The 55,849-nt window shown below is 49.8% G+C and carries 60 protein-coding genes and 2 tRNA genes (2 of these 62 cut by a window edge); 46 read left to right on the plus strand and 16 right to left on the minus strand.

The annotated features are described in order from the left end of the window. The 18 genes from LVQ79_RS12995 to LVQ79_RS13080 all read left to right on the plus strand — a co-directional run. Nucleotides 1-286, plus strand: partial view of a cobalt-precorrin-7 (C(5))-methyltransferase gene (locus LVQ79_RS12995; RefSeq protein ID WP_232865269.1) — the 3' end only. Its footprint begins 317 nt before the window's first position; the window shows 286 of its 603 coding nt (coding positions 318-603); the start codon falls outside the window, past its left edge; the stop codon is at nt 284-286. Then, entirely contained in the window at nt 276-845 is a 570-nt protein-coding gene (locus tag LVQ79_RS13000) for a decarboxylating cobalt-precorrin-6B (C(15))-methyltransferase (protein ID WP_232865270.1), read from the plus strand. The genes LVQ79_RS12995 and LVQ79_RS13000 overlap by 11 nt, the downstream gene beginning before the upstream one ends. Continuing rightward, nucleotides 838-1,611, plus strand: coding sequence for a cobalt-precorrin-4 methyltransferase (locus tag LVQ79_RS13005; RefSeq protein WP_232865271.1), 774 nt, complete (start codon nt 838-840; stop codon nt 1,609-1,611). The genes LVQ79_RS13000 and LVQ79_RS13005 overlap by 8 nt, the downstream gene beginning before the upstream one ends. Beyond that, entirely contained in the window at nt 1,592-2,653 is a 1,062-nt protein-coding gene (cbiG, locus tag LVQ79_RS13010) for a cobalt-precorrin 5A hydrolase (protein WP_232865272.1), read from the plus strand. The genes LVQ79_RS13005 and cbiG overlap by 20 nt, the downstream gene beginning before the upstream one ends. Then, a complete protein-coding gene (locus LVQ79_RS13015) occupies nt 2,647-3,372 on the plus strand; it encodes a precorrin-3B C(17)-methyltransferase (RefSeq protein WP_232865273.1) in 726 nt (241 codons plus the stop codon). Before cbiG ends, LVQ79_RS13015 begins: the two co-directional genes overlap by 7 nt. Beyond that, nucleotides 3,369-4,160, plus strand: coding sequence for a cobalt-precorrin-6A reductase (locus LVQ79_RS13020; protein ID WP_232865274.1), 792 nt, complete (start codon nt 3,369-3,371; stop codon nt 4,158-4,160). Before LVQ79_RS13015 ends, LVQ79_RS13020 begins: the two co-directional genes overlap by 4 nt. Next, entirely contained in the window at nt 4,157-4,951 is a 795-nt protein-coding gene (gene cbiK, locus LVQ79_RS13025) for a sirohydrochlorin cobaltochelatase (protein ID WP_232865275.1), read from the plus strand. Before LVQ79_RS13020 ends, cbiK begins: the two co-directional genes overlap by 4 nt. Beyond that, nucleotides 4,948-5,664, plus strand: a complete 717-nt coding sequence (locus LVQ79_RS13030; protein ID WP_232865276.1) for a cobalt-factor II C(20)-methyltransferase — start codon at nt 4,948-4,950, stop codon at nt 5,662-5,664. The genes cbiK and LVQ79_RS13030 overlap by 4 nt, the downstream gene beginning before the upstream one ends. A 62-nt stretch (nt 5,665-5,726) precedes the next feature. Beyond that, nucleotides 5,727-6,458 carry a cobalt ECF transporter S component CbiM gene (cbiM, locus tag LVQ79_RS13035; RefSeq protein ID WP_151994353.1) on the plus strand — a complete coding sequence of 244 codons (732 nt, stop codon included), beginning with the start codon at nt 5,727-5,729 and terminating at the stop codon, nt 6,456-6,458. Between the two features lies 1 nt (nt 6,459). Further along, nucleotides 6,460-6,741, plus strand: a complete 282-nt coding sequence (locus LVQ79_RS13040) for an energy-coupling factor ABC transporter substrate-binding protein (RefSeq protein WP_151994352.1) — start codon at nt 6,460-6,462, stop codon at nt 6,739-6,741. After that, nucleotides 6,728-7,405, plus strand: a complete 678-nt coding sequence (locus LVQ79_RS13045) for an energy-coupling factor ABC transporter transmembrane protein (protein WP_232865277.1) — start codon at nt 6,728-6,730, stop codon at nt 7,403-7,405. Before LVQ79_RS13040 ends, LVQ79_RS13045 begins: the two co-directional genes overlap by 14 nt. Nucleotides 7,406-7,416: 11 nt before the next feature. Next, nucleotides 7,417-8,226: an ATP-binding cassette domain-containing protein gene (locus LVQ79_RS13050; RefSeq protein ID WP_232865278.1), complete on the plus strand. Its 810-nt coding sequence runs from the start codon at nt 7,417-7,419 to the stop codon at nt 8,224-8,226. Beyond that, nucleotides 8,223-9,758: a cobyric acid synthase gene (locus LVQ79_RS13055; protein ID WP_232865279.1), complete on the plus strand. Its 1,536-nt coding sequence runs from the start codon at nt 8,223-8,225 to the stop codon at nt 9,756-9,758. Before LVQ79_RS13050 ends, LVQ79_RS13055 begins: the two co-directional genes overlap by 4 nt. After that, nucleotides 9,755-10,297 carry a bifunctional adenosylcobinamide kinase/adenosylcobinamide-phosphate guanylyltransferase gene (cobU, locus tag LVQ79_RS13060; protein WP_232865280.1) on the plus strand — a complete coding sequence of 181 codons (543 nt, stop codon included), beginning with the start codon at nt 9,755-9,757 and terminating at the stop codon, nt 10,295-10,297. The genes LVQ79_RS13055 and cobU overlap by 4 nt, the downstream gene beginning before the upstream one ends. Next, entirely contained in the window at nt 10,297-11,040 is a 744-nt protein-coding gene (cobS, locus tag LVQ79_RS13065) for an adenosylcobinamide-GDP ribazoletransferase (RefSeq protein ID WP_232865326.1), read from the plus strand. Before cobU ends, cobS begins: the two co-directional genes overlap by 1 nt. A 55-nt stretch (nt 11,041-11,095) precedes the next feature. Next, a complete protein-coding gene (gene cobT / locus LVQ79_RS13070; RefSeq protein ID WP_232865281.1) occupies nt 11,096-12,148 on the plus strand; it encodes a nicotinate-nucleotide--dimethylbenzimidazole phosphoribosyltransferase in 1,053 nt (350 codons plus the stop codon). A 219-nt stretch (nt 12,149-12,367) separates the two neighbouring features. Next, the gene (locus tag LVQ79_RS13075; RefSeq protein WP_255668948.1) at nt 12,368-12,667 is read left to right on the plus strand and encodes a type II toxin-antitoxin system RelE family toxin; all 300 of its coding nucleotides are present in this window, start codon (nt 12,368-12,370) and stop codon (nt 12,665-12,667) included. A 73-nt stretch (nt 12,668-12,740) separates the two neighbouring features. After that, nucleotides 12,741-13,115: a helix-turn-helix domain-containing protein gene (locus tag LVQ79_RS13080; RefSeq protein ID WP_151994344.1), complete on the plus strand. Its 375-nt coding sequence runs from the start codon at nt 12,741-12,743 to the stop codon at nt 13,113-13,115. Between the two features lie 113 nt (nt 13,116-13,228). On the opposite strand, the gene acuI is transcribed toward LVQ79_RS13080, so the two are convergent. Beyond that, on the minus strand, nt 13,229-14,203 hold the full coding sequence (gene acuI, locus LVQ79_RS13085) for an acrylyl-CoA reductase (NADPH) (protein WP_232865283.1): 975 nt from the start codon (nt 14,201-14,203) through the stop codon (nt 13,229-13,231). Between the two features lie 259 nt (nt 14,204-14,462). Here acuI and LVQ79_RS13090 point away from each other — a divergent pair, with 259 nt between their 5' ends. The 4 genes from LVQ79_RS13090 to LVQ79_RS13105 are packed head-to-tail and all read left to right on the plus strand — an operon-like array spanning nt 14,463 to nt 17,506. Then, nucleotides 14,463-15,449, plus strand: a complete 987-nt coding sequence (locus LVQ79_RS13090) for an ABC transporter substrate-binding protein (RefSeq protein ID WP_232865284.1) — start codon at nt 14,463-14,465, stop codon at nt 15,447-15,449. A 9-nt stretch (nt 15,450-15,458) separates the two neighbouring features. Next, nucleotides 15,459-16,238 (plus strand): ABC transporter ATP-binding protein, encoded by a 780-nt coding sequence (locus LVQ79_RS13095; RefSeq protein WP_151994342.1) that lies wholly within the window; start codon nt 15,459-15,461, stop codon nt 16,236-16,238. Beyond that, on the plus strand, nt 16,235-16,993 hold the full coding sequence (locus LVQ79_RS13100; protein ID WP_232865285.1) for an ABC transporter permease: 759 nt from the start codon (nt 16,235-16,237) through the stop codon (nt 16,991-16,993). The genes LVQ79_RS13095 and LVQ79_RS13100 overlap by 4 nt, the downstream gene beginning before the upstream one ends. Before the next feature lie 12 nt (nt 16,994-17,005). Then, entirely contained in the window at nt 17,006-17,506 is a 501-nt protein-coding gene (locus LVQ79_RS13105; protein WP_232865286.1) for a nucleoside deaminase, read from the plus strand. Between the two features lie 47 nt (nt 17,507-17,553). On the opposite strand, the gene cueP is transcribed toward LVQ79_RS13105, so the two are convergent. Beyond that, a complete protein-coding gene (cueP, locus tag LVQ79_RS13110; RefSeq protein ID WP_232865287.1) occupies nt 17,554-18,096 on the minus strand; it encodes a copper-binding periplasmic metallochaperone CueP in 543 nt (180 codons plus the stop codon). Between the two features lie 697 nt (nt 18,097-18,793). On the opposite strand from cueP, the gene LVQ79_RS13115 reads away from it, so the two are divergent. Both LVQ79_RS13115 and LVQ79_RS13120 read left to right on the plus strand, forming a co-directional pair. Beyond that, nucleotides 18,794-19,288 (plus strand): putative pterin-binding protein, encoded by a 495-nt coding sequence (locus tag LVQ79_RS13115; RefSeq protein ID WP_232865288.1) that lies wholly within the window; start codon nt 18,794-18,796, stop codon nt 19,286-19,288. Between the two features lie 17 nt (nt 19,289-19,305). Next, nucleotides 19,306-21,234, plus strand: coding sequence for a putative bifunctional diguanylate cyclase/phosphodiesterase (locus LVQ79_RS13120; RefSeq protein WP_232865289.1), 1,929 nt, complete (start codon nt 19,306-19,308; stop codon nt 21,232-21,234). Nucleotides 21,235-21,340: 106 nt separating this feature from the next. Here the strand turns inward: LVQ79_RS13120 and catA are convergent, their stop codons facing one another. Beyond that, the gene (gene catA / locus LVQ79_RS13125) at nt 21,341-22,009 is read right to left on the minus strand and encodes a type A chloramphenicol O-acetyltransferase (protein ID WP_232865290.1); all 669 of its coding nucleotides are present in this window, start codon (nt 22,007-22,009) and stop codon (nt 21,341-21,343) included. 362 nt (nt 22,010-22,371) lie between these two features. On the opposite strand from catA, the gene LVQ79_RS13130 reads away from it, so the two are divergent. Then, nucleotides 22,372-22,776 carry a YybH family protein gene (locus LVQ79_RS13130; protein WP_232865291.1) on the plus strand — a complete coding sequence of 135 codons (405 nt, stop codon included), beginning with the start codon at nt 22,372-22,374 and terminating at the stop codon, nt 22,774-22,776. 200 nt (nt 22,777-22,976) lie between these two features. On the opposite strand, the gene LVQ79_RS13135 is transcribed toward LVQ79_RS13130, so the two are convergent. Further along, on the minus strand, nt 22,977-23,303 hold the full coding sequence (locus LVQ79_RS13135; RefSeq protein WP_232865327.1) for an NIPSNAP family protein: 327 nt from the start codon (nt 23,301-23,303) through the stop codon (nt 22,977-22,979). 106 nt (nt 23,304-23,409) lie between these two features. Then, nucleotides 23,410-23,877 (minus strand): nuclear transport factor 2 family protein, encoded by a 468-nt coding sequence (locus tag LVQ79_RS13140; RefSeq protein ID WP_232865292.1) that lies wholly within the window; start codon nt 23,875-23,877, stop codon nt 23,410-23,412. A 104-nt stretch (nt 23,878-23,981) separates the two neighbouring features. Between LVQ79_RS13140 and LVQ79_RS13145 the strand changes: the two genes are divergently transcribed. Together LVQ79_RS13145 and LVQ79_RS13150 are read left to right on the plus strand one after the other, a co-directional pair. Then, entirely contained in the window at nt 23,982-24,563 is a 582-nt protein-coding gene (locus LVQ79_RS13145; RefSeq protein ID WP_232865293.1) for a TetR/AcrR family transcriptional regulator, read from the plus strand. Between the two features lie 301 nt (nt 24,564-24,864). Then, entirely contained in the window at nt 24,865-25,479 is a 615-nt protein-coding gene (locus LVQ79_RS13150; protein WP_232865294.1) for a histidine phosphatase family protein, read from the plus strand. 104 nt (nt 25,480-25,583) lie between these two features. Here LVQ79_RS13150 and LVQ79_RS13155 read toward each other — a convergent pair whose 3' ends face one another. Continuing rightward, nucleotides 25,584-26,282 (minus strand): RluA family pseudouridine synthase, encoded by a 699-nt coding sequence (locus LVQ79_RS13155; protein WP_232865295.1) that lies wholly within the window; start codon nt 26,280-26,282, stop codon nt 25,584-25,586. A 179-nt stretch (nt 26,283-26,461) separates the two neighbouring features. Between LVQ79_RS13155 and LVQ79_RS13160 the strand changes: the two genes are divergently transcribed. Further along, nucleotides 26,462-27,445: a Gfo/Idh/MocA family protein gene (locus LVQ79_RS13160; protein ID WP_232865296.1), complete on the plus strand. Its 984-nt coding sequence runs from the start codon at nt 26,462-26,464 to the stop codon at nt 27,443-27,445. A 133-nt stretch (nt 27,446-27,578) separates the two neighbouring features. On the opposite strand, the gene LVQ79_RS13165 is transcribed toward LVQ79_RS13160, so the two are convergent. Together LVQ79_RS13165 and LVQ79_RS13170 are read right to left on the minus strand one after the other, a co-directional pair. Continuing rightward, on the minus strand, nt 27,579-28,370 hold the full coding sequence (locus tag LVQ79_RS13165; RefSeq protein WP_232865297.1) for an MBL fold metallo-hydrolase: 792 nt from the start codon (nt 28,368-28,370) through the stop codon (nt 27,579-27,581). A gap of 152 nt (nt 28,371-28,522) precedes the next feature. Then, nucleotides 28,523-28,598, minus strand: a tRNA-Asn gene (locus LVQ79_RS13170). A 527-nt stretch (nt 28,599-29,125) separates the two neighbouring features. On the opposite strand from LVQ79_RS13170, the gene LVQ79_RS13175 reads away from it, so the two are divergent. The 7 genes from LVQ79_RS13175 (at nt 29,126) to LVQ79_RS13205 (ending at nt 37,613) form a co-directional block, all read left to right on the plus strand. Further along, on the plus strand, nt 29,126-30,247 hold the full coding sequence (locus LVQ79_RS13175) for a branched-chain amino acid ABC transporter substrate-binding protein (RefSeq protein ID WP_034458282.1): 1,122 nt from the start codon (nt 29,126-29,128) through the stop codon (nt 30,245-30,247). A gap of 141 nt (nt 30,248-30,388) precedes the next feature. After that, nucleotides 30,389-31,303, plus strand: coding sequence for an ABC transporter permease subunit (locus tag LVQ79_RS13180; protein WP_151994326.1), 915 nt, complete (start codon nt 30,389-30,391; stop codon nt 31,301-31,303). Between the two features lie 11 nt (nt 31,304-31,314). Next, a complete protein-coding gene (livM, locus tag LVQ79_RS13185; protein WP_232865298.1) occupies nt 31,315-32,607 on the plus strand; it encodes a high-affinity branched-chain amino acid ABC transporter permease LivM in 1,293 nt (430 codons plus the stop codon). Next, on the plus strand, nt 32,604-33,479 hold the full coding sequence (locus LVQ79_RS13190) for an ABC transporter ATP-binding protein (protein WP_232865299.1): 876 nt from the start codon (nt 32,604-32,606) through the stop codon (nt 33,477-33,479). The genes livM and LVQ79_RS13190 overlap by 4 nt, the downstream gene beginning before the upstream one ends. Further along, complete coding sequence (locus LVQ79_RS13195) at nt 33,476-34,192, plus strand: ABC transporter ATP-binding protein (RefSeq protein WP_232865300.1); 717 nt, start codon at nt 33,476-33,478, stop codon at nt 34,190-34,192. Before LVQ79_RS13190 ends, LVQ79_RS13195 begins: the two co-directional genes overlap by 4 nt. Nucleotides 34,193-34,403: 211 nt before the next feature. Further along, nucleotides 34,404-35,846: an EmmdR/YeeO family multidrug/toxin efflux MATE transporter gene (locus LVQ79_RS13200; protein WP_232865301.1), complete on the plus strand. Its 1,443-nt coding sequence runs from the start codon at nt 34,404-34,406 to the stop codon at nt 35,844-35,846. Nucleotides 35,847-36,095: 249 nt separating this feature from the next. Further along, the gene (locus LVQ79_RS13205) at nt 36,096-37,613 is read left to right on the plus strand and encodes an AbgT family transporter (protein ID WP_232865302.1); all 1,518 of its coding nucleotides are present in this window, start codon (nt 36,096-36,098) and stop codon (nt 37,611-37,613) included. A 39-nt stretch (nt 37,614-37,652) separates the two neighbouring features. Here LVQ79_RS13205 and LVQ79_RS13210 read toward each other — a convergent pair whose 3' ends face one another. Next, complete coding sequence (locus LVQ79_RS13210; RefSeq protein WP_232865303.1) at nt 37,653-38,564, minus strand: LysR family transcriptional regulator; 912 nt, start codon at nt 38,562-38,564, stop codon at nt 37,653-37,655. 110 nt (nt 38,565-38,674) lie between these two features. Between LVQ79_RS13210 and LVQ79_RS13215 the strand changes: the two genes are divergently transcribed. From LVQ79_RS13215 to LVQ79_RS13225, 3 genes are read left to right on the plus strand one after another with little or no spacing between them, the layout of a single operon-like run. After that, nucleotides 38,675-39,682 carry a zinc-binding alcohol dehydrogenase family protein gene (locus LVQ79_RS13215; RefSeq protein ID WP_232865304.1) on the plus strand — a complete coding sequence of 336 codons (1,008 nt, stop codon included), beginning with the start codon at nt 38,675-38,677 and terminating at the stop codon, nt 39,680-39,682. A 27-nt stretch (nt 39,683-39,709) separates the two neighbouring features. After that, nucleotides 39,710-40,363 carry an oxygen-insensitive NAD(P)H nitroreductase gene (gene nfsB / locus LVQ79_RS13220; protein WP_232865305.1) on the plus strand — a complete coding sequence of 218 codons (654 nt, stop codon included), beginning with the start codon at nt 39,710-39,712 and terminating at the stop codon, nt 40,361-40,363. A gap of 2 nt (nt 40,364-40,365) precedes the next feature. Continuing rightward, nucleotides 40,366-40,668, plus strand: a complete 303-nt coding sequence (locus tag LVQ79_RS13225) for a putative quinol monooxygenase (protein WP_232865306.1) — start codon at nt 40,366-40,368, stop codon at nt 40,666-40,668. A 57-nt stretch (nt 40,669-40,725) separates the two neighbouring features. On the opposite strand, the gene LVQ79_RS13230 is transcribed toward LVQ79_RS13225, so the two are convergent. After that, entirely contained in the window at nt 40,726-41,625 is a 900-nt protein-coding gene (locus tag LVQ79_RS13230; protein ID WP_232865307.1) for a LysR family transcriptional regulator, read from the minus strand. 107 nt (nt 41,626-41,732) lie between these two features. On the opposite strand from LVQ79_RS13230, the gene LVQ79_RS13235 reads away from it, so the two are divergent. Next, nucleotides 41,733-43,115: an MFS transporter gene (locus LVQ79_RS13235; protein WP_232865308.1), complete on the plus strand. Its 1,383-nt coding sequence runs from the start codon at nt 41,733-41,735 to the stop codon at nt 43,113-43,115. After that, a complete protein-coding gene (locus LVQ79_RS13240; RefSeq protein ID WP_232865309.1) occupies nt 43,112-43,489 on the plus strand; it encodes a DUF4440 domain-containing protein in 378 nt (125 codons plus the stop codon). Before LVQ79_RS13235 ends, LVQ79_RS13240 begins: the two co-directional genes overlap by 4 nt. A 3-nt stretch (nt 43,490-43,492) precedes the next feature. Here the strand turns inward: LVQ79_RS13240 and LVQ79_RS13245 are convergent, their stop codons facing one another. The 5 genes from LVQ79_RS13245 to mtfA form a co-directional block, all read right to left on the minus strand. Continuing rightward, complete coding sequence (locus LVQ79_RS13245) at nt 43,493-44,194, minus strand: ABC transporter ATP-binding protein (RefSeq protein WP_232865310.1); 702 nt, start codon at nt 44,192-44,194, stop codon at nt 43,493-43,495. A gap of 10 nt (nt 44,195-44,204) precedes the next feature. Next, entirely contained in the window at nt 44,205-45,893 is a 1,689-nt protein-coding gene (locus tag LVQ79_RS13250; RefSeq protein ID WP_232865311.1) for an ABC transporter permease, read from the minus strand. Continuing rightward, a complete protein-coding gene (locus LVQ79_RS13255) occupies nt 45,877-46,914 on the minus strand; it encodes an extracellular solute-binding protein (protein WP_232865312.1) in 1,038 nt (345 codons plus the stop codon). Before LVQ79_RS13255 ends, LVQ79_RS13250 begins: the two co-directional genes overlap by 17 nt. A gap of 253 nt (nt 46,915-47,167) precedes the next feature. Then, nucleotides 47,168-47,243: transfer RNA gene (locus tag LVQ79_RS13260), tRNA-Asn, on the minus strand. A 100-nt stretch (nt 47,244-47,343) separates the two neighbouring features. Next, complete coding sequence (gene mtfA / locus LVQ79_RS13265; protein ID WP_232865313.1) at nt 47,344-48,141, minus strand: DgsA anti-repressor MtfA; 798 nt, start codon at nt 48,139-48,141, stop codon at nt 47,344-47,346. An 813-nt stretch (nt 48,142-48,954) separates the two neighbouring features. Here mtfA and drpB point away from each other — a divergent pair. The 3 genes from drpB to LVQ79_RS13280 all read left to right on the plus strand — a co-directional run bounded on the left by drpB (nt 48,955) and on the right by LVQ79_RS13280 (nt 51,535). Continuing rightward, nucleotides 48,955-49,191, plus strand: coding sequence for a cell division protein DrpB (gene drpB / locus LVQ79_RS13270; protein WP_064512143.1), 237 nt, complete (start codon nt 48,955-48,957; stop codon nt 49,189-49,191). Between the two features lie 104 nt (nt 49,192-49,295). Continuing rightward, nucleotides 49,296-50,000, plus strand: coding sequence for a phosphohydrolase (locus LVQ79_RS13275; RefSeq protein WP_232865314.1), 705 nt, complete (start codon nt 49,296-49,298; stop codon nt 49,998-50,000). A gap of 98 nt (nt 50,001-50,098) precedes the next feature. Then, entirely contained in the window at nt 50,099-51,535 is a 1,437-nt protein-coding gene (locus LVQ79_RS13280; protein ID WP_232865328.1) for a DNA cytosine methyltransferase, read from the plus strand. Between the two features lie 38 nt (nt 51,536-51,573). Here the strand turns inward: LVQ79_RS13280 and LVQ79_RS13285 are convergent, their stop codons facing one another. Beyond that, nucleotides 51,574-52,164, minus strand: a complete 591-nt coding sequence (locus LVQ79_RS13285; RefSeq protein WP_232865315.1) for a TetR/AcrR family transcriptional regulator — start codon at nt 52,162-52,164, stop codon at nt 51,574-51,576. A gap of 387 nt (nt 52,165-52,551) precedes the next feature. On the opposite strand from LVQ79_RS13285, the gene uidA reads away from it, so the two are divergent. The 3 genes in view from uidA to uidC are tightly spaced (at most 35 nt apart) and all read left to right on the plus strand, a layout consistent with a single transcriptional unit that may run on beyond the window. Continuing rightward, nucleotides 52,552-54,357 carry a beta-glucuronidase gene (uidA, locus tag LVQ79_RS13290; RefSeq protein ID WP_232865316.1) on the plus strand — a complete coding sequence of 602 codons (1,806 nt, stop codon included), beginning with the start codon at nt 52,552-52,554 and terminating at the stop codon, nt 54,355-54,357. 3 nt (nt 54,358-54,360) lie between these two features. Further along, a complete protein-coding gene (uidB, locus tag LVQ79_RS13295) occupies nt 54,361-55,734 on the plus strand; it encodes a glucuronide transporter (protein WP_232865317.1) in 1,374 nt (457 codons plus the stop codon). A gap of 35 nt (nt 55,735-55,769) precedes the next feature. After that, nucleotides 55,770-55,849, plus strand: partial view of a glucuronide uptake porin UidC gene (gene uidC / locus LVQ79_RS13300; protein ID WP_232865318.1) — the 5' end (the start) only. 1,186 nt of this gene lie beyond the right edge of the window; the window shows 80 of its 1,266 coding nt (coding positions 1-80); its start codon is at nt 55,770-55,772; its stop codon lies off the right edge, out of view.

A 55,849-nucleotide genomic window follows, 5' to 3' on the forward strand; every position in this document is an offset into this window, starting at 1 on the left:
GTGCGCCAAAGCCGCCGTCGATATGAACGACTTATGGATCACCAGCAGCCATGGGCGTGAACCCGATTTCAACGCGATTGTGGCGCACCAAAAAGTGGCAATGGTGACCGACACCATTATCGGGCCGCATGCCATCGCCCAGGCATTTTTGATGCGCGGCCTCAATCCCATTCTCATTATTGGCGAGAACCTGTCGTCAGCAGATGAACGAATCCATCGCTTGCGCGCTGCTGACGTGGCGCAGTCTTACGCGATGAATGTGGTGATAATACTCAATGAAAGATGATCTGTTTTTACGCGGTGCACGCGTGCCGATGACTAAAGAAGTGGTACGTACTCAGGCGCTCGATCGCCTGCAATTACAGCACGCCACGCACTTTATCGACATCGGCGCAGGCACCGGCAGCGTGTCCCTTGAAGCGGCGATGCGGTACCCGCAATTGCAGGTGTCGGCAATTGAGCGCAACCCTGACGCGCTGGCGCTGATGGCAGAAAACCGTGAGATTTTCGCCTGTCCGAACGTTGAAATCATCAGCGGGTACGCGCCAATAGAGCTGAACGTGATGGCCGATGCGGTGTTTATCGGCGGCAGTGGTGGGCAACTTACGGAATTGATCGACTGGTCGCTGGCGCATTTGCATCCCCGCGGACGACTGGTGATGACATTCATCCTGCTGGAAAACTTAACCTGCGCACTAACCCACCTTGGGCTGTGCGCGGTGAGCGATTTTGACTGTCTGCAATTGCAGGTCGCAAACCTCGCAACGCTTGGCAGTGGGCACTATTTCAAACCGAACAATCCCACTTATCTGATCTCTTGTCGCAAGGAAGGAAGCAATGACTGAGTTATTTGATACCCGCAAAGTCTGGTTCGTTGGCGCAGGTCCTGGCGACAAAGAGCTGATCACGCTGAAAGGCTACCGCATCTTGCAACAGGCAGAAGTGGTGATTTATGCCGGCTCGCTGATCAATCCTGAACTGCTGGATTACTGCCAACCTGGCGCCGAATGCCACGACAGCGCCGCGCTCAATCTCGAAGAGATTATTGAGTTGATGGAAAACGGCGTGAAAGCGGGCAAGCTGGTGGTGCGCCTGCAAACCGGCGATCTCTCGTTATATGGCTCGATTCGCGAACAGGGTGAAACGCTCACCAAACTTGGCATTGGCTACGTTTCAGTGCCTGGGGTGAGCGCATTTCTGGGCGCTGCCGCGCAGCTTGGTGTGGAATACACCGTACCGGTAGTCTCGCAGAGCCTGATTATCACGCGTATCGAAGGCCGCACGCCGATGCCGCCGCTTGAGCAGCTTGAATCCTTCGCAAAACACCAAACCTCAATGGCCATTTTTCTCTCGGTACAACGGATTAACCGTGTGGCAGAACGCCTGATTGAAGGCGGTTATCCAGCAGATACGCCAGTCGCGGTAGTCTATAAAGCCACCTGGCCTGATTGCCAGGAGTTACGCGGCACCCTTACTGACATTGCTGAAAAAGTACGCGAAGCCGGAATCCGTAAAACCGCGCTGATTATGGTTGGGGCGTTTTTGGGCGAGGAGTATCACTACTCGAAACTCTACGACGCAGGGTTCAGCCATGAATACCGCAAAGCCTGAGTCGATCGCGCTGTTTTGCCTGACACCAGGTGGCGTGGTGCTGGCACAACACCTGCGTGATGCGTTACCCGTGACCTGTTTTACCAGTGAAAAGTTGCTACAGCCAGGTTTCATCCCGTTTGGCGGCAGTTTTGCTCAAACGGTACAGCAGGCATTCAGCGAGTATTCGGCTCTGGTATTTATTGCGGCCACCGGAATTGTGGTGCGGGTGATTGCGCCAATGCTGTGCGACAAACTGCAAGACCCGGCGGTTGTGGTAATGGATGAACGCGCAGAACACGTGATCAGCCTGCTTTCCGGCCACATGGGTGGTGCTAACGAGCTAACTCGCCAACTGGCAACGCTGCTAAACGCAGACCCGGTCATCACTACCGCGACCGATGTGAATCAGATGGCGGCGCTTGATACGCTTGCGGCAAAACTTGACGCAACTATGCTCGATTTCCGTCTGGCGGTGAAAACCGTCAACCAAATGTTGGTGAGTCAACAGCACGTTGGCCTGTGGTGGGACAGCGAATTTGCGCCACATGCTGAGCGTTACGACACGCGCGGCTTTATTGCGATTGAGGGCCTTGATGCCCTGCCAGAGCTTGATGCGCTGGTGTGCGTCACGCTGCGTGATTCGCAGCCTGCCTTAAATATCCCCGTTTATAAACTGGTTCCGAAGCGCGTCATAGCAGGCATCGGCTGCCGCCGTGACACTCCGCCACAAACCGTGGCCGCGCTGCTCCGCCAGCAGCTTGCTGTGAACCATTTTGACCCGCTGGCGTTGTGCGCCATCGGCAGTGTGATGCTCAAGCAAGATGAGCCTGCACTGCTGGAGCTGGCACAGCACCATCAAATCCCTTTCAAACTTTTTAGCGTTGACCAATTGAGCGAACACGAGCATCGATTTCCGGCATCGGAATTTGTGCGCCTGACCGTAGGCGTTGGCAGCGTCTCACAACCTGCTGCGTGGCTGATGAGCAACGGCAATCTAGTGGGTCACACTCTGAAACAGCAGGGTGTCACCATAACTTTAGGAGTTTCAGACAGATGTTAACGGTAATCGGCATTGGCCCTGGTAGCGAAGCCATGATGACTCAGGAAGCTATTGCTGCTCTGCAGGAAGCTGAAATTGTCGTCGGATATAAAACTTATACCCACCTGGTGAAGCCATTAACTGGCGACAAACAGGTGATCAAAACCGGCATGTGTAAAGAGATTGAACGCTGCCAGACCGCCATCGAACTGGCGCAAGCTGGACATAACGTGGCGTTAATCAGCAGCGGTGATGCCGGGATTTACGGCATGGCCGGTCTGGTGCTGGAACTGGTGACATCGCAGCAACTGGACATTGAGGTACGGCTGGTGGCGGGCATCACAGCCAGCATTGCCGCTGCATCATTACTCGGCGCGCCATTAATGCATGATTTCTGCCATATCAGCCTGAGCGATTTACTCACGCCATGGCCGGTTATCGAAAAACGCATTATTGCGGCGGCTTCTGCTGATTTTGTTATTTGTTTCTATAACCCGCGCAGCCGTGGCCGCGAAGGTCATCTGGCGCGTGCGTTCGAATTGATGAGCGAGTTTACCAGCCCGCAAACGCCAGTGGGCGTGGTGAAAGCGGCCGGACGTAAGAAAGAACAAAAATGGCTGACCACCTTTGGTGAGATGGATTTCGAACCGGTTGATATGACGAGTCTGGTGATTGTCGGCAACAAAACGACCTTTGTTCGCAATGGATTAATGATTACCCCTCGAGGTTACGAGCTGTGAGTGAAACGCCAGTGCTGGTATTCGGCGGCACCAGCGATGCCCGGTTTATTTGCCAGATCCTCGATGAACTGCGCATTTCGTACACGCTTTCGGTGGCGACGGCGGTAGGGGCGTCTCTGGCGGGTGATATCGGTGGGAAAATTCGTGTAGGGCGAATTGATACCGATGGAATCGCTGACTGGCTGGTCAGCAATGCCGTGAACTGGGTGATTGATGCCTCGCATCCGTATGCCGAATTGCTTAGCCAAAATATCACCCGCGCCTGTGAAATCGTGGGTGTAACACTCAGCCGGTATCAGCGGCGTAGTGAACTTAATGATCTGGAACACCCGTTGCTGCACAAAGTGGCCAGCCTGCAAGCCGCCTGTGCCGTTGCGCAAACATTTGGCCCACGCGTGCTGTTGACTACCGGTAGCAAAGAACTGGCTGCTTATCAGCAAGCTTTGCCGGGCAAAACACTGTTGGCTCGGGTGTTACCGACCAGCGAAGTGATTGCCGAGTGCGAAGCGCTGGGGTTGGGCGTTGACAATATTATTGCGCTGCGCGGCCCGTTCAGCGCTGAGTTTAATGCCGCCACTTATGACTTCTGTGCACCCGATGTGGTGATAACCAAAGAGTCCGGTGCCGAAGGCGGTTATCTCGACAAAGTTACCCCTGCGCTGGCGCGAAATATTCCCTGTGTGGTGGTGACTCGCCCGCAACCGCAGGTTTTTGGCCCTGAATTACTGGAAAGCCGTGAAGATGTGAGCCGCCGTGTCACACGCTGGCTGCAAGAGAGAAAATCATGAAGAAAGCCCTGTTAGTTATCAGTTTCGGTACCAGTTACCACGAAACCTGCACCAAAAATATTGTTGCCTGCGAAGAACAACTTAGCCGCACCTTTGCCGACCGCGATCGGTTCCGCGCCTTTACCTCCGGCATGATTATTCGCAAGTTAAAAAAGCGCGATAACCTGGACATTGATACACCTGCGCAAGCACTGCTGCGCCTTGCTGAACTGGGTTATCAGGATGTGGCCGTACAGTCGTTACATGTAATTAATGGCGACGAATACGAAAAAATCTCCCGTGAAGTTAAGGCGTACAGCCATTTGTTCCAGCGCCTGGCATTGGGCACAGCATTGCTTAGCGATTTCAATGATTACGAACTGCTGCTCAGCGCTTTGCAAAGCCAGATGCCACAGCTTGAAGCCGATGAGCGCGTAGTGTTTATGGGCCACGGTGCCAGCCATCATGCGTTTTCGGCCTATGCCTGCCTCGATCATTTAATGGCGGCTCGCCAGATCCCGGCGCGTGTCGGTGCGGTAGAAAGCTACCCGGAGATCGACCTTATCGTGCGTGGCTTGCTGAAAGAAAAGGTACGTAAAGTCCACCTGATGCCGCTGATGTTAGTGGCGGGCGACCATGCAATTAACGACATGGCGTCTGATGAAGAAGATTCGTGGAAAACGCAATTGCAGGAAGCGGGCATTGAAGCACAACCCTGGTTGCAAGGCCTGGGCGAAAACCCACAAATTCGCGCCATGTTTGTGAACCATTTGCAGCGTGCATTGGAAAAGTCAGCGGAGGTGGCAGCATGACCGGTCGTTTATATGCTCTCGGTACCGGGCCTGGTGCCAGTGACCTGATTACCGTCCGTGCGGCGCGTATCATCGGCAAACTCGATGTGTTGTATGCGCCAGCAGGGCGCAAAGGCGGCGACAGTCTGGCGCTTTCCATTGTGCGCGAATACCTTAGTGAAACTACCGAAATACGCACCTGCCACTTCCCGATGAGTGCTGATAACGACGAAAAAGCGGTGGTGTGGGATGAAACTGCGGCGGCGCTGCAACACGAAGTGGAGCAGGGTAAACAGGTCGGGTTTATCACGCTCGGTGATTCAATGCTGTTCAGTACCTGGGTGTTTTTGCTGGCTCGTATCGGCAATCCGGAGTGGCTGGAAATCGTCCCAGGCGTTACTTCTTTTGCTGCTATCGCCTCCCGCGCGCAACTGCCGCTGGCGATGGAACAGCAATCCCTCGCGGTGATGTCTTGCACAGCTTCACATCAGGCTCTTACCGAAGCATTGCGCGCGCATGACAGCGTAGTGCTGATGAAAGTCTATGGCCGCTTCGCGCAAATCAAGGCGCTGCTACAACACCTGGGAATCATTCAACATGCGGTGTTAATGGCGGAAGCGACATTACCTGGCGAGCAATGCTGGCGAAACCTGGAAGAGGTGCCGGATGACCAGAAGCTACCGTATTTTTCGACCATTCTTGTGAATAAACAGTGGCGTAACCAGACGTTGTAAATCTGATACGCATTCGTAGGTCGGATAAGCGCCATCCGACATTAACGTCTTAAAGGAAAATCATGGAATCGCTACTTAAAAAACTCTCGCTAAGCGGGCTGGGTATGGGGATGTTGTTGCTCATCGTGCCGCAAGAAGCCTTCGCGATGCACATAATGGAAGGCTTCCTGCCGCCAATGTGGGCTCTGGCATGGTGGATTTTATTCCTGCCGTGCTTGTACGTCGGGCTGGTGCGTTTGCGCCAAATCGTGGCACACGACAGCAACCAGAAAGTGCTGCTGGCACTTTGCGGTGCATTTATCTTTGTGCTCTCGGCGTTAAAAATCCCCTCGGTTACCGGAAGCTGCTCGCACCCAACTGGCGTTGGCCTTGCGGTAATTCTGTTCGGCCCAGGCGTTGTGGCGGTTTTAGGCGCCATTGTGCTGTTGTTCCAGGCATTACTGTTGGCGCACGGCGGGCTGACTACGCTTGGCGCAAACGGCATGTCGATGGCGGTTATTGGGCCGATTGTCGGATATCTGGTGTGGAAACTGGCATGTAAAGCGGGCTTTCGCCGCGATGTGGCCGTGTTCCTGTGTGCGATGATTGCTGACTTAACCACTTACTTCGTTACTTCGATTCAACTCGGTGTAGCGTTCCCCGATCCGCACTTTGGCGTTACCGGTTCCTCGATGAAATTTATGGGTATCTTCTGTCTGACGCAGATCCCAATAGCCATCGCCGAAGGCTTGCTCACCGTGATGATTTACGACCAGCTAACCAAACGACAACTGCTTCCTGCCAGGAGCCAATAAAATGAAAAAGACCCTGATATTGCTTGCCCTGATAATAGGACTGATGATTGTGCCGTTCTTTGTTCCTCACGGTGGCGAATACGGAGGCTCCGACGACCAGGCAGAAGGGCAGATATTGGTCGTCGCTCCTCATTACAAACCGTGGTTCCAGCCGCTTTATGAACCAGCCAGCAGCGAAATCGAAAGCCTGCTGTTTACCCTGCAAGGTTCAATCGGTACGGCGGTGATTTTCTACATTCTGGGCTATTACCGGGGCCGCCGCGAAGACCATGCTGGGGATTGATAAACTCAGTTACCAAAGCCGCTGGTGCCGTGTCTCACCGCTGCGTAAATTTGCGCTGTATCTGGTGATGATGGTGCTGGCGTTTGCACTGCCGCCAGTCGGGCAGGCGGTTTTGCTGCTGGTGATTGCAGCTTTCACCTGTTGGTTGCTGCGTGTTGGGCCGGTGCGGTACTTGCGCTGGCTGGCGGTGCCACTGGGCTTTTTGCTGATCGGCGTGGTGACGATAATCTTCAGTGCCGCGCACCACGCGCAGGCTTTGCTGTGGAGTGTGCCGCTCGGCTCATTTTATGTGGGCATTGATGCACAAGGCGTGATGATGGCAAACCAGACTTTCTGGCGCAGCCTTGCGGCTCTGGGCGCGACTTACTGGCTGGTACTAAATCTACCGTTTCCGCAATTGATCATCTTGCTACAACGCTTGCGCGTACCGCGTTTGCTGACCGAGCAAATACTGCTCACCTGGCGTTTTATTTTTATCCTGTTGGACGAGGCGCAGGCCATTCACCGTGCTCAGACATTGCGTTTCGGTTATCGTACGCTGCCCGGAGGTTACCGTTCGCTTGCTATGTTAGTCAGCATGCTTTTTTCGCGCGTGCTGCTGCGTTACCAGCAAATGGTCACGACGCTGGATATCAAACTTTACCAGGGTGATTTCCACCTGTGAGAACTGCACCAATGCTGACAACCCAAAATTTATCTTTTCGCTATCAGGACGATACCGTTCTGCACGATTTAACTTTTGATTTTGGGGCGTACCCGGTAACGGGAATAGTCGGCGCAAACGGCTGTGGGAAATCCACGCTGTTTATGAACCTCAACGGTGTTTTGCGCCCGAAGATTGGTGCAGTTTTGTGGCAGGGCAAACCGATAAATTACACCAAAACCGGGTTGATTGAGCACCGCCAGCGCGTCACCACCGTGTTTCAGGACCCGGAACAACAAATCTTTTATACCGATATCGACAGCGATATCGCCTTTAGCTTGCGCAACCTTGGCGTGAATGAAACCGAAATCGCCCGCCGTGTCGAACACGCGATTCAACTGGTAGACGCACAATCTTTTCGCCACAAACCGATTCAATATTTAAGTCACGGGCAGAAGAAGCGCGTGGCAATTGCCGGGGCGCTGGTGATGGAAGCTGACTATTTATTGCTGGATGAACCGACCGCCGGACTTGACCCATCGGGCCGTCAACAGATGATTGAAATCATCGCCCGCATTGCTGCGCAGGGTAAGCACGTCGTCATCTCAAGCCATGATATTGATCTGATTTATGAAGTTTGCAACGCCGTGTATGTGATGAAAGGCGGCAGAATCGTCGCGCAAGGTGAACCCGGCGAAGTCTTTAGTCAGGCGCCGATGCTGCAAGATGCCGGGCTTGTGCAGCCATGGCTGGTCAAACTGCACAGCGAACTCGGTTTCCCGTTGTGCAAAACCGAAACTCAATTGTTTAACGCCTTGCGCGTTTCAAAGGAAGCAGGATGAGCCTTTCAATCATGGTTCAGGGCACCGCCTCTGATGTAGGGAAAAGCATGTTGGTGGCAGGGCTGTGTCGGATTTTCGCCCAGGACGGCCACCGTACCGCGCCGTTTAAATCGCAGAATATGGCGCTCAATTCGGGTATCACGCCGGATGGCAAAGAGATGGGCAGGGCGCAGATTTTCCAGGCTGAAGCGGCTGGAATTGCCCCGGATGTGCGCATGAACCCCGTACTACTCAAACCAACCAGCGACTGCAAAGCGCAGGTGGTATTGATGGGTAAAGTCGCCACCAATATGGATGCTGTGACCTACCACAACTACAAACCGCAATTGAAAGCGCAAATCCGCGAGGTCTACCAAAGCCTTGCGTCAGAACATGATGTGATGGTGCTTGAAGGGGCGGGTAGCCCGGCTGAAATCAACTTACGCGACCGCGATATCGTCAATATGGGGATGGCAGAACTGGCGCAATGCCCGGTGATTCTTGTTGCAGATATTGACCGTGGCGGCGTGTTCGCTGCTATTTACGGCACCATAGCGCTATTACTGGAACATGAAAAGTGGCGAGTAAAAGGCGTCATCATTAACAAGTTCCGTGGCGACGTGGCGCTGCTCTACTCCGGCATCGAACAAATCGAAGCGTTAACCGGCGTGCCAGTTTTGGGCGTGATGCCGTGGCTGAATGTCGATCTCGAAGATGAAGACAGCGTTGTTTTGCAGCGTGGGAAATACGACGAAGTCACCCCGAAAGAGTTAGATATTGCAGTTTTAAAACTGCCGTACATGTCGAACTTCACCGATTTTAATGCGTTGGCGGCACAGCCTGATGTGCGCCTGCGTTATGTAGCCAAACCTGATGAACTGCAAAACAGTGACCTGGTGATTGTGCCGGGCAGTAAAAATACCCTCGGCGACCTGCTCTGGCTGCGTGAAAACGGCCTCGAGCAGGCGCTGCTAACACACCATAGCAATGACGGCGCGGTGCTGGGGATTTGCGGCGGCTATCAGATGCTCGGGCAGCATATTTACGACGAAGTGGAATCCGGGCTTGGCGAGATGGCCGGTATTGGTTTGCTGGATGTTGTGACATGCTTTGCCAGTGTTAAAACCACGACCCGCGTTGCAGGAAAGGTTCTGGCGCAACTGCCAGGCGTCTTTGCAGCAAGCTCAGGTTCAGCACTACAAGGTTATGAAATCCATATGGGCGAAACGCAGCGTGGTGAAAATATCGCACCGTTTGCTACCTTCACCGAATGCAATACTCAGCCTTATCATAATGTTGATGGTGCTATCAGCGAAGATGGTCGCGTGCTCGGCACTTACCTGCATGGCCTGTTTGATAGCGGCGGCTTTACTCGCAGTTTGTTGGATAGCTTGCGTCTGCGCAAAGGGCTGAATGCCTGGGAAGGCGAGGTGTTCGACTATCAAAATCATAAAGATCAGCAGTTCAATATCCTGGCTGACGCGATGCGTGAGAACATTGATATCTCACGTATTTATCAGATTATGGAAGAGCATCAGGAACAACCAATATGAAATTAGTCACGGGCGGCGCTCGTAGCGGTAAAAGCCGTCATGCCGAACAACTGGCCGCAAATTTTGAACGTGTGCTGTATATCGCTACGTCGAAAATTTTCGACAGTGAAATGGAGCGGCGTATTGCGCACCATCGCGACAGCCGCCCGGCGCATTGGCAAACCGTTGAGCAGTATCGCGAGTTAAACACCGTTATTAATGAGCACAACAATGCCCGCGAAGCTGTGTTACTGGAATGCATCACCACGCTGATTACCAACGTGATGTATGACGCGGCGGGCGATAAGCCAGAAGACGACTGGGATTTTGACTCGATGGAACAGGTGGTGAATCAGCAAATCGACATTTTGCTGGCGGCCTGCGAATCAAGCCCGGCGGAAGTGATTCTGGTGACCAATGAAGTTGGGATGGGCATTGTGCCGGAAAACCGCCTGGCGCGGCATTTCCGTGATATTGCCGGGCGCGTAAACCAGCGCCTGGCGCAGCGTGCCGATGAGGTGTGGCTGGTTATTTCAGGGATTGGGGTAAAAATTAAATGATCTTCCGTTTGTTCTTCGCCACTTTGCAGTTTATGAGCCGCATTCCGGTGCGCGCACGCTGGACTGATGGTATCGAAACACACCAGTATGTGCGCGGTATCGTGACCTTTCCATTTGTTGGCCTGGTGCTGGGTGCTTTGGCAGGGGCTGTGTTTACGCTGTTGCAGCCGTGGGCGGGCTTACCTTTAGCTGCCATGGGTTATGTGCTGGCACTCGCATTATTGACCGGTGGTTTCCATCTTGATGGCCTGGCTGACACATGCGATGGCATTTTCTCGGCGCGTACTCGTGACCGCATGCTGGAAATCATGCGCGATAGCCGTCTTGGCACCCACGGAGGGCTGGCGCTGATCTTTGTGATTGTGACCAAAGTGCTGGTGGTCAGCGAACTGGCGCTGCGTGGCAATAATATGCTGATGGTGCTGGCAGCGGCTTCCATTGCCGGGCGCAGTGCTTGTGTGCTGCTGATGTACAACCACAAGTATGCGCGTGAGAAAGGGCTGGGCAATCTGTTTATCGGCAAAGTGACGGGCACACAGGCGCTGCTGACGCTGATTGGCGGTGCGGTGCTGTGCACGGTTCTGTTGCCTGCTTCCGGTCTGCTGGCGCTGGCTATCACAATACTGGCGATGTATTTCCTCGGCCAGATGTTGAAGCGCACGCTCGGCGGGCAAACCGGCGACACGCTGGGGGCGGCGATTGAATTGGGCGAAGTGGTTTTCCTGCTCGCGCTGCTGCGCTGATTGTCGGATGGCGCTGTGCTGAACTGTTTTTTATAACGTTTCTGAGAATAAAAAAATGCAAACTTTAAATTCATTATTGGCAATGATTTCCCCGCTTGATAGCGATGCAATGGCTCGCGCACAACAACACATTGACGGCCTGCTTAAACCATTTGGCAGCCTTGGGCGCCTGGAAGCGTTAGCGGTGCAGCTGGCGGGAATGCCGGGCATGAAAAACGGCCTGAACACTGAACGCAAAGCTATTCTCGTGATGTGTGCTGACCACGGTGTTTATGCGGAAGGTGTGGCTATTTCACCACAAATCGTGACCGCGATTCAGGCGATGAACATGACACGCCACAACACAGGCGTGTGTGTACTGGGCGCGACTGTCGGCGCAGAAATTCATGTAGTTGATGTCGGTATCGACAGCGATGCTCTGCCTGGTGTGTTGGATATGAAAGTGGCACGTGGCAGTGGCAACATCGCGAAGGGCGCGGCGATGAGCCGTGAGCAGGCTGAAAACCTTCTGCTGGCAAGCATGCAACTCACTATGCAAAAAGCCGCTGAGGGCGTCACGCTGTTTGGCGTGGGTGAACTAGGTATGGCGAACACCACACCTGCGGCTGCGATGGTCAGCGTGTTAACCGACAGCTCACCGGACGACGTTGTTGGCATGGGCGCTAACTTCCCAAGCGACCAGATGCATCACAAAATTTCCGTAGTGCGTAAAGCGATTGAAACCAACCAGCCCGATGCAGCTGATGGTATTGATGTGTTGGCCAAAGTGGGTGGTTTCGACCTGGTGGGTATGACGGGTGTGATGTTGGGTGCAGCGGCTGCTGGCCTGCCGGTCGTTCTTGATGGTTTCCTGTCTTATGCCTCAGCACTCGCCGCTTGCCAGATTGCGCCAGGCGTGCGTGATTATTTAATCCCGTCGCATTTGTCTGCGGAAAAAGGTGCGGTGATCGCGATGAACAAGTTAGGGCTGGAGCCGTATTTGCAGATGGGTATGCGTTTAGGTGAAGGCAGCGGTGCGGCATTGGCAATGCATCTGGTGGATGCGGCGTGCGCAATGCACAACAATATGGGATCGCTGGCAGACAGCAATATTGTGTTGCCAGGGTGATCTTCTTGGATCACTAATCTGAATTTGCCGGGATCGTGATAATTCCGCTCACTTACCTTTCAGTACAATTTATGCCGGGTCAAAGGTCAAAGGTCAAAAACCAAACCGGTTTTTGACCTTGTTCCCGGTAAGAAGATGTCTTGTAGTTCGGACGCTCAAGCTTAACTATTTTTAAGTGAAATTATCACTAAATTACTTTATTTATCACTAAATTTAGTTATGATAATTATCACGGATCGACATAAGGAAACCAAAGTGCCGAATGTTGAATGGAGTAAGACGGCAATGAAACAGCTTCTCCGCATAGATAGCCGCTACCGTGAAGCGATATATGCCCGGATAAGTGAGCTAGAAGAATTTCCTGATGTGCAGCTAGATTTAAAGAAGCTGCACGGCAGTAAAGGGAAAGAATATCGGGTAAGGGTGGGTGTTTACCGGGTGCTGTTTACGGTAATAGATGGAAATCCAACCGTAATCCAGATTGAAGAGGTAATGCGCAGACAATCAAATACATACTAAGTGGAGGCGAGGAAACCCGCTTCAACCAGTGAGAAATCTCGACTTTTCTCCAATATTTGCGAGACCCGTGAGAATGAAAAAAATACAATTCTTGACTGATGAAAATGGTGCACGTCAATCTGCTGTGATACCTATTGACCTGTTTAATAAACTGGTAGAAGCCGCAGACCTGGATGATTTTTACGAATCGGTTCCCTATGCTCCTGGCCCTAACGACGATGAGACAATCCCACATGAAGTTGTAGGCTACCAAATGAGAAAAGGCGCGACTTTACATGCCGCCTGGCGCATGTATCGTGGTCTATCTCAAGAGGCTGTGGCGGAAGTGCTCGGCATCTCTCAAGCGGGTGTAGCAAACATGGAGAAACGTGCTAAACCTCAGCGTTCCACATTAGAAAAACTCGCTGAATTGTATAGATGTCGCGTTACCCAGCTAATTGATGACTGATAAAAAATCTGGGCCAATGGAGTGTCTCCTGGATTGGTCGGGGAAAGGGATAACTACAACAAACTATCTCAATTTTTATCCTTATTGAGATAGTTTGTGAAAGAGATGAGAGCTTACTTCACCTTCACCAGCGTCCGCCCCTGAACCGCATTATTCATAATGTCATCGGCAAATTTAGGCGCTTGCTCCATGCTAATCTCGGTCGTTGCCGTCTCATAGAAACTCTCCGGCAACAATTCGGCCAGACGCTCCCACGCGGCAACTCGGCGCTCAATCGGCGCACTAACCGAATCAACACCTTGCAGGCGTACGTTACGCAGAATGAATGGCATCACTGTCGTTGGCAGTGAGAACCCACCCGCAAGGCCGCAAGCCGCGACACAACCGGAGTAGTTCATCTGTGCCAGCAGTTTGGCGAGTACATTTCCACCCACGGTATCAACCGCACCAGCCCATACTTGTTTTTCCAGTGGGCGAGTTTCAGCAAATTCACTGCGTGGCAGAATGCGGTTGGCACCTAACTGGCGTAGGTAGTCGTGAGTGGATTCACGACCAGAAACTGCTACAACCTGGTAACCCAACGCATGCAGCAGAGCGATTGCTGTGCTGCCCACGCCGCCGCTGGCACCGGTCACAACCACTTCGCCGCTTTCTGGTGTAATACCTGCATCTTCCAGCGCCATCACACACAGCATCGCGGTAAAGCCTGCGGTGCCAACGATCATCGCTTTACGTGCGCTAAGGCCGGCGGGCAGTGGAACCAGCCATTCGGATTTCACACGTGCTTGTTCGGCAAGGCCACCCCAATGGTTTTCACCCACACCCCAGCCCGTCAACACCACTTCCTGACCTGCGCTGAAATTAGCATCATCACTACTCGCCACGCGCCCTGCGAAATCAATCCCCGGCACCATCGGGAAGTTACGGATGATTTTGCCTTTGCCGGTGATCGCCAGCGCATCTTTATAGTTCAGGCTTGACCACTCAACATCAACCAGCACATTTCCCAGATCGATTGCTGGCGCAGAGATTTGTTTTACCTCGGCCTGAGTCTGACCTTCAACTTGTTCAAGTACGACTGCTTTCATGATGGATCCTCATTCGTTGGGCCGGGTATTCCAGCCTAATTGTTTCTGATGCCCAACACGGTATACCCGAAGCAGCTGAGAATAAAGAATACCAACAATATTCATGTGTAAATGGCTGCTTTTTAGCAGGTTATAAGATTTTCATATTTTAACTTTTGACCCTACCACTCGTATGTTTGAAACAAAAGTTTCCAACCGTTGTGACAAAAGTTTCACATATGCCCATTGGGCAGTTTTAGCCCCTTCTGAGGAGATAAGCATGCGCGTCATTCGACTTACAACCGCTGTAGCACTGGTACTGGCAAGTGCGCATGCAGCCGCACTGGATAAGCTAAAACTGCAACTTGACTGGATGCCAAATGGCGGTGATAAAGCCTTCGTTTTTGTCGGTGTTCAAGAAGGTTTTTACGCAGCAGAAGGGCTGGATGTCACCATTTTACCTGGCCGTGGCAGCAGCGACACGCTGACGAAAATTGCTTCAGGTGCAGCTGATGTGGGCACTGGCGGCATTGCTTCTTTAATGATGGCGCAAGCTGAAGGTGGCATTCCAGTGAAAGCCATCATGAGCATTTACTCAAAACAGCCTGATGCGATTTACTCGTGGCAGGGAAGCGGCGTGACCGATATGAAAAGCCTGAAAGGCAAAACGCTTGGTATCCCGACGTTCTCTGCATCTAATGCGTTGCTTCCTATCATGCTGGAAAAGAATGGTGTTGATCCCGATAGCGTAAAACAGATCAAAGCTGACCCAGGCACGCTGGTGCCAATGCTGGCACAGGGGCGTGTTGATGGCGTGGTGGTGTGGTCAACTAATCGCCCGAGCATTGAAGCGACGCTGACTCAGGTAGGTAAAAAACCGCTTGAACTGGCCTGGACCGATTACGGCCTTGATGGCTACGGCCTGTCCTTCTTTGCCTCCGATAAGCTCATCAAAGAAAAGCCGGATGTTGTAGCGCGTTTCGTCCGAGCTTCCAAAAAGTCTATCGAATTTAGCCTGGCGCACCCGGACAAAGCCGCCGCTGACCAAAAAGCGATGGTGCCTGAAGCCGATGTCGTGATGCTGGAAGCTGATTTCAACGTTACAAAACCGCTGATTAACAATGACATTAGCCAGCGCGACGGCCTGGGCCAATTCGACCCGACGCTTCTGAAACACACCTGGGAGTGGGTGGCGAAATCAATGAAATATCCGACCGATAAAGTAAACCCGGAAACCCTGGTTGACCGTAGTTTTTTCGCTAAATAAGGGAATGTCATGCAGCCTGTTATAGAGCTTAGTCATGTTAATCAGACATTTATATCTGCTGATGGCACCAGAGTTACGGCACTTGATGAGGCGAATCTGACGCTGCGCCGCCATGAATTCGTCTCATTTATTGGCCCATCAGGCTGCGGGAAATCGACCATTTTGCGTTTGATTGCCGGGCTTTTGAAACCGAGCAGTGGCACCATTTCGGTGTATGGCAAACCAGTGACCGAACCACGCGATGAAATGGGGTTTGTGTTCCAGAAACCGACGCTGCTGCCGTGGCTCACCGTGCTCGATAACATCACGTTTCCGATGAAACACAAATATGGCCGCGTGGATGCTAAAGATATCGCGCGTGGGCATGAATTGCTGGAAATGACAGGGCTGACACAGTTTGCCAATAAGCGCCCGGCGGAACTTTCAGGCGGTATGCAGCAGCGTGTTTCCATTGCTCGCTCTTTGCTGCATGACCCGGATATTTTGCTGATGGACGAACCGTTTTCCGCTCTTGATTCGCTGACACGCGATGAAATGAGTTTTGAGTTGATGCGTATCTGGAATGAACGCCCAAAAACAGTGCTGTTTGTTACCCACTCAATTCAGGAGGCGTTGCTACTTTCTGACCGCATCGTGGTGATGAGCGCGCGCCCTGGGCGGGTGAGTGAAATTATTGATGTCCCGCTGGCACGCCCAAGAGATGAGGAAACACTCAATCACCCGCTATTCCATGAGTTAACCGCAGATATCCGCCACAAAGTGTTTAGTCGCCGCAAGGAGCCTGCATGAAAGCGTTTCTGGAAAAGTACATTGCGCTGCTGGCGCTGGTGGTGGCGGTTTTGCTGTGGGAAGGGGCGTGTAAATTATTCGCCATCCCGGTGTTTATTCTACCTTCGCCATCGGCCATTTTCGCTTCAGTAAGCACGTTGGATGCCGGGCGCTGGGCGACTCATATTCTTGCAACATTAAGCGTGGCGTTAAGTGGTTTCCTGTTGGCGATTGTTATTGCGCTGCCGCTGGCTATTGCGATTGTCAGCTCTAAATTGCTCGCCCGCCTGGTGCTGCCATGGTTGATTGTGATTCAGTCAACGCCGGTTGTGGCAATTGCGCCAATTATTGTCGTAACACTGGGTTCTGGCATGTTGCCGCGGGTGGTGATCACCACTTTGATCTCTTTCTTCCCGCTGGTGATTTCCACGGCGACCGGCATGAATTCTGTGCCGTCTGAATTGCTCGAACTGTCTAAAACATTACGTGCACCCCGCAACCGCGAATATTGGCAGATTCGTATGCCGTATGCGGTGCCGTATATCTTCAGTGCACTAAAAGTGGCGATTACGCTGTCGATTATCGGCGCGGTAGTTGCGGAGTTTGTCGCAGCCGATCAAGGCCTGGGTTATCTGATTTTATTCAGCACCTCATCGTTCAAAATCCCATTGGCTTTCGCCAGCATGTTCTTGCTGGTGGTGTGCAGCCTGACGTTGTACGGGCTGGTGAGCTGGATGCAAAAACGGTTGTTCCCGTGGAGCCTCGATACAAAATAAGGAAGGAAACACATGTCATTAAAACGTGGGCCTGCGCCAAATAAAGAGCAAATTTTACGCCACTTGCGCCGCTCCAATGAGGTGGCACAGAGGGCGATTGCACTTGGGCATCATCCTTTTGGTGCGCTGTTAGTCGCACCGGATAACGAAACAGTATTGCTCGAACAGTGCAATATCGACACGGTAAACCATGCAGAATCAACACTTTCCCGCATGGCGGCAACCAATTACACCGCCGAATATTTATGGCAATGCACGTTGTATACCGCCGTCGAACCTTGCTGTATGTGCGCGGGTACGGCGTACTGGGCAAATATTGGGCGAGTCGTTTTTGGCATGTATGAGAGTCAACTATTGGAAGCGACCGGCAACCATGAAGAAAACCCGACCATGAGTGTGTCGTCGAAATACGTTTTTGAGCATTGCCAGAAACCAGTGGAGTTAATTGGCCCGGTGGAAGAAATTATCGAAGAGACAAGGGCGATGCAAAAGGCGTTTTGGGCGGGGCGGTAGAGGGTTGAATGTCGGGTGAACGTTAGCCTCACCCGACATGACAACGTTTAACCCTGCAATTGCAGCGTGGTTAAACAGGTCTGGCTCTCTTTGTGCGTCGCAATTGGCGCAGTGGCCGTTTTCCCCTGGTAACTCACTTCAATCGTGCCTTCCATATCACGTGGCAACCAGACGCCAACAAAGCCATTCGCGTGACTGGTCATCTTTTTCTGCATCAATATCTTGCCGCTTTTGTCCGTCACTTTCACATCAAATGGCGTATTTGCAAGCTCGCCACGGCAGCCAGAAAGACTGTGGTTAAAGCACGGATGGGTTTGCGTCACGTAAGGTGCGAAAGACAAATAGAACATATCGCCGAGCGGATAGCTGAACTGCTGCGTGCCGTCAGACAACTTCAGTTCGGTGCTGGTGATACCTGCGTTATACGGCAATGGTCGAGCCTGGGTTGAACCGTCGATCGCTTCCACCATTTGCTCGGTGGATTTACCCGACAGACCGTGTGCTGCGAGAAACTCTGCATCTGATTGCGCAGCAATTGCCGTGCCACTGATGCTTAGTGCCAGCAAAGCGAAAAGCAGTTTTTGTTTCATCTATAATTCCTGTCTAAAGAGAGAGTTGAGTTGTGCTCGACTCTAGACCTTCCCCTAAGGGGAGGGTCAAAAGGATATGCAATTCTTTACAGAATGTATGGGTATTTTGGGTGTTTATAGGTAAAAGGCGATGTCGAAGCGACGCGAAGTAACCCGCGCTTCGAGATTGAATTGTGGATAGGGATTTTTCAATTTAGGTCTTTTCAGGTGCTATAGCGCAAAAGCGTGTATCCAGCTTATCCGTGTTTAAGTTTGAGGGAATTGTATGAAGTGAAGTGTTTTTCTGGCGACTGACATAAATGTTGCCATAAACCTAAGAAAGCTTACTTAGGTAACTCTGAGCAGGCTTTTGTATTTGGCATACGCTGACGGCCTATTATGTGCCAGGAGTGGACATTGCTTACGTGAAATTCCTGCCTGCTTACAAACAAATAAACCTTTATATTGCTGTGTGTTTATTTGCGCCGAGCAAATAATTGGTTGTTTTTCGCACAAGCGCAACGCTGTCTTATGTATATCAAATAAATGAATCGACATTGCTTAATCAATATAAAACTAAAGTGTTTTTTAACCTTTTGATTTTAATCAGTTAAAATATTAGTGAAATGTTTGCATTAACAATAACCTTGCAGCATATATAAATAGCACAATAACTAAATTATAATTCTTAAACATCCGGTTGATATACGAGGTCAGAATGCGATTAATTGTCATGCTGTTAAGCTTTGCGCTCACCACACAGGTCTGGGCGGGCGAATTTGCCAGACCTGCCGGTAAAGTCCTTTTAACGCTGTCTGGTAATATCGAAAATACAAATGAAGCTGGAAAAGCCGTTTTTGATATCGCCAGCCTTGAGAAACTGGGGATGGTCAGCTTTCAGACCACTTCTCCCTGGTATGATGGCCGTACTACTTTTACGGGTATTCCACTACAAAAGCTTATGGATTATGTCGGGGCGAAAGGTTCTGTTGTTAAGGTCACTGCGCTCAATGACTACACCACAGAAATCCCCCTCAGTGATTTTAAGAAATACAACGTTATCCTTGCTTTAAAAATCAATGGAGAATATATGCGTATCCGTGATAAAGGCCCGTTGTTTGTTGTTTACCCCTATGACAGCATCCCTGAGCTGAATAATCAGATTTATTATTCAAGGTCAGCCTGGCAGGTCAGCAGAATGAATATTGAGTAATGGGTCAGAACACCAACATGAACAGAATTCTGGCTGGCATCATTTGTTTCCTTTTTATATCTACTGCGTATATCTCTTTCCTTGTGCATGAAAGGCAGCAAGAGTTACAGAAACTGACTCACTACGCCGCTTCGTGGTCTGCTGCACAGATGGTATCAGAGTATTACCGGTTCGAATCGTTGCTTGGTCTTTACACTATTGATGAGACGATGACGCTGGATGATGTGCGCATGCGTCTCGACATTATGCTCAGCCAGAGTGATTTAATGAAAGAAGGTGATCTGAGGAATTACATAGAAAGTAATAAAGCCCATCATGCACTGGCTCTACAGCTTGAAAAGACACTTGAGTATCTGGATATTAATCTTGAGAAAATGAACCGCTCAGAACTCCAGGCATACCTGAAAAAAATGCAGACTCTTGATGCACAAATGAGTCGTCTGTCGTCCGGCGCTTTAGACAAAGATATCAACACGATTAATGACGCCAACCTCAAAATTAAAACCCTGTACTATATTTACTCAGCGACGTCTGTATTGCTGATAATAATGAGTGCGATACTGGGTCTGCTGATATTTTATCAAAACAGAAATATTCTGAAGGCACATCTTCAGGTAAAGAGTCTTGCTGAAGCACTGCAGGAATCTAAAGAAAAACTGCAAGTCCAGAATGCAAAACTGGAGTATGACGTCTACCATGACTCTTTGACAGAGATGAATAACCGCCATTTTTTCTGGGGGAATTTAAATGAAACCATCGAAAACGCAGTCAAAAACAATAATTCTGTGAATGTGATGTTGTTTGATTTAGACCGATTCAAGGAGGTCAATGATACGTATGGTCATGATGTCGGTGATATATTATTACGCCAGATATCACATCGTCTAATTTCGATGGGCCTGGCTTCCGATACGCTTTATCGTTTAGGCGGAGATGAGTTTGCGTTTCTCTCGAGTGGCCTGACGGAGAGCAGTGCCGTTTTACAAGCCCAAAATATATGCAATATTATCAGCCAGCCCTACACTATTTATAATACGATTATCAATATAACTACCAGTGTCGGTATTGTCATCTCAGACACTGAACGCCGCTCCGACTATCTCTATAAATTTGCCGATCTGGCCCTTTATGAAGCTAAAAAGGAAGGCGCTGGTAAAATAAAAGTCTTCCGGCAATGGATGTTAGATAAGTTGCAAGAAAGCCGAACCCTTGAGCATGATATGGCACTGGCGTTAGTGAATAAAGAATTCGTGGTTTACTATCAGCCTATTGTCGATTCTTTCAGCCAGGAAATTTACAGTTATGAAGCCCTTATTCGTTGGATACATCCTCAGAAGGGCCTACTGTCGCCGGACAGCTTCATTCCGGTGGCTGAAAAAACAGGAATGATTAACGAGATGGGGAAATCGGTGCTTGAAATGGCCTGCCGGGAAGCCGCTTCCTGGGTGATTCCTACTAAAATTTCAGTCAATGTCTCTCCTGTCCAGCTAAGCAGTAAAACCTTTGCCGGAATGGTGTTGTCCATTCTGAACGAAACGGGACTTCCCGCTGAGCGTCTTGAACTGGAAGTGACAGAATCCTCTCTCTTTACTGAGAGCAATACGCCCATGAATACGCTTAACAGGCTGCGGGCTATGGGGGTGAAAATCTCCCTCGATGATTTTGGTACCGGTTATTCTTCTCTTTCGCGCCTGAGTAAGCTTGCCTTCGATAAAATCAAAATAGACAAGTCCTTTGTGAATTCTATATCCACACAGGAAGATGCCCTTAATATCATCAGGCTTATCACCGGAATGGCGAAATCCCTCAATATGAAAACCGTTGCGGAAGGTGTTGAAACACAGGAGCAACTGGAAAGCCTTCAGTTGCTGGGCTGTGATTTCATACAAGGCTATCTGTTTGGTAAGCCTCAGCCTTATATAGATGGGAAAATTAGATACGGTTAAAGGGGAAATTTTCTTTCTGCCTGGTCATACACCGGAATATCTACTTCAACTCAAACGCAATTGAAAAACGACAGGAGTAGCAAACTCCTGTTGCCAGCTCTGTTTCTCAGCTTGCTGCGATGGTGGCTATGTCATCACTCATCGATTGTAACTCATTGATCAGTCTTGCCACATGGAAACCATCGCACACGGAATGATGTACCTGAACAGCGAGAGGCAACAGTACTTTTCCATCTTGTTCGTAGTATTTTCCAAGAGTAAACATGGGGGCAAAAAAGTTCTGCATGTTTGCAACGTTGATATTAAAACTGGTAAAACTTACCCAAGGAATAGCCGATACGAAAAATATATTCTCCCGAGACTCCTCCTTAGGCCAATAAGAAAGGTTATTACCATAGCGTGCAATATCTTCTGAATAAACGTCCTGGAAGTGATGAATATTGCCATCGTAGTGACTCCATAATGATGAAAAGGTCTCCGTTTCATTATGGAAAATGGTATAGCTTGGATGAATCTCATTCCATATAACAAGCTCATTATTCTTCATAGCCATACGGAACTCCGCATGACTATTTACGATTTTAGACAGGAGGAAAATAATAGCAGGGTAAAATTTCCAGCCAACTTCTCTTATATGTTTTAGCAGCGCGGTAATATCCACCAGGACAGTTTGGTTAATTGTACTTTGAGCAAATGACTGAAATACCTCAAAATGCTCCTTCCTTGCCCAACGAGACAAGTCAACAGGTGTATATTCCGGGGTTGTTTTTTTCATTTTTTTAACCTTTGATTGTAAATTATATATCAAATATTAATCTAAATTTCATGAGTTAATGAAACATATAGAATGCTAACTATTTTTGTAGAAAACACATTTTTGAGAGTAGCTCATCATTATACAGTAGGGAAGGGGTTTAAAATATTTTATATATCAGATAATAAAAGTAGATTGTTAAGTCTACTGGTTTTTTCCTGGCAATAAAATTTTGTGGAATATCTACTCCTTGCTCAAATCTGCTCTAAGATCGTTCACTGGTGGCTACGTGCCAGGAGCGGAAACTCATAAATCTTGTTAGCTATACAGATACGTCGAGTTGCTTAGTAATACGGGTTGGTCATTTAATAAAGGTAATGTTCATGCACTCACATCCTCTACGCCAGATCATTGAATCATGTGACAGAGCGATCTCTGCTAAAGATTTTGACTCTTTGATGGAGCACTATTCTGAAGATGCTGCTCTGGTAGTTAAGCCTGGTATGATCGTCAAAGGTAAAGTTAATATCCGCAAAGCTTTTGTTGCTATATCTGATTATTTTCAGGGCCAGCTTATTGTAGAACAGGGGGATATGCAGGTGATAGAAGGTGGCGGCAATGCTCTCGTTATCATGGAAACAGTGCTTCGTTTCCCCGATGGGCATAGTGGAATAGTTGAAACGACACGCCGCGCAACCTATGTATTTCGGCAGGACAGTGATAGTCGCTGGCTTTGTACAATCGACAATTCTTATGGTACTTCTCTTTTGGATGTTGATAGTGCCTAAAACACGTTGCTTGAACTATAGCGAGTAGTAGCCTTGCTTTTAAAGTGGATATTATTCATTGCATTTTTCAGGCACAACTTCCGCTCCTCGCACAGAGCGGGCCTTCAACTCGGTTAGCTCGTCCGCTATGTGCCAGAAGCGGACGTTAAAATGATTCAAGAAAACTCTACACTGTGGTCAGTTTTAGTTAGCCACTACACTCACATCCTCAGAGTATCAGTAACTTTATCACTGAGAATCAGAACTGATTTCACGCTGGTTTCAATCAGACCAATAATTGCCGGCCGTGGGCCATTTATCCATGCATCGCTGCTGTAAAATTCATTCTGTGACGATTTCAAATGCCCGAGGTCATCATAAGAACGGATCAGGTAATATGAATCTTCATCGTGTATAGAGTTACCAAAAGAAACGATATCCATCCCCGATGCGCGATGAAGAGGCGCACTCTGCTCAACCATTATTTTATGGAAATCCTTTCCCGTTCCTCTTTTCAAGGTGTACTGCAATATCTCGACGGTTCTCATCATTCTCATTACCTGGTTGATGACGGTGGCTTGTATTTACCATAACGAAATGTGAATGGCGCAATTATGCGGGATACCTTCAAGATCAACAGTGCCATACTTACCCCTACAACCCAAGTTCGCTAAGAGTCGGGTGATTCTCAGGACGCCTTCCCAGTGGCCAGTGGAACAACCGTTCAGATTCACTGATAGGCATATCATTCACACAAGCAAAGCGGCGTTGCATCAGTCCGTCCGCCTCGAACTCCCAGTTTTCATTGCCGTATGAACGGAACCAATTGCCTGAATCATCATGCCATTCATAGGCGAAGCGCACGGAAATCCGATTTTCAGTAAATGCCCAAAGTTCTTTTATCAGGCGATAATCGAGCTCCTTCCTCCATTTACGAACCAGAAACAACTGTGCTTCCTCACGGTTAGTCGCAAATTCTGTGCGGTTTCGCCATTTGGTATCCACTGAATATGCCTGTGCCACCTTAGCTGGATCGCGGCTGTTCCAGCCATCTTCTGCTAGCCTAACTTTTTCCATTGCGCTTTCACGTGTGAATGGTGGTACAGGGGAACGTCTATTCATTTTGGATTCCTCTTCGTTGTACGATGTAGACAGGTCTGTCTACATCGTGTTAATTTACGTCTGAGAAATAATACTGTCAACACGCTAATGAAGGCCATTTAACTATGTTTTCGTTAAAAATGAGTAGCGATAAAAAAATTACCGCCAAGGAAAAAATACTGACTACAGCGCACGATTTATTTTACTCTTTAGGTATTAGGGCAACAGGTATTGATAAAATTATTCAGCAGGCAAAGGTTACAAAAGTCACTTTTTATCGTCATTATCCAAGTAAAAGCTCATTGATAATAGCTTATTTGAATTACAGACATAAAATCTGGAGTAATTGGTTTTACGTCACTCTTAGAAATAAACTGGACGAAAACAAAGCCCCATCGTATGCGCTATCCGAAACTTTTCATGAATGGTTCCTCCACCCCAGTTTTCGTGGTTGTGCGTTCATGAATGCAACTGCTGAAGCAGAAGCTGAAGATATTAGAGATGAAATTAAATCTATTTGTCGTAATCACAAATTTGAAACCCGCAAAATAATAGCGACGTTGATCGATATGACAGAATATAAATTAACTGATGATATAATGATGTTGATTGATGGTGCGATTATTCATGCGCAAATGGGCATAGATGTGAATGAGGTTGTTGAACAGTTAAACAATGGGCTGAAGAAATTACTTCTAGCTGTATAACGCATAGAAGTGTTTTTCCTGATTGATAGTATCGGAGGTATGGGCATCGATATTTACAATGGTTCAGCGATATCATTTCAGTATCGACATCGGCTTTTCGCTCAGAGCGGACTTGGTCTCCTTCGCTCTGGCTTCTAAGTGCCAGAAGCAGACGTTATCTCCTTTCAAAGCATCACTTCTGAGGCTGACCATAACTGCATTCAGCTACACTTGTTCATATTTTTCGCCCAGAACAACTACATCAGTCAAGTATGTTTGGTCTGAAATCTTTTAAATCAACAAGATGCATGGCCCTCTAACGATGAAAGTGATATTTGTTCGACACGCGGAAACAGAGTGGAATGTGAGAGGAATTATTCAGGGGCAAAGTGATAGCAAGTTAACCCATCGGGGGTTGCATCAAACCTCAGCCCTACTGGCAGCATTTGGTGTAAGTGATTACCGGGTAGAATGTGTTTACGCTTCTCCGCTTGAGCGTGCCAGGCAAATGGGACAGAGCCTGGCTGAATGCTTTCGTTGCCCATTGATGGCTGAACCGGCCCTTAAAGAACAGGCATTTGGTCAGTTTGAAGGAATGTCATCAGCTCAGTTCCTTCAATACCATCCGAACGATGCAAATGCGCTATTCAATCTTGATGCAGAGTATTGTCCACCAGGTGGTGAATCTCTCTCACACGCTTCTCAGCGAATTATGCGTTTTTTATACAATCAGGAAGAAACACGACTTAATCAAACAATATGTATCGTGTCTCACGGACACGTCAGTCAGGGTGTTCTTGCGATTCTAAAAGGAGGGGTTGTCGATGATTTCCCCAGGTATGCACAACCCAATGCGAGTTACTCCGTTTTCGAACTGATTAATGGAAGATGTGTCGCACTCAGATGGGGGATTGCTACACACTTACGTCACCTGTAATAGTCGTTACCCTGAATCACTTCAAAGTGTAATTCTCAGGGTTCGAATGACTATACTTCGCTCATAGCAGATGCAAACCCAACTTAACGAGTGTTAACCCCCCCTCAAAACAAACTCTCATTTCGCGCTCTGATCCACTCCCCACTAACCGGATGAACAAAATGCAGCTCGCTGGCATGCAGCATCAGTCGGGGAGTTTGTTCAGTGCCCGGCAGCAGTAAACCGCCATATAGATCACAGCCTAAAATAGGGTGGCCCAACTGTTGGCAATGGATGCGCAGTTGATGAGTACGCCCTGTTTCCGGGGTTAGCTCTACTCGCGTTAATGGCAGTAGCGTCCCGTCATCCTGTTCGCGATAAACGCGTTCAATGACGCGATAGCCGGAACGTGCAGGCTTGCCGTTGATTGCGCAAATCGACATCAGCGGGAATAGCGCCGGGTCTTTGGCAATCGGCGCATCTATCACCCCTTCGTTGTTGTGCAGGTGCCCGCAGAGCAGTGCGCTGTAGGCTTTGGTCACCGTGCGCTGGCTGAATTGCTGGCAAAGGGCTGCATTGATCGCTTTGTTGCGGGCAATAACCATCAACCCGGAAGTACCAAAATCCAGGCGGTGGACCAGCGTGCAGCCGGGAAATGTCTGAACTAAGCGATGATGCACCGAATCCAGGTTTTGCGGGTTTTTCCCCGACAGGCTGAGCAACCCGCTGGGCTTATTGATCAGCACCAAGTGTTCGTCCTGATAGAGAACCTCTATCTTTTCATGGCACGCAGGGGCGATAAAGGTATCGATAATCGTAGACATCAGGCTGCCTGGAGGGTGAGTGGGAGCGGATGATAACGAATTTTAAACCGTCAGGCGAATCTGGTTATTCGCTTTGTCATGCAGGTTGGCTTTGTAATTTCGATTTTCGAATAACTCGTTGAAACTGATGTGACTCGGCGTTATTTTTTACAACATCAAAACAGTTAATGGTCATTAAAATGAAAAAAATCCGTTGGGGCATCATTGGTACAGGAACGATTGCTAAAAAATTCGCCGGGACTCTGGGTTACTTATCAGATGAGTGTGAATTTGTTGGTGTAGCCTCACGCTCTATTGAAAATGCAGAAGCTTTTGCAAAGCAATATGGTGCGAAGAAAGCCTTTGGCAGTTATCAGGAACTGGCGCAGAGTGCTGATATAGATGCAGTGTATATCGCAACGCCGCACAACTCACATTATGAAAATAGCTTACTGTGTTTAAAAAATAACAAGCATGTTTTATGTGAAAAAAGCTTCACAATTGATGTAAGCCAGGCTGAACATTTATTTAAACAAGCCTCTGACAATAGCTTGTTTATTATGGAAGCGTTCTGGACGAAATTCTTACCGGCATATGCGGAAATACATAAAATTTTAAACAGTGGCCAACTGGGAGATGTGGTTAATATAGCTGCAGATTTTGGCATCAACCCGCCTGGTAGCAGAAATGATCGTAAAATAAACCCTGAGCTTGCGGGCGGTGCACTTTATGATGTGGGGATTTACGTTATTGGTATTACCTGCATGCTGTTGGGATATGAACCTAAAAGCGTTGCCTCTAATGCCGTGTTATCTGACGGTGGAGTCGATCTGTCAAGTTTCTACTTTATGCAGTATGAAAGTGGGCAAGTTGCTTTGCTAAGCTCATCCGTAGAAGCATTGTCACGCCAGCAAGCGGTCATTCAATGTAAAAATGGCTATATTGTTATCGATACACCACACGCTGCAAATGGATTTACGGTTTACCAGAATGACAATAAAAAAGAGTATAACTTCCCGTTTGATTTCGATGGCTTCGAGTATCAATTAAGGCACACCAACGATTGTATTCGCCAGGGGAAAACGGCGAGTGACATAATGAAACCACATGACACAATCGCCGTATTAAAAATTATGGATAATATGCGTAAAGAATGGGGTATGAAATTCCCCTTTGAAATCTAGTTTGACCCGTTGAAATAAAACCCGGAAGTGAGTCTTCATTTCCGGACCCAACACAACCGCCAGGTTTATGACTAAGCCCTTGATGATTTTCTAACAACGAGTTTTAAACCAGCTAGCGAATCTGGCTATATCGTTAACTGAGGCAGGCAATATACTTTTCGCCTGAACGGCGGACTATCTCATCCGCATTTTTTGCGATCTCCTTTCCTTCAAACGCGCCATAGAGATTCGAAAATTTCAGGCAATCCAATTGGCGGATAATGTTACCGACCGTCGCTGCTGGCAGCGGTAGCATATTGGGATAGCTCCACATGAAAGACACCGCATCCGCGCCCGGGGTGACCTGGACAGTGTCCCCACAAAGCAGCATTCCTTCATCTTTTGCCCAGTGCAGAACGCTGCTGCCGGCGAAATGCCCACCGAGCCGTAATAGAGTGACGTCAGTGACCAGTTTAAGGGTGTTACCTTCCCAAAGGGTAATCCACGGACTATCGCGCATGATCCACTGGCTATCGCTGGCATGAAGGTAAATCGGGGCTTCAAACTCGGCGGCCCAATCCTGCATGGTGCTGTAGAAATGAGGATGCGATATGGCGATAGCTTTGAGACCGCCGAGTGAATGAATCAGCGTTTTTGTGGCGTCATCGAGCGTGGCAATGCAATCCCACAGAATATTACCTTCCGGCGTTCGCAGAAGAAAAGCGCGTTGACCGATCGCAAACTCAGGCACAGTTTGAATGCTGAAGAGGTGGGTTTCGTGCTGTTTCCATGTATTGGTATGTGAACTAAAAAGGCTGTCAGAATCGACCCATTGCTGCCCCCTCACGGGTAGATACTGACGCTCATCTTTGCAGATTTTGCAATGTGCCGGGTGGGAAGCGCTGGCCTCATAGGATGTGCCGCAGGCTTTGCATAACGTGATCATTGAGTCGTCCTCTCTGTTCTGGTGTCTTTTAAAACACAGTCAGCCTGGCACAACGGTACATATGGATGTGCCAGTTAGTGCTGCGAGAGAATTATAGAAACCCACAAAAACAAAAAAGCCCGCTTAAGTTTCCTTAAGCGGGCTCTCGAATTTGGCTCCTCTGACTGGACTCGAACCAGTGACATACGGATTAACAGTCCGCCGTTCTACCGACTGAACTACAGAGGAATCGGTTAACGGGGCGCATATTAACGATTCGAGGGGGGCATGTCAAAGGGTTCACGAAAAAGTTTTTTGTTTGCTCTTTTTATAGTCAAGATGTTGAGTATTAAGGCGAATTTGTCTTATCTGCAATCAGTAAATACAAATCACGCTCCGGCCCATTTCTCCGCTCAATAGTAACCATTATTTATCTATGGACTATGTTGGTGCAAAGACGCATAAATCTTGAACACCACAGCTTTATTGTTAAGCAGATGTGATCCCCGCTGTAAATTCATTGCGTTGTACCGGAGCGCATTAAACGGCGCTCTATACTCAAATAAGTCTGAATCCAGGCACCGGGTGGCCAAATCTGGCAACCATTTTGCTTAATGTTCAAGGCTGTGAAAATCGTAAGGAAACCCCGTAAGGAAACCTCGCTGTAACCACAGGAAATTGACTGGATAGTGCATTTTGTTCGCGTTTTTGCTTTTGAAATGGCTCTTACACCGTTTTGCATAAACCTCTTTGCTGATTTGCTAAGGAACATACAAATGTCGCTGAAATTGATCAGAAGTCCTCTTTCTCTGGTGTTGGCTGGTTGTCTGGTAACGGCGTTTTCCGCCCATGCCGATATTGTCATTGGTGTCGCAGGGCCGTTTACCGGGCCGAACGCGACTTATGGTGATCAGTACTGGCATGGCGCGACTCAGGCCGCCGAAGATATTAATGCTGCCGGTGGGATTAACGGCGAAAAAATCAAACTGGTGCAGGGCGATGACGCCTGTGAACCAAAACAGGCGGTTTCCGTCGCTAACCGTTTGGTCGACCAGGACAAAGTGAAGGCTGTGGTCGGCCATTTCTGTTCTTCATCTACTATGCCTGCCTCGGAGGTTTACAACGATGCGGGCATTCTCGCCATCACTCCCGGATCGACCAACCCGCTCATCACCGAGCGTAAAATGAACGATATGTTCCGCATGTGCGGTCGTGATGACCAACAGGGGCAGGTCGCCAGCGATTTCATTATCGATAAGCTCAAAGCCAAACGAGTGGTGATCATTCACGATAAAGACACTTACGGGCAGGGGCTGGCGGATGCTACCAAAGCGGCACTCGCGAAACGTGGCGTTAATGATGTGATGTACGAAGGTCTGTCACGTGGCGAAAAAGATTTTAATGCGCTGGTCACCAAAATCAGTGCGCAAAAACCAGACGTGGTGTTCTTCGGCGGTTGCCACCCGGAAGCGGGGCCACTTGTACGCCAGATGCGTGAGCAGGGTGTACAGGCTAAATTCTTCTCCGGCGACTGCATCGTGAACGAAGAGATGGTGACTGCGGCAGGCGGCCCGCAATATACCAACGGTATTTACATGACCTTCGGTAAAGATCCTCGCTTGATCCCTGATGGCAAAGCGGTAATCGACAAATTCCGCGCCAGCAAATTTGAACCTGAAGGTTACACCCTCTATTCCTACGCTTCTGTTCAGGCCATTGCTGCGGCATTTAAAGCCACTGGCGGTACAGATTCAGCCAAAGCCAGCGCCTGGCTGAAAGCAAACCCGGTGGATACCGTGATGGGCAAAAAAGCCTGGGATGATAAAGGCGACCTGAAAGTCTCCGACTATGTCGTCTACCAGTGGGATGACAAAGGAAAATATAAAGAAGTCCAATAATATCGGGATTTGTAGGGGGGATAAGCGGTAGCGTCATCCACCATTTTCGCCTTTCATTGCTGGTGAAAGTGTCGGGTGACGCTGCGCTTACCCGACCTACAAAAGAAGCTTGTCCGCCGCGCTAAAAGAGATTGCCTGCCTATGGACGCATTCTTCCTGCAACAATTGATCAATGGCGTAACGCTAGGTTCCGTCTACGGGTTGATAGCTATTGGCTACACCATGGTTTACGGCATTATTGGCATGATTAACTTCGCCCACGGCGAAGTGTATATGATCTCCGCTTATCTGTGCGCCATCGGGCTTGCGCTGCTTTCGTTCTTTGGTTTGCAGTCGTTTCCTTTACTCATTCTCGGCACGCTGGTGTTCACCATAGTGGTGACGGGCGTGTACGGCTGGACCATCGAGCGCATCGCTTATAAACCGCTGCGCAACTCTACCCGTTTAGCACCGCTGATTTCCGCAATCGGCATGTCGTTAATCCTGCAAAACTACGCGCAAATCAGCCAGGGGCCGCGTCAACAGGGTATTCCAACCATGCTTGATGGTGTGTTCCGTTTTCATATTGGTGAAGGATTTGTGCAAATCACCTACACCAAAGTGTTCATCCTGATTGCTTCGTTTGCTGGCATGTTGCTGCTGACCTGGATTATCGGCAATACCAAACTGGGGCGCATGTGCCGGGCGGTGCAGCAAGACCGCAAGATGGCCTCAATTCTGGGGATTAATACCGACCGTATTATTTCGATTGTGTTTGTGATTGGTGCGTCCATGGCGGGGCTGGCGGGTGTGCTTATCACCATGAACTACGGCACTTTCGATTTCTACGCCGGTTTTATTATCGGTATTAAAGCGTTCACCGCGGCGGTGTTAGGTGGGATTGGTTCATTACCCGGCGCGATGCTTGGCGGGCTGATTCTGGGGATTGCTGAGGCGCAATTCTCCGGCATGGTGAATTCCGATTACAAAGATGTGTTCTCGTTTGGGCTACTGGTGGTGATCCTCATTTTCCGTCCCCAGGGGCTGCTTGGCCGACCCATCGTTGCCAAAGTGTGAGGGAGCAAAACATGACATCAGAAACGGCTTTGCATGAAGGCTTTTCCCTCAAACGTTGCTTACTGGATGCGATTTTCGCAGGGCTGGTGGCGTTAATAGTTTTTGGCCCGATAGTCGGTGTGGTGCTTGATGGGTACAGCTTTAACTTTGAAGGACAGCGGTTGGTGGCGATTATCGCGGTGGTGATGGTGGGGCGCTTTTTGCTGAGTGCTTTTTTTACCACCTCGATCGGAATGCGTTTTTTAAGCCGTTTTGAAACGGATAACTCAGGCGTGTATGTGCGCCCGCCAGAATATAAAAGCCGCATGCGCTGGATTATTCCACTGGTGATCGCCCTGGCGATTTGCTTCCCGTTTGTTGCGACCAAATACGTGCTGACGGTGGCGATTCTCGGGCTAATTTATGTCCTGCTGGGCCTTGGGTTAAATATTGTCGTTGGGCTCGCAGGCTTGCTGGACTTGGGTTACGTCGCATTCTACGCCATTGGTGCGTATGGACTGGCGCTGGGTTACCAGTATCTCGGACTCGGGTTCTGGTCGATGTTGCCACTTTCGGCGCTGATGGCGGCAGCAGCAGGGGCTTTACTCGGTTTCCCGGTTTTGCGCATGCACGGCGATTACCTGGCGATCGTGACACTAGGCTTTGGGGAGATTATCCGCCTGGTGCTGAATAACTGGCTGACGTTTACCGGCGGCCCTAACGGGATCTCTGCTCCGCCTCCGACGCTGTTTGGCCTTGAATTTGGGCGGCGCGCCAAAGAAGAAGGTGGTGTTCCGTTCCATGAGTTCTTCCATCTCACCTATAACCCCAATCTGAAGTTTATTTTTATCTACGCCATTCTGGTGTTGGTGGTTTTGCTGGTGCTTTACATCAAACATCGACTGACGCGTATGCCGATTGGCCGTGCCTGGGAGGCGTTGCGGGAAGATGAAATTGCCTGCCGATCCATGGGTCTGAATCATGTTCTGGTTAAACTCTCAGCTTTTACCCTGGGCGCTTCAACGGCGGGTATTGCTGGTGTATTTTTCGCGACCTACCAGGGTTTTGTTAACCCGACTTCATTCACCTTCTTTGAATCAGCGTTAATCCTCGCCATTGTGGTGTTGGGCGGTATGGGCTCGACAGTGGGCGTAGTGCTGGCAGCGTTTGTGCTGACGGTGACGCCCGAACTACTGCGCAGTTTTGCCGAATATCGCGTGCTGCTGTTTGGCATGTTGATGGTGGTGATGATGATTTGGCGACCACGCGGCCTGATTCGCATCAACCGCAGCGGGTTTGCGGTGCGCAAGGGAGTGGCACCATGAGCGAGATGATATTAAGTGTTGAACATTTGATGATGCACTTTGGCGGCATTAAAGCGCTCAACGATGTAAATCTTGAGGTGCGCCGTGGGTCGATTACCGCGCTGATTGGACCTAATGGAGCTGGCAAAACCACGGTGTTTAACTGCCTGACCGGTTTTTATAAAGCCTCCGCTGGCAACATCTTGTTTAACACGCGTGATAAAACTACCAACGTGATTCAGATTCTGGGACAGAAATTCCAACCGGGTGACTGGATTAACCCGGCGCGGCTCGGTTCGCGCATTTTCTACAAAATGTTCGGTGGCACGCATCTGGTGAACCGAGCAGGGCTTGCGCGCACCTTTCAGAATATCCGTTTATTCCGGGAAATGTCGGTGGTGGAAAACCTGCTGGTGGCACAGCACATGCAGGTAAACCGCAATTTACTGGCGGGTGTGCTGAATACGCCAGCCTATCGGCGTGCCGAAAGCCGTGCGCTGGACCGCGCATTTTACTGGCTGGAAGTGGTGGAGCTAGTGGATTGCGCCAATCGCCTGGCGGGAGAGATGTCCTACGGCCAGCAACGGCGCCTCGAGATCGCTCGTGCTATGTGTACCGCACCGGAGATGATCTGTCTTGATGAACCGGCTGCAGGTTTGAACCCGGTTGAAACTCGTACCCTGAGTAAGATCATCCGTTTCCTGCGCGACCACCACGGCATCACTGTTTTGCTGATTGAACATGATATGGGCATGGTGATGGATATTTCCGACCACATTATTGTGCTCGACCACGGCGATGTCATTGCCGAGGGCAAACCTGAACAAATCCAACATGATGAAAAAGTGATTGCCGCCTATCTGGGCACCGACGAAGACGAGGTCAGTGTATGAGTGAGGCGATGCTGGAGTTTAGAAATGTGGATGTTTTTTATGGTGCCATTCAGGCGCTAAAACAGGTTTCTTTGCAGGTGAACGAAGGGGAAACCGTGGCATTGATTGGGGCTAACGGGGCCGGGAAATCAACGCTGTTAATGTCTATTTTCGGCCAGCCGCGCATTCGCGGCGGGCAAATCCTGTTTCATGGTGAAGATATCAGCCATAAATCGACGCACTTTGTGGCGTCAGGCGGAATCGCACAGGCTCCTGAAGGGCGGCGAATATTCCCGGATATGACGGTCGAAGAAAACCTGCTGATGGGTACCATTCCCATCGGCAACCAGTTTGCCGCGCAGGATTTGCAAACCATGTTTGATCTATTCCCGCGTTTAAAAGAGCGCCGTAAACAGCGGGCGATGACCATGTCCGGTGGCGAGCAGCAAATGTTGGCGATAGCGCGAGCACTGATGAGTCGCCCAAAACTGTTGCTGCTGGATGAACCGAGTCTTGGACTCGCACCAATCGTCGTGAAGCAAATCTTCCAGACGCTGCGTGAATTAGCGCGCAACGGCATGACGATTTTTCTGGTGGAGCAAAACGCGCACCACGCGCTGAAACTTTCCGACCGTGGATACGTGATGGCAAACGGGCAAATAAGGTTGAGCGGCAGCGGGGCGGATTTGTTGGGTAATGAGGAAGTGCGCAAAGCGTATTTGGGTGGAGTTTAGAAATTCGGTATAGCCTAAATAATTCGGGTTGCAGGAAGGCGGCAAGTGAGCAAATCCCCGGGAGCTTACTTGAGTAAGTGACCGGGGTTTGAGAGTGCAGCCAACGCATCTGCAGCCTGAAGTATGACGGCTATAAAAAAATACTTTGCAGGATAAGCGATTGTAAATCATTATTTGAAATGTGGTTTCACTTCCTCCCCCAAGGTCAATCTTGAACTTAAAAGCAGCACTTCATCAGCGCGTGGAAAAAACTCGCTGGTACGCCAAACGGAAAAGCAACCGAGTCCTGTTCTGGCGCGAAATTACACCCCTTGCGGTGCCTATCTTTCTGGAAAATACCTGCGTATTACTGATGGGAGTCCTGAGCACCTTCCTTGTGAGTTGGCTAGGAAAGGAAGCGATGGCAGGCGTCGGGCTTGCCGATAGCTTCAACATGGTGATCATGGCATTTTTCGCGGCAGTGGATCTCGGTACTACAGTTGTGGTGGCATTTAGCCTCGGTAAACGCGACCCTAAACGTGCGCGAGATGCCGCACGACAGTCATTGATATTAATGACAATTATTGCGGTTTTCCTGGCGGCCGGCATTCACCTGGCAGGTGAGCATGTCGTTAACGTTATTGCTGGGGCTGCCACACCTGAAGTGAAAGCATTGGCACTCTCGTATCTGCAAACCACTGTATGGAGCTACCCGGCAGCGGCGATTGCGCTTATCAGCAGCGGCGCATTGCGCGGGGCAGGGAATACCAAAATCCCATTGCTGATTAACGGCGGGATGAACATCCTCAACATTATCATCAGTAGCGTCTTGATTTACGGTGCGCTGGGCTGGAACGGGCTGGGCTTTTTTGGTGCTGGACTGGGCTTAACTATTTCACGTTATATCGGCGCTATCGGTTTCGTTTATGTGCTGGTGATTGGCTTTGCTCCTTCTTTGCGTATCTCGCTAAAAAGCTATTTCCGTCCGCTCAAAGTCGGCATTTTGTGGGAAGTGCTGGGGATTGGTATTCCTGCCAGCATTGAGTCTGTGTTGTTTAATGCCGGGAAATTACTCACGCAAATGTTTGTCGCCGGGATGGGCACCAACGTGATTGCCGGTAACTTTATCGCGTTCTCCATTGCTGCATTAATTAACTTGCCCGGTAACGCCCTGGGTTCGGCATCCACTATTATCGTCGGCAAGCGGCTTGGGAAAGGGCAAATTGGCCAGGCCGAACGGCAGCTGCGCCATGTGTTCTGGCTATCCACTCTTGGCCTGACGATTATCGCCTGGGGAACAGCGCCTTTCGCCGGATTGATGGCCTCGTTCTATACCCATGAAGATGATGTAAAAGAAGTCGTCAAAATACTGATTTGGCTGAATGCCGCGTTTATGCCGATTTGGGCTGCGTCATGGGTTTTACCTGCTGGTTTGAAAGGGGCGCGCGATGCCCGTTTCGCGATGTGGGTTTCCATGGCGAGCATGTGGGGCTGTCGCGTGGTTGCAGGCTACACATTAGGGATTGTGCTGGAAATGGGCGTAGTCGGTGTCTGGATGGGGATGTTCTTCGACTGGACGGTGCGCGGCGTGTTGTTCTACTGGCGAATGATCAGTGGACGCTGGCTGAAAAAGTACCCGCGTCTTAAAAGAGAACCGATTTCACAAACAGAATAAAGCTCCTATTGGAAGCTTTTGAACGCTATCTTCATTGCTCCGTGTGTTTATTGAACTCACGGGGCGATTTTCGTTTAAAACCATGATATTCATCACCATGCCATGTCTCGTTTTGACTAGTAACGTAAAGTTACTAGCAGTGAAATATTCTAAAATGTTATTAATTGCCGCAAGCAATGACTTTGGTGAATATAACAGGAAGACGAGGTAGTGATGAGCACAACGACAAGGAACACGGAAGGTCGTCTAATGACAGGATTTCTCAACGCCGTTGAGAAAGCAGGAAACAAATTACCCGAACCCGCATTAATCTTTTTCTATTTTTTACTGGTGGTGATGGCGATGTCAGCGGTGCTTTCCACCGTTGATTTTGATGTCGTCAACCCTGTGACCAATGAAGCAGTCAGAATTAATAACCTGCTTTCGGCACAGGCATTAACCGTCACCCTTTCCTCAATGGTGACCACGTTTACCACCTTTGCACCGCTGGGGATCGTGTTGGTAGCGATGTTAGGTGTGGGTGTGGCAGAAAGCTCAGGCTTTATTAATACCGGCCTGAAAAAAATGCTGCGTGTTACGCCGAAAAAACTGCTGACACCGATGATCATTTTCGTCGCAATGTTCAGCCACGTAGCAGCCGATGCAGGCTATGTGCTGGTTATTCCATTGGGCGCAATTATCTTTATGTCTGCTGGACGCCACCCGTTGGCGGGCATTGCAGCGGCATTTGCCGGGGTTTCTGGCGGCTTTGCGGCTAACATGGTGCCAACCGGTAACGATGCATTGCTGCAAGGTTTTACCCAAACTGCCGCGCAGTTGCTGGACGGGACCTATACCGTCAACACCTTGTGTAACCTGTTCTTCGGTATCGGTTCGACAGTGATGATTACCCTGGTTGGCTGGTGGGTGACTGAACGTATTGTTGAGCCACGCGTGTCGAAACTAGAGATCGACGGCGATTATCAACATAACGAAGATATGAGCAGCTACACCGCTGCGGAAAGCCGTGGTTTTAAAGTCGCGGGTCTGGTGATGGTTCTGGGGTTGGCAGGTCTTGCGGCGCTGGCATGGCCTGAAACTTCGCTGCTTCGTAGCCCAACTGATGGCTCACTCACCAGTTATGGTGCGCCAATCATGAAATCCATAGTGCCATTGATTTTCCTGATCTTTATCATCCCTGGTATTGTCTACGGCTTTGTGGCTGGCACCTTTAGCCGCGGCAAAGATGTCATCGACGCGATGAACCAATCCATGAGCAAAATGGGTTCGTACATGGTGATGGCGTTCTTCTGCGCCATGTTTATCAAGGCGTTTGGCGATTCCAACATCGGCACGCTGATTGCGCTGGCGGGTGCCGACGTGCTGAAAACCATGGCGCTGCCGGGCGAAGCCACCATCATTGGTATGATTCTTCTGACCGCTGTCGTGAACATCCTGATCGGTTCTGCATCTGCAAAATGGGCGCTGTTGTCACCAATTATGGTGCCAATGCTGATGGCGGTGGGTATCTCCCCTGAACTGACTCAGGCGGCGTTCCGTATCGGTGACTCCACCACCAACATTATTACTCCGCTGATGGTCTTCTTCCCGCTGGTTGTGGTGTATTGCCAGCGCTACGTGAAGTCCACTGGCGTGGGCACGCTGGTGTCGATGATGATGCCTTACTCGGTTATCTTCTTCGTCTGCTGGAGCATCTTCCTGCTGGTGTGGTGGGCGTTGGGTCTGCCGCTGGGCGTGAATGCGCCATATACCTATCCGATTCAGTAAGTGTTTTACAAACCGGCCGCAACAGTGGCCGGTTTTGCTTTAATGGGGGAAAAGGTTTTGCAGCACATCGCAACGCTGTTTCACCGCTTCATGCAGCAACCGCACCGTAGTGGAAAGCTGTTTGCGATGCGGGCAAATCATATTCAGCGGCACGCTATCACCCTGATATTGCGGCATGATTATCTTCAATCGGCCTTCGTTCACATCTTCGCTGACATCCAGCCAGGATTTATAGGCAATCCCTTCCCCCGCTACGGCTAAACGGCGGATCACTTCCGCATCATCACTCACAATGGCACTTTTCACCGCCACATGATGTGTATCGCCATCTAAAGTTAACGTCCATTTGTCATAGACCCGGCCACGAAGCGCGTAGGTTAGCGCGTCATGTTGCACCAGTTCGCTGATGGTTTTCGGCTCTCCGCAACGTGCAATATAAGAGGGAGAAGCGACGATAACGCGTCGATTATTGGGGGCCAGCGGCAGTGCCACATACGAGGCGTCATCGTTATTACCATAGCGGAACGCGACATCCACCGGATCTTTGAATACATCGGCAATCTGGTCGGAGAACAAAATTTTCAAATGCAACGCCGGGTGCTCGCGACGAAACGCCTGAAATACCGTTAAAAGCATATTTCGCCCTAAATCTGACGGCACGGCGATTTGCAGTACGCCACGGACTTCATCGGTTGCAGGCTGAATTTGTTCAAATCCGGCTTCAAGAGTTTGTAGTGCAGTAACAGCATATGGCAGCCAGGTTTCACCTTCTGGTGTCAACCGCAGGCTGCGCGTAGATCGGGCAAATAAACGAGTATTCAGCGTTTGCTCGAGGCGTTTGATGGCAGTGCTGACCTGTGCAGGCTGCAATCCCGCTTCACGCGCGGTATCACTAAAACTGTTTAAGGCGGCGGCTCTGACAAACAAAGTAAGGTCTTCCAACCTGAGCATTTTAACTCTCCGAGTATAAGTGTTGTTTTACAGGCACTATTTTTCGCCCGCAGCACACCTTGTACCATGAGTTCATTCACTCGATGAACCCTTTAATCTCTGGAGCAACCATGAAAGCTATCGCGATTACTCAAGCTGCACAAAATGGCACCAATCTGGAATCTCTTAGTGAGATTACTCTCCCAACTCCGGTCGCTACAGGGCACGATTTGCTGGTAGAAGTGAAAGCGATTTCGGTGAACCCGGTCGATACCAAAGTGCGAGCAGGCTTTAAAGCGGAGCAGCCGCGTGTATTGGGTTGGGATGCGGTCGGCGTGGTCGTGGCGACGGGTGAAAATGTTTCGCTGTTTAAGGCTGGTGACGAAGTATGGTACGCCGGTTCGCTTACTCGCCCAGGCAGCAACAGCGAATTCCAGTTGGTGGATGAGCGTATTGCCGCGCTGAAACCAAAATCTATCGATAACGCATCCGCAGCGGCAATGCCTTTAACGGCAATCACCGCATGGGAAATGTTGTTTGAACGCCTCGGTGTGAAAGAGGGTGGTAGCGATAATGATGTACTGCTGATTGTCGGTGCTGCGGGCGGCGTGGGTTCTATCCTGACGCAGCTGGCGCGTAAACTCACCAACATTACCGTGATCGGTACCGCATCACGTCCGCAAAGCCAGCAATGGGTGGCGGATTTAGGGGCGCATTATGTTATTGACCATAGCAAGCCGTTGACTGAAGAAATGGCGCGTATTGGCGTGAAAAATGTTACCCATGTTGCAAGCCTCAACCAGACCGACAAACACTACCAGCAACTGATTGAAGTACTGGCACCTCAGGGGAAACTGGCGCTGATTGATGACCCTGAAACACTGGATGCACGCCCGTTGAAAGTGAAAAGTATCTCCCTGCATTGGGAATTTATGTTCACCCGTTCCATGTTTGAAACCAGCGACATGATTGAGCAAAACCGTCTGTTAACTCGCGTGGCAGATTTGATTGACCAGGGCGTACTGAAAACGACACTCGGCGAACATTTCGGCACCATTAACGCCGCTAACTTGCGCCGCGCCCATGAATTAATTGAAACCAACCGCGCGGTCGGTAAAATCGTCCTCGAAGGCTTCTAATTACATAAAAATCATAGAGAAAATATCATGGACATTATTCATTCAGCAGCATCACGTTATTCCACCAAAGCATTCGATCCCGCTAAAAAAATTAGCGAAGAAAACATTGAGAAAGTGAAGGATTTACTGCGTCTCAGCCCGTCCAGCACCAACTCGCAGCCGTGGCATTTTATTCTGGCGAGCACTGACGAAGCGAAAGCGCGCATCGCGAAAGCGACATCAGGCTTCTACGTTTTTAACGAACGCAAAGTGCTTGATGCCTCGCACGTTGTGGTGTTCTGCGCCAAAACGGCAATTGATGAGACTCACCTGTCAAAACTGTTGGACCAGGAGAATGCCGATGGCCGTTTTGCCAGCCAGCAGGCGATGGAAGGGCAGCACAAAGGTCGTTCTTATTTTGTGAATATGCACCGCTTTGATTACAAAGATGCGCAGCACTGGATGGAAAAGCAGGTTTATCTCAATGTTGGCAACTTCTTGCTGGGTGTTTCTACTCTGAACATTGATGCGGTACCAATCGAAGGTTTTGACGCCCGTATTCTCGACGAAGAGTTCGGCCTGCGTGAGAAAGGTTTCACCAGCCTGGTTATCGTGCCAATTGGTTATCGCAGCGCGGAAGACTTCAACGCGGCGTTGCCAAAATCGCGCCTTGAGTTCAGCGAAATTTTAACGGAATGCTAAATATGAGTGATAACACACTGTCGATCATTGCTGTACTGAAGGCAAAAGAGGGACAACAAGATAACCTGAAATCTGCATTACAGGCGCTGATTGCACCGACGCGCCAGGAAGAAGGTTGCCTGGATTATGCGTTGTTCCAGCTCCAGGATTCGCCGGACACGTTTTACATGCGCGAGTCGTGGAAAGGGCAGGAAGCGCTGGATGTGCATATCGCCTTGCCGCATTTCCAGGCGTTTATTAAGCAAATGGATGCGCTGCTGACTGAGCCATTACAGCTTATTCGTTTGAATGCGGTTGAGCCATAAACCCTGCTTTTTGAGCGACAAAACCGAGGCCGCCACAGTATCTGTGGCGGCCTTTTTCTAGTTTTTTGTGCGAGCCACCCACGCCTGAAAGAAATCAATAAACACGCGTACTTTTTCAGGAACATGGCGAGTGTTGGGGTAAAGCGCATAGATGCTCTGGCGAGGAAACTGGTGGTGACTCAGCACCGCTTGTAACTGACCCGAGGCGATCGCCGGGCGTACCAGCCACTCGGGTAAGAGTGCGACACCTGCACCTGCAAGGGCAAAGGCTAGCAGCGCGGATGCGCTATCTGCAACGATACTGGGCGGTTCTTCCACATCGAATGATATCGCCTGCTGTTCTGGGGTGGTGACTTGCCAACTAAGAGGCGAAGCCAGGCGGCTGTGTGCAAGCCATGTGGCCTGCGCCAACTGAGCCTGGTTTTCTATGGGATGTCCGGCCAGATAAGCAGGGGCGGCAACGGGTAAAATCGCGAAACTATCGACAGGTGCGGCCCGATGATTCGAATCCGCAAGCTGGCCGAGGCGGATAGCCACATCGAAGCGTTCTGCTATCAAATCCGCATGATAAGAAGAAGAAACGTGCTGGATGCGCAGTTGCGGATGTTCACGTGAAAAGGCCGCAAGCGCAGGCACCACAACCTGCGATCCATATTCCGGCGTGCTGGTGATACGCAAAACACCGCTCAGCCCCTGGTGATCGCGCTGCACATCGTCCAGCAGGTTTTGAGCTTCCTCAAGCAGTTGTTGGCAACGGGGATAAAAACGCTCTCCTGCGTCAGTCAGCGAAAGCCGCCGGGTGCTGCGCACCAACAGCGAGACGCCTGATTCTGCCTCAAGCTGTTTGATGTTAAAACTCACCACCGCTTTGGTCAGGCCCAGCGCGGTAGCCGCTGCGGTAAAACTCCCGGCCTTCACCACTGCGACAAATATGGTTAAGCGTTGCAGATTCAGCACAATAACCCTCGGCACTGTCAAAAATATTTTGACAGTGTAACGCCTGCCAGACGATTTATCCCTCTCTTCCATACCGCTACACTCCGTCGCCTCTAACCGGAGGTTTTATGCGTTATCGCACCAAAGTTGCCATTGTTTATCTGCTGGGCTTTTTCGTTGATTTGATCAACATGTTTATCGCCAACGTCGCGTATCCCGCTATCGGACGCGGGTTTGGGGCTTCAGTCAGCGAGCTTTCCTGGGTCAGTAACGCTTATATTTTAGGACTGACGCTGGTGATCCCGCTGAGTGCCTGGCTCGCGCAGCGCCTGGGTGGGCGCACTGTTTTACTGCTTTCGCTGAGTTCATTCTTGCTGGCGACATTGGGCGCGGGTATGGCGCAATCTATCGAGCAACTGATTGGCTGGCGGCTATTGCAGGGCCTGGGCGGTGGACTGCTGCTCCCGGTTGGGCAGACGTTGACCTACCAGCTTTATCGCAGTCATGAACGCGCCGCATTATCGGCGGCGATAATGTTAGTGGGCCTGTTAGCTCCGGCGCTGTCGCCTGCGATTGGGGGTGTGATTGTCGATTCACTCAGCTGGCGCTGGGTTTTCTTCGCCAATCTACCGCTTGCTTTCATCGCGCTGCTGCTGGCGGCAGTCTGGCTACAAAAAGAACCCCGCACCACGCAGCCCACGGCGTTGGATTTTATCGGCCTGGGCAGCGGCTGCGGTGCGCTGATGTGTACTTTACTCGGCTTCACCATGCTTGCTGAAAACGGCCAGATGGTGAATGGCATCGTATTGTTGCTATGCGCGATCACGCTGTTTGCAGGGTTCGTTCGCCATAGCCTGCGTCATCCGCAACCGCTGATTAATCTCCGTCTGGTAAAGGAGCCTTTATTACGCAGCGCCATGATGATTTATCAGTGTATTCCGGGGATGTTTATTGGCGTCAGCCTGATAGCTACGCTTTGGCTGCAAAACCAGCTTAACCTCAGTGCTACGCGAGTCGGCAGCCTGATGGTGCCCTGGTCGATGGCTTCTTTACTGGCGATAACGTTCACCGGAAAACAGTTCAACCGTTTTGGCCCACGCCCTATGTTGATAACGGGTTGTCTGCTGCAAGGGCTGGGTATTCTGGCGTTGACCCTGGTTCATAGCGCGGAACAATATCCACTTTTGCTGGTTGCTTTCGCCATGATGGGGTTCGGAGGTAGCTTATGCAGCAGTACCGCGCAAAGTTGCGCCTTTTTACAGGTGGCAGATGAACAACTCGGCCAGGCAAGCGCACTGTGGAACATCAACCGCCAACTGAGCTTTTGCATGGGCATATCAGTGTTGAGTCTGCTGCTCAATACCTTGCTGGAAACGCTTGCGTCCGCAACGGCTTATCAATGGTGTTTTTATCTGGCGGCAGTCAGCACATTAATTCCTGCGCTGCTTTGTCTGCGCATCGCTAACGGCGCTATCTTGCGTCAACTTAAGGCTCAAAAGGAGAGAAGATGAATCGCTACATTCAGGAAGTGATAGAGGCTCACGTGGCAATCGAAAACTGGCTCGGCAAAGGAGAAGGGGATGTGCAGGCGTTGCTGGCTCGCTTTTCGCCGGTATTTACCATGGTCACGCCCGGTGGCAAAACACTGAATTTTGACACACTAAGCGCATTCTTTCAGGCTCAGCCAGCCGCAAAACCTGGATTGAAAATTTCACTGGAGGAGATAACGGTTATTGCCGAGTGGCCTGCCGGTGCGGTGGTCAGCTATAGCGAGTGGCAAAGTTTACCCGGGCAAGAGAAAACTCTGCGCTACTCGACCGTCGCATTTAGTAAGACGGATTCTGCTCTGCTCTGGTTACGCTTGCACGAAACCGCCGCGGTTTAAGCGTTAAATTAAACCTTCCGTTTGTGGCGCGCGAGAATGCTGACTCGCGCAATACTCACCTTGTTGCACATAACCAATATGGTCGGCCATAAGCTGGGCTTCGTGTTCGCTGTGCGTCACCAGCAATGCTGTTTGCCCGGCGTCACGCAAAATATCGCGAACTTCCGTCCCAAGGCGTTGGCGCGTTTTCTTGTCCAGACTCGAAAACGGTTCGTCTAACAGCAGAATTTCAGGGTGCGGTGCTAACGCTCGTGCCAGTGCAATACGCTGTTGTTGCCCGCCGGAAAGCTCATGAGGATAACGGCTGGCATGGCTGTGTAATTCCACCATTTTTAGCAGTTCGCTGACACGAATTTGTTGCTCGTCACGCGGCAAGCGACGCAGGCCAAAAGCCACATTCTGTTGTGCCGTAAGATGCGGGAACAGCGCATATTCCTGAAACACCATGCCGACGTGGCGCTTTTCCGGCGGCAGATGCACGCCCGCTCCGGCGACTCGGCGCTGTGAAACATAAATCTCACCGTGTTGCAGACGTTCAAACCCCGCCACAGCACGCAGAACCGTGGTTTTGCCGCAGCCAGAAGCACCGAGCAGGCAAGCGAGTTCGCCTTTGCGCACCGACATCGAAAAGCCTTTCAATACCGTTTGTTGGCTGTTGCCATAAGCAACGTGCACATCCTGTAGGCGTAATGCAATTTCTGACATAACTTCTTCCTTAGCCCTGGCGAGTCATCTGGTGACGAACCAACAAAATAACCGGCAATGTGCCCGTGAGAACAATCATCAAGGCGGCGATGGCCCCTTCTTCATAGGTACCGCGCGCGGCTTCTGCATACAGCAACGTCGCCAGTGTTTCGAAGTTAACCGGACGTAAAAGCAGGGTGGTCGGCAGTTCTTTCATCGCATCGGCAAAAACTAATAACGCACTGCTGACTAACGCCGGGCGCAGTAGCGGGAAATGAATCCGGGCAAATGTTCCCACACCGTTTTCCCCTAATAAGCGCGATGCTTGTTCAAGGGAAGGGGGGATGCGGCTTAAACCGGAGTCTAAAGCGCCAATGGCGATCGCCTGAAAACGCATAGCACAGCAGATAACGAGCAAAACTCCGGCTGACATCAGCGGCAAGCCGCGAACGTCCATTAAATCCGCCAGCCAGCGGTCTACTGCCATCGCAGGTGTCAGAAAACCAATGGCCAGAATGGTGCCAGGAACCGCGTAACCTAATGATGAAAGGCGCATTACGCCACGGCGAAAACCAGGCATAGCGTTGTCTGCGGCGCTGTGACGTGCGCTCCAGGCAACCAGTAAGCTGACACAAACCACGACTAGCGTGGTTCCCGCCGCCAGTGAGAGCGTATTTTGTAGTGCTGCAAGTAACGAAGGCGAGAGGGCATTTTCCTCGCCGAGCCGTTTTGCGCTTTCCCAGGCTAAAAATATCACCGGGGCCAAAAATCCCAGGATAACAGGCAATGCGATGACAGAGCCAAGCAGCCACCCACGCCAGCCCTCTATTCGTGTTGGTTTAATTTTGCGTAGACTACGACTGCTGAAACCTTGTTTTTTGCGGCCATAAAACTCAAGTGTCAGGATGCAGAAGATAAACATCAGCATCATGCAGGCGATTTGCGCAGCAGAGGCGAGGTCAGAACGCGAAATCCAGGTGGTGTAGACCGTGACGGTTAAGGTTTGCACACCGAGGAATTCTGAGGCGCCGATATCATTGAGTGTTTCGAGAAGCGCAAGGCTAATACCCACCGCTAATGCCGGGCGAGCCATAGGGAGAACTACGCGAAAGAAGGTGCCCGTGGCACTGCAACCCAGTGTGCGTGCCGCTTCCAGCAAATGAGCGGGCTGGCTGATAAACATGGCGCGGGTCGTCAGATAAACATAAGGATACAGCACCAGACCCAGCAGAATGATAGCGCCAGGCAGCGAGCGCAAATCAGGTAACCGGAATTGCCTGGGACTATCGAAACCTAGCAAAAAGCGGATGAAGGTTTGCAGCGGGCCGATAGGATGCAATAAATCAAGCCAGGCGAATGCCACAATATAAGTGGGCATCGCCAGCGGCAGCAGGAGTGCCCAACTGAGAATTTTGCGTCCCGGAAAATCCCAGGCTGTTACTGCCCATGCGCTACCCACACCAATTACGCCGACCATTACTGCAACACCCGCCAGTAATAGCACGGTATTTTTGAGCACCGTTGGCAGCACAAAAGTAATGAGATTATCCCAGTGCGAGAAATCCGCCTGAGTGGCTTGCCAGATAAGCGCAACGATAGGTGTCAGTACGCCAAGCGCGATACACAGTGCGCCGAGATGGAGCGGCGTCAATAATGACTGCGGCCCGGAAACCAGGCCGCGTAACGTCGGAAGACGAAGTGATTTATTGATCGAATCCAACTTTATCTACCAGCAGGCTCGCTTGTTTACGATGTTTCACGATTTCGGTTAACGGGATTTTGTCCACGTCAATTTCACCGATGGTTGCACTGATAACCGGATCAAGGGTCACGCCCTTGAGTACTGGGTATTCAAAGTTGGCTTTTGCGTAGATTTGTTGGGCTGGTGCAGAAACCAGATATTCCATCAGTTTCACCGCATCGGCTTTATTTGGTGCAAACTTCGCGACTGCTGCACCACTAATATTGACGTGCGTGCCGCCTTGTTCGAAGGTTGGTTTCACGACTTTAATGGCATCGCCCCATTTACGCGCATCGCTGCCTTCTTTGGCATTTTTCATATGGCCGATGTAGTAGGAGTTCGCAAGACCAATATCGCAAATGCCGCCGAGGATATCGCGAGCTACGTCACGATCGCCACCGGTGGCTTTACGTGCCAGGTTAGCTTTCACGCCGCGTAACCACTCCTCGGTTTTCGCTTCGCCGTGGTGGGCAATCATGGCGGCAATAAGTCCGGTGTTATAAGGGTGCTGACCGGAACGAATACACACTTTACCTTTATAATCAGGGCTGGAAAGTTGCTCGTAGTGCCAGTTATCAATTGGCATAGATTTATCGGCGTAGAGCACACGGGCACGCATCGACAGCGCAAACCATTGGTTGTCTGCACCACGTAAATTTGCCGGGATGGCTGTTTTGAGCACTTCCGACTCCACAGGCTGTGTCACGCCTGCTTCAACTAAATCGATGAGATTACCCGCATCGACGGTCATTAATAGGTCTGCGGGGGAGTTTTTGCCTTCTGCTTTAACACGTTCAAGCATGCCATCCTTGATGTAAACCGTGTTCACTTTTACACCGCTGGATTGTGTCCAGCTGTCGAGTAATGGCTGAATCAGGCCCGGTTCACGAGTGGTGTAGAGAGTCAGAGTATCTTGCGCAAAAGCCGGCAGACTTACCGATAAGACCAGTGCCGATGCAAGCGTGATACGGCGCAGTCCGGTGCGAGGCAGAGCATTCATCGTTTATATCCCAGAGTGATTGGAACTTCTTTGAGTCCCGAACAGGTGAAACTTCCTTTAGGCAGGCGAACGATAAATGATAATCACTAACAGTTACAATCATCGCAAAGTTTAAATGATTCACATTTACACAACTTTAATCGGCGATGTGAATTGACGCTTAACAGGGGAGAAACAATCAGGGAGTGGGGAGAATGGCGCTGCGTAGAAAAGCAAAAAGCCCGCTTAGTTTCCTAAGCAGGCTTCTTAAATTTGGCTCCTCTGACTGGACTCGAACCAGTGACATACGGATTAACAGTCCGCCGTTCTACCGACTGAACTACAGAGGAATCGTTTGAACGAGGCAAATAGTAACGTCACGTTCAAAAAGAGTCAACGACAAAAATAACACACTGATTCAAATGGCTAAATTAAGCTCAACTTGTTGAATTAATGCACCGTATTTCCATTGGATGACTCGATGTTTTCACTCTCACGTAACCGTAATAACGGGTCCTGGCCATAAAACTGGCAAAAACGCTGATAAAGTGAAGGGAAACGAGGCGCGAAAAGCTCTGGGGCACTGAAAAAATACTCTGAGAGCACGGCAAAACATTCTGCCGGTTCAGATGCCGCATAGGCATCAATACTGGCGGCGTTTTCGCCCACCATATCAATTTCGTCCTGGATGTTGCCCATTGCCGCCTGGAGATCGTGCTCCCAGCCCGCAACATCGCGCAGCGCTATTAACGGAACGCCGCTGGCACGATCGCCATTACGCATATCCAGTTTATGAGCCACTTCGTGGAAGATGAGATTAAAGCCGGATGCGTCAAATGAGTCCTGCACATCAAGCCAGTTAAGAATGATGGGACCTTGCTGCCAGCTTTGACCAGACTGAACAACGCGCTGGTTATGCACCAGGCCAATGTCATCTTCCCATTCATCATCCACCACGAATGGGGCAGGGTAGATGAGGATTTCATGAAAACCATCCAGCCACTCGGTACCAAGCTCGAGCACCGGCAAACAAAACAGTAACGCGATCCTCGCGCTTTTTAGTTCATCAAGTTCGAATCCTTGCAAAGGCACCAGCCGCTTTTGCTGTAAAAAACGGTCAGCCAGACGGACCAGCTTTTTCTGCTCAGCAGTCGTGAGCGTTCCCAGGACCGGAATGGCTAAAGCCTGCTCCCACGGCAATACCGTGACAGCGGATGAATCATTTGATTTCCAGGGCCACTTAATCATGTTACTCGCTCGCAAAGTCATCTCTTGAACGGAAAACTACTATACCGTGACTGTGAAAATGCCGCACTAGTGGGGCACATGGCAGCGACCAGAACAGGACCGCCGAGAGAGGGGTTGCACCCTATATCTCTGTACCATTATTCAAACACTTACCAATTTTTCTTTCAACGACGCGGGTCACAGCTTGGGCGGGAAGCCATAAAATTATTTCTATCTTCAATGTTTGTAGTGGAAATATATGTATCGGCTATATGAATGCACGTTCCGGGGAGAGAAACCCAGAAAACCTGGGGTAGGGGTTTTGCTAGTTGCCAGACTGCATCTATAGTCTGAGCAGTTAACAAGGGAACCTACAGGTATTCAAAGTCTAATTAGTATTATTATCGATATCTATTCCCTGCATTTTTATAATCCAAAATGTCTTTTTGTCTAATATCTCTATTCTAATTTAACCGGATAAACTAAGAACTGATATTTTTGATTGCATTCATGATTTTTGTTGTTGTTTTTACTGAACTTTAATTCGGGCGGGAGTGGTTTTAGTGTTTGCCCCTAAAACTGGCTGGATATTAAGTAAAGAATGTCTAAAATTACATATTTATAAAATTGCGCAATAAATAACCTGATGTTTGTGGGTTGTTAATTTGATGAGAAATGACATGATATATTACAATTTTAGGAATTATCCGGATTAAAAACAGCTATTTCATGCTGTTAAAAAACAGTGAAAATGTGATAAAAATCACACCCATGGAGATGCTCCACCTATCGCAATACATCAGCTAATTAATTGAGGGACATATGTCAGAGGTTATGGACGAAAAACCGACTCGTACTCCGGGCGGAAAATTGGCGCTGTGGTTGTTTTATGGATTTTGCCTGTACACGGTTTGGGCTGTGGTGCGTTACTTTTGGGTTGTCAGTGACGTTACCGGTGGTGATATGGGATCGCTCGGTGGAAAGTTGCTTGGCGCCTTAATGGGGTTATTGGTTCTGGGATCGGTTGCTGCATTATTAGGTGGTTTGGCCTGGTATACGCGGGCCAGGTAAATAAAATCGTGCCAATGTGGTCTGTTGTCAGCGCTTTACTTGCTTATTTTGTGATCTTGTACTCATATTAAGTACCGGGTCCAGCTGCGAAGTGAGGAGTACGTATGCCGATAGCCCACTGGCAAGAACGTTTTGATGATTATTTGCAACACAACTGGTTGCAGGACGATAAAGCCCATGATGTGGCACATTTTCGTCGTGTATGGAAAACATCACAGCAGATCATGGAAACCACAGAGGCCGATAGGCTAGTGGTGCTAACCGCGTGTTACTTCCATGATATTGTCAACTTGCCGAAGAACCATCCTGAACGTCATCTTGCTTCCACACAGGCTGCTCAAGAGACTTTACGCATTCTGGATGCTCACTTTCCCGACTTTCCGCATCCGTTATACGATGCCGTTGCACATGCTGTTCGCGCTCATAGCTTTAGCGCCGGGATTGCACCTCAAACACTTGAAGCGAAAATTGTACAGGATGCCGATCGTCTGGAGTCTTTAGGGGCAATAGGGCTTGCGCGGGTTTTCTATACTTCTGGTGCGTTGGGGCGACCACTGTTTGACAGCGAAGATCCGCTGGCTTGCCATCGTGAGCTGGATGATGCCACTTATGCCCTTGATCACTTCCAGAAAAAATTACTTAAATTGCCTGATACCATGCAAACCGAGGCAGGACGTGCACTTGCTCTTCTTAATGCAGATTTCCTGGTGAATTACATGGCCAAACTTTGTGCTGAATTGAAAGGTGATTACTGCGGTATTGAGCAGGACGTAGTGCATCAATTTTCCTCCCAAAAAATTCCCTCTTAAAATTAAAGAGATGCCCGCAACGGTTGCGGGCTGTTCTGATTCTCTCTGGGTCAAATCAGTGATAGAGTGACACTCTATTTTCCCTGCTATGGTTCATGATGAACGACTTCGACACTATTGCCGTGCAACTCTCACAACAATCCCTCCGCCAGCAGCAGCAACAACTAGAAGAAGACTACGCACTCGTGAGCCATATTCTGGAAATCTATGACCAGAAGACGGTGGCACACCATTTGCGCCAGGTGAGTGGCGACTGGACTCGTGAATCGTTAAACCGTTGGTTTAACCGTAAATCGTCCCCGCGTACCTTGACGCCAGCTGAAAGCGAAATGCTGCAAAACATGTTGCCGCCTTTGCCAGCCCATCATGGGAAATACGCATTTAAATTTGTCGATTTATTTGCCGGAATTGGCGGTATTCGTAGCGGTTTCGAAGCAATTGGCGGCCAATGTGTATTTACCAGCGAGTGGAACAAGCATGCGGTGCGTACTTATAAAGCCAACTGGTATTGCAGCCCGGAGAATCATCAGTTCAATCAGGATATCCGCGATGTCACTTTGAGCCATCGGGATGATGTCAGCGATGAAGAAGCTGCGGCACATATTCAGGCAACGATGCCCGACCACGATGTTTTGCTGGCGGGTTTTCCATGTCAGCCTTTCTCTCTGGCTGGGGTGTCGAAGAAGAATGCATTAGGGCGAGCACATGGATTTGCTTGTGAAACGCAGGGCACACTGTTCTTCGATGTGGCGCGTATTATTGATGCGAAACGTCCGGCAATTTTTGTGCTCGAAAACGTTAAAAACCTCAAAAGCCATGATAAAGGCAACACCTTCCGTATCATTATGGAAACCCTCGATAGCCTGGGTTATGAGGTGGCTGATGCCGCGATAATGGGGGCGGGGGATCCAAAAATTATTGATGGTAAAAACTTCCTGCCACAACATCGTGAACGTATTGTGCTGGTAGGTTTTCGTCGCGACCTCAATCTGCATAAAGATTTCACGCTAACTAAGCTCAGCGAGCTATATCCCCAACGGCGCCCAACCTTTGGTGAATTACTGGAACCTTCTGTCGACAGTAAATATATCCTGACGCCTACGCTGTGGAAGTATCTTTATTATTACGCCAAAAAACATCAGGCGAAGGGGAATGGTTTTGGCTATGGGCTGGTTGATCCCCAAAACCCCGCAAGTGTGGCCCGCACATTATCAGCCCGGTATTACAAAGATGGCGCTGAAATACTTATCGACCGGGGATGGGATAAATCTCTTGGGGAAGCGGACTTTGACAACGCGGATAATCAGGTTCGCCGCCCACGTCGTTTAACGCCTCGCGAATGTGCGCGCTTAATGGGTTTTGAAGCGGTTCAAGGGAATGCATTCCGTATTCCGGTTTCGGATACTCAGGCTTACCGGCAGTTTGGTAACTCAGTGGTGGTGCCTGCGTTTGCAGCTGTTGCCAAACTGCTTGAATCTCGAATTGCTCAGGCGGTGGAGCACAGAAGTACTCCTGTATTGGACAAAGCAATCTGATACAACAGCCGCCGTTAACTCCGGCTTTAGCCACTGCTTTAGGCCGGAGTATTAATTTGTAGCAAACCATTGAGCATGTTTTTCAATGAGATGGTGAACATGTCATTACTGTTCCTGGCAAGTGCTTCGGCATCTGCGATTGTGCCGTAGTTCATGGTCAATAACAGTCGGGCTGCACATGCTAAATCAACTGTAGCACCGATAACACCTGCCTCTCTGGCTTCACTCAGGCGTGCCGTCATTAACTCTGTAATGGCCTGATATTTCTCTTCCAGCATTCTTGCCACCTCCGCATTACGCATCCCTTCCGCCATTATTTCCACGACTAACGCGCGTTGCGCCTGGTCTTCCTTCGCCAGCTGTAAAAATGAATCCACCAGATAATCTACCAGCCCTTCTCCCGCAATCGGGTCGCGAAAGTGCGTCAGCGCACGCTCCTGATCCTGAGCAATGATCGCCTGAATGAGTGCTTCCTTCGACGGGAAATGATGATAAAGCGTGCCAGGGCTGATATCGCATGCTTTGCAGATGGTTTTCATGGATGTGCTGTGAAATCCATTGCTGGAAAAACATTGTCGAGCCGCAGCCAGCGCGCGCTCAGGAGTAGGCAGAACTTCGGTCAACGTCATTGCGTATCCAGTAATAAAAATGGCCATTGATAGCAGTGTAAAAGAGTTTTCCTGACAGGCCCAGAGTTGTCGCTTAACTTTGAGAACCCATGGAATACCTTCCTGCGATGAGTGTACATGGAATACAAAAACAAATCGAATGAACGTTCGATTGAACAAAAAACCAATAAAGTCAATCATGTATTTCCTGATTGTGTGGGGTGGCGCACATCAACTGACTTGCAATATTGATTTTTATGATCGTCATTTCAGAACGTTATTTCACGAATTTTTCCCACCCTGGCTTCATGCTAATTCTGTGCTTCCACATTTTTATCGGTATCTCCTGCCAGTTTTAGTCAGAAACCGGCAGGCACCATTCCTTCGTTTTGTTTAAGGATCTTTACTATGTTGCGTCCTACAGAAACCTCTTCCCGTGAAATTAAACGCCTCGATGGCCTTTGGTCTTTTTCAGTCGATACAAATGATGCGGGGATGGAACACGGCTGGTGGCGTCAGGATTTAGCGCAAAGCCGCGCCATCGCGGTACCAGGGAGTTACAACGATCAGTTTGCCGATGCGGGGATTCACAACTACGTGGGCAATGTCTGGTATCAGCGGGAAACACGCATTCCACGTGGCTGGGTAGACCAACGTATCGTGCTGCGTTTTGATGCTGTTACACATCGGGGAAGTGTATGGGTTAACGATCATTTCGTGATGGAACATCAGGGCGGGTATACCCCGTTCGAAGCAGATATCAGTCACCTGGTGGCAGCAGGTGAAACGGTGCGTATCACCGTTTGCGTCAATAATGAACTGAGCTGGAACACTATCCCTCCGGGTATCGTCACTGAGTTGGATAACGGTAAAAAGCAGCAGTCTTACTTTCATGACTTTTTCAATTACGCCGGTATCCATCGTAGCGTGATGCTTTACGCCACACCTACTGCGTATATTCAGGATGTTACGGTTGTTACTGATGTTGCGGAAAATACTGAACAGGCGACCGTAACCTGGAATGTGGTTGCTGATGGTGATATTCGGGTTGAGCTTCGCGATGGGCAGCAAAAAATAGTGGCACAAGGGCTGGGGGCCACAGGTATATTTGAACTGGATAATCCTCATCTTTGGGAACCAGGTGAAGGGTATTTGTACGAGCTGCGGGTTACCTGCGAAGCCAATGGTGAGTGTGACGAATATCCAGTACGTGTCGGTATCCGTTCCATTACGGTTAAGGGTGAGCAGTTTTTGATTAACCACAAACCGTTTTATTTAACCGGTTTTGGTCGACATGAAGATGCAGATTTTCGCGGCAAAGGTTTCGACCCGGTGTTGATGGTTCACGACCACGCGTTGATGAACTGGATTGGCGCTAACTCCTATCGCACGTCCCACTACCCTTACGCGGAAGAGATGCTCGATTGGGCTGATGAGCACGGTATCGTAGTGATTAATGAAACCGCGGCGGTTGGCTTTAACTTATCGTTGGGAATCACTTTTGACGCAGGCGAAAGACCTAAAGAACTCTACAGCGAAGAGGCGATTAATGGCGAGACTCAGCAGGCTCACTTGCAGGCTATAAAAGAGCTTATTGCCCGGGATAAAAACCATCCAAGTGTAGTGATGTGGAGTATTGCCAATGAGCCCGACACCCGTCCAAATGGAGCCAGAGAGTACTTTGCGCCTTTAGCTAAGGCCACTCGTGAACTGGATCCGACACGTCCGATTACCTGCGTAAACGTGATGTTCTGCGATGCCGAAAGCGACACCATCACCGACCTGTTCGACGTGGTTTGTCTGAATCGCTATTACGGCTGGTATGTGCAATCAGGTGATTTGGAAAAAGCAGAACAGATGCTGGAGCAAGAACTGCTGGCCTGGCAGTCAAAACTACATCGCCCAATTATTATTACGGAATACGGTGTCGATACGCTGGCAGGAATGCACTCGGTTTATAACGACATGTGGAGTGAAGAGTACCAGTGCGCCTGGCTTGAAATGTATCACCGTGTCTTTGACCGGGTTAGCGCCGTGGCTGGCGAGCAGGTGTGGAACTTTGCCGATTTTGCTACATCACAGGGAATTCTACGTGTGGGCGGCAATAAAAAAGGCATCTTTACCCGTGATCGTAAGCCAAAGTCGGCAGCGTATGTATTGAAGAAACGCTGGAATGGCATGGCGTTTGGTGAAAAACCGGTTCAGGGAGAATAAGGGATGAATCAACACCTGTCCTGGCGAACCATCATTGGCTACAGTCTGGGAGATGTAGCCAATAATATCGCCTTTGCTATGGGTGCATTGTTTCTGCTCAGTTATTACACCGACGTCGCAGGCGTCGGTGCTGCTGTTGCCGGAACCATGCTATTGGTTGTGCGCATTTTTGATGCCTTTGCCGATATTGCGGCGGGGCGGATTGTGGACAGCGTAAATACCCGTTGGGGGAAATTCCGTCCATTCTTGTTGTTTGGATCAGCCCCACTGATGCTGTTTAGCGTGCTGGTGTTTTGTGTTCCGGCTGACTGGAGTCATACCAGTAAAGTCATTTATGCGTATCTGACCTATATGGGACTCGGCTTGTGCTACAGCCTGGTTAACATTCCCTATGGGTCACTTGCCACCGCAATGACGCAGCAGCCTCAGTCACGCGCCAGACTGGGGGCGGCACGTAGTGTCGCGGCAGCGCTGGCTTTTGTCAGCCTGGCATTTATCATCGGGCCAAAAATTAGTGGCGTTAGCCCATCTGAAATTCAATCGGTCTACATTGAGTGGACGATTGCATTGGCGATAGTGGGCCTGATTCTCTACTTTATCTGCTTCAAATCAACCAGGGAAAATGTGGTGCGCATTGTTGCGCAGCCTTCGCTACATATCAGCCTGCAAACGTTAAAAAGAAACCGACCATTATTGATGCTATGTATGGCGGCGCTATGTATTTTGATTTCGACATTCGCTATTAGCGCCTCGTCACTGTTCTACGTGCGTTATGTTCTCAATGATGTCGGGCTGTTTTCCGTACTAGTGCTGGTGCAAATGCTGGTTGGTACGCTGGGTTCCGCACCACTAGTACCAAGATTGGTTAAGCGCCTTGGGAAAAAGAATACTTTCCTTATTGGTGCAGGTATCGGAATGCTTGGCTACCTGCTCTTTTTCCTGATGTCTGAACAAGCTCCACATTATGCATTTACAGCCCTTGCCATTGCTTCGGTGGGGCAGGGAATAACCATGACTGTGATGTGGGCGCTGGAAGCTGATACCGTTGAATATGGCGAATATTTGACCGGCGTGCGTATTGAAGGGCTGACTTATTCGTTCTTCTCATTTACGCGAAAATGCGGCCAGGCAATTGGTGGGTCTATTCCGGCATTTATTCTGGGAATGAGCGGATATATCGCCAACCAGGCACAAACGCCTGACGTCATAATGGGCATAAGAGTCTCAATTGCACTGGTGCCTTGCCTGTTTATGATACTGGCGTTTGTCATTATCTGGTTTTATCCATTAACGGATAAAAAGTTCAGTGAAATTGTGCAGGAAATTGAAGTGCGTAAGCGAGCTCAACAGCAATTAATTAATGACTTTACCGGATAACATCTTCGTAAAATAAAACCCTACAAGGTTAACTTATGAATATTAATGCGAAGCTCGTAGCTATTGTCATAGCTGCGCAAGCCGCCTGTACCTCTGTGTATGCCACATCTATAAC

Origin of the sequence: Buttiauxella cochleicola, assembly GCF_021282405.1 — a bacterium.
GTDB lineage: Bacteria > Pseudomonadota > Gammaproteobacteria > Enterobacterales > Enterobacteriaceae > Buttiauxella > Buttiauxella massiliensis.

Coding starts and splice junctions, on each gene's coding strand:
- LVQ79_RS13000 (WP_232865270.1), top strand. CDS start 276: ATGAAAGATGATCTGTTTTTACGCGGTGCACGCGTGCCGATGACTAAA.
- LVQ79_RS13005 (WP_232865271.1), top strand. CDS start 838: ATGACTGAGTTATTTGATACCCGCAAAGTCTGGTTCGTTGGCGCAGGT.
- cbiG (WP_232865272.1), top strand. CDS start 1,592: ATGAATACCGCAAAGCCTGAGTCGATCGCGCTGTTTTGCCTGACACCA.
- LVQ79_RS13015 (WP_232865273.1), top strand. CDS start 2,647: ATGTTAACGGTAATCGGCATTGGCCCTGGTAGCGAAGCCATGATGACT.
- cbiK (WP_232865275.1), top strand. CDS start 4,157: ATGAAGAAAGCCCTGTTAGTTATCAGTTTCGGTACCAGTTACCACGAA.
- LVQ79_RS13030 (WP_232865276.1), top strand. CDS start 4,948: ATGACCGGTCGTTTATATGCTCTCGGTACCGGGCCTGGTGCCAGTGAC.
- cbiM (WP_151994353.1), top strand. CDS start 5,727: ATGGAATCGCTACTTAAAAAACTCTCGCTAAGCGGGCTGGGTATGGGG.
- LVQ79_RS13040 (WP_151994352.1), top strand. CDS start 6,460: ATGAAAAAGACCCTGATATTGCTTGCCCTGATAATAGGACTGATGATT.
- LVQ79_RS13045 (WP_232865277.1), top strand. CDS start 6,728: ATGCTGGGGATTGATAAACTCAGTTACCAAAGCCGCTGGTGCCGTGTC.
- LVQ79_RS13050 (WP_232865278.1), top strand. CDS start 7,417: ATGCTGACAACCCAAAATTTATCTTTTCGCTATCAGGACGATACCGTT.
- LVQ79_RS13055 (WP_232865279.1), top strand. CDS start 8,223: ATGAGCCTTTCAATCATGGTTCAGGGCACCGCCTCTGATGTAGGGAAA.
- cobU (WP_232865280.1), top strand. CDS start 9,755: ATGAAATTAGTCACGGGCGGCGCTCGTAGCGGTAAAAGCCGTCATGCC.
- cobT (WP_232865281.1), top strand. CDS start 11,096: ATGCAAACTTTAAATTCATTATTGGCAATGATTTCCCCGCTTGATAGC.
- LVQ79_RS13075 (WP_255668948.1), top strand. CDS start 12,368: ATGATAATTATCACGGATCGACATAAGGAAACCAAAGTGCCGAATGTT.
- LVQ79_RS13080 (WP_151994344.1), top strand. CDS start 12,741: ATGAAAAAAATACAATTCTTGACTGATGAAAATGGTGCACGTCAATCT.
- acuI (WP_232865283.1), bottom strand. CDS start 14,203: ATGAAAGCAGTCGTACTTGAACAAGTTGAAGGTCAGACTCAGGCCGAG.
- LVQ79_RS13090 (WP_232865284.1), top strand. CDS start 14,463: ATGCGCGTCATTCGACTTACAACCGCTGTAGCACTGGTACTGGCAAGT.
- LVQ79_RS13095 (WP_151994342.1), top strand. CDS start 15,459: ATGCAGCCTGTTATAGAGCTTAGTCATGTTAATCAGACATTTATATCT.
- LVQ79_RS13100 (WP_232865285.1), top strand. CDS start 16,235: ATGAAAGCGTTTCTGGAAAAGTACATTGCGCTGCTGGCGCTGGTGGTG.
- LVQ79_RS13105 (WP_232865286.1), top strand. CDS start 17,006: ATGTCATTAAAACGTGGGCCTGCGCCAAATAAAGAGCAAATTTTACGC.
- cueP (WP_232865287.1), bottom strand. CDS start 18,096: ATGAAACAAAAACTGCTTTTCGCTTTGCTGGCACTAAGCATCAGTGGC.
- LVQ79_RS13115 (WP_232865288.1), top strand. CDS start 18,794: ATGCGATTAATTGTCATGCTGTTAAGCTTTGCGCTCACCACACAGGTC.
- LVQ79_RS13120 (WP_232865289.1), top strand. CDS start 19,306: ATGAACAGAATTCTGGCTGGCATCATTTGTTTCCTTTTTATATCTACT.
- catA (WP_232865290.1), bottom strand. CDS start 22,009: ATGAAAAAAACAACCCCGGAATATACACCTGTTGACTTGTCTCGTTGG.
- LVQ79_RS13130 (WP_232865291.1), top strand. CDS start 22,372: ATGCACTCACATCCTCTACGCCAGATCATTGAATCATGTGACAGAGCG.
- LVQ79_RS13135 (WP_232865327.1), bottom strand. CDS start 23,303: ATGAGAACCGTCGAGATATTGCAGTACACCTTGAAAAGAGGAACGGGA.
- LVQ79_RS13140 (WP_232865292.1), bottom strand. CDS start 23,877: ATGAATAGACGTTCCCCTGTACCACCATTCACACGTGAAAGCGCAATG.
- LVQ79_RS13145 (WP_232865293.1), top strand. CDS start 23,982: ATGTTTTCGTTAAAAATGAGTAGCGATAAAAAAATTACCGCCAAGGAA.
- LVQ79_RS13150 (WP_232865294.1), top strand. CDS start 24,865: ATGAAAGTGATATTTGTTCGACACGCGGAAACAGAGTGGAATGTGAGA.
- LVQ79_RS13155 (WP_232865295.1), bottom strand. CDS start 26,282: ATGTCTACGATTATCGATACCTTTATCGCCCCTGCGTGCCATGAAAAG.
- LVQ79_RS13160 (WP_232865296.1), top strand. CDS start 26,462: ATGAAAAAAATCCGTTGGGGCATCATTGGTACAGGAACGATTGCTAAA.
- LVQ79_RS13165 (WP_232865297.1), bottom strand. CDS start 28,370: ATGATCACGTTATGCAAAGCCTGCGGCACATCCTATGAGGCCAGCGCT.
- LVQ79_RS13175 (WP_034458282.1), top strand. CDS start 29,126: ATGTCGCTGAAATTGATCAGAAGTCCTCTTTCTCTGGTGTTGGCTGGT.
- LVQ79_RS13180 (WP_151994326.1), top strand. CDS start 30,389: ATGGACGCATTCTTCCTGCAACAATTGATCAATGGCGTAACGCTAGGT.
- livM (WP_232865298.1), top strand. CDS start 31,315: ATGACATCAGAAACGGCTTTGCATGAAGGCTTTTCCCTCAAACGTTGC.
- LVQ79_RS13190 (WP_232865299.1), top strand. CDS start 32,604: ATGAGCGAGATGATATTAAGTGTTGAACATTTGATGATGCACTTTGGC.
- LVQ79_RS13195 (WP_232865300.1), top strand. CDS start 33,476: ATGAGTGAGGCGATGCTGGAGTTTAGAAATGTGGATGTTTTTTATGGT.
- LVQ79_RS13205 (WP_232865302.1), top strand. CDS start 36,096: ATGACAGGATTTCTCAACGCCGTTGAGAAAGCAGGAAACAAATTACCC.
- LVQ79_RS13210 (WP_232865303.1), bottom strand. CDS start 38,564: ATGCTCAGGTTGGAAGACCTTACTTTGTTTGTCAGAGCCGCCGCCTTA.
- LVQ79_RS13215 (WP_232865304.1), top strand. CDS start 38,675: ATGAAAGCTATCGCGATTACTCAAGCTGCACAAAATGGCACCAATCTG.
- nfsB (WP_232865305.1), top strand. CDS start 39,710: ATGGACATTATTCATTCAGCAGCATCACGTTATTCCACCAAAGCATTC.
- LVQ79_RS13225 (WP_232865306.1), top strand. CDS start 40,366: ATGAGTGATAACACACTGTCGATCATTGCTGTACTGAAGGCAAAAGAG.
- LVQ79_RS13235 (WP_232865308.1), top strand. CDS start 41,733: ATGCGTTATCGCACCAAAGTTGCCATTGTTTATCTGCTGGGCTTTTTC.
- LVQ79_RS13240 (WP_232865309.1), top strand. CDS start 43,112: ATGAATCGCTACATTCAGGAAGTGATAGAGGCTCACGTGGCAATCGAA.
- LVQ79_RS13245 (WP_232865310.1), bottom strand. CDS start 44,194: ATGTCAGAAATTGCATTACGCCTACAGGATGTGCACGTTGCTTATGGC.
- LVQ79_RS13255 (WP_232865312.1), bottom strand. CDS start 46,914: ATGAATGCTCTGCCTCGCACCGGACTGCGCCGTATCACGCTTGCATCG.
- mtfA (WP_232865313.1), bottom strand. CDS start 48,141: ATGATTAAGTGGCCCTGGAAATCAAATGATTCATCCGCTGTCACGGTA.
- drpB (WP_064512143.1), top strand. CDS start 48,955: ATGGACGAAAAACCGACTCGTACTCCGGGCGGAAAATTGGCGCTGTGG.
- LVQ79_RS13275 (WP_232865314.1), top strand. CDS start 49,296: ATGCCGATAGCCCACTGGCAAGAACGTTTTGATGATTATTTGCAACAC.
- LVQ79_RS13280 (WP_232865328.1), top strand. CDS start 50,099: ATGAACGACTTCGACACTATTGCCGTGCAACTCTCACAACAATCCCTC.
- LVQ79_RS13285 (WP_232865315.1), bottom strand. CDS start 52,164: ATGACGTTGACCGAAGTTCTGCCTACTCCTGAGCGCGCGCTGGCTGCG.
- uidA (WP_232865316.1), top strand. CDS start 52,552: ATGTTGCGTCCTACAGAAACCTCTTCCCGTGAAATTAAACGCCTCGAT.
- uidB (WP_232865317.1), top strand. CDS start 54,361: ATGAATCAACACCTGTCCTGGCGAACCATCATTGGCTACAGTCTGGGA.